Here is a 56,344-nt window from a genome sequence, read left to right on the forward strand (position 1 = left end):
CGCTCCGCGGGGGCCCGGGCGGTTGGTCCCGCCCCCGCCGCGGCATCACGACGATGCTCAGTGCATGACGGCCATGGCGAGCGCGCGGCGGGCGCGCAGCGAGACGCGCTCGGCACGCCGCTGCATGCGCCGGGCGGCGACCAGGCGCACGGCCTGGCGTTCCGCTTCGGCCTCGCGATGGCGCTCGTGCATATGGGCACGGGCCAGGGCTTCTGGGATGAGTTGCATTTCACGGGTCCTGTTCTGACGCGCGAGGTGCGCGATGGAGGAGGGGAAGACTGGGGTAGCGGAGCCTGCGGGCTCACTGGTGGAAGAGGTCATCGGGGCCTGCTTCTGGGGATCGTGCGTGAGGGGGCGGTCAATGGTTCCGAGGGCGTTCATGCCGCAACCGGGTTCTTGCGCGGACGACCACGGGGCCGCTTGCGGGCAACGACCACGCCCTGGACGAAGAGCTCTCCGCCCCAGACGCCCCAGGGCTCGCGCCGCTCCTGGGCACCGGCCAGACAGGCGGCCATGAGCGGGCAGGTCCGACAGAGGGACTTCGCGTACTCGACGTCGGCCGGGGACTCCGCGAAGAAGACCTCGGGGTCGTAGGCGCGACAGGGGACGGGGACGCCGAGGTTCTCGATGGCGTCGTCGAGCGCGGTGAGCGCAGTGAGGGGGGTCAAAGCGGGGTCCTCCGTGGAGCGGCCGGGCAGGGGGATCGATTCGGAAGGCGGTACGGACGGGGCGTGCGCTTCGAGTTGCACGGTGGTGTTTCCTCGTCTGGTCGTTCCGGCCTGTTGGCCGGGGTGGCGGCTGGTACCGGGTGGTGTCTTTCCCGAGGCTCCTTCGTGGCGTCGTCCCCGTTCGGGGACAAACAGAAGGGCCGCGGATCCCGGGTGGGGTTCCGCGGCCCTGAAGGCGCCGGTCTGATCCTGGATCAGACTGGATCACTCCAGGGTTCGAGCCCACGGAAGGCCCACATCGTGTGGTCGTGCATCGTCGTCAGCAGCTGGGTTCCGGCACCGGTCGCCGCAAAGTCATAGGCCTTGGCCTTGCTTGCTGCTCCTGCTTCCAGTGCCTTGGTCGGTCGCTCATTGCGCCGGGCCACGGCGGCCGTGCCGAGACCGGAGAGACCGGTGACGGGAAGGCCGGCGACGGGCAGACCGGTACCAATGAACGCCGAGGCGGAGAGGCCGAGCGAACAGGCGGAGACGACCGAGCGATCGGTCATTTTGGCCGTGCTGACGAAGCTGACGGTGCTGGTGCTGCTGGTCTGGTTGGTGTAGCTGATCACTGGAATCGCCTCCTCTCGGCGTCTCGGAGGGCTCGGGTGCGAGCCGGACCCTCATGTTTATTTGGACAAGTACAACACGAAGACGGGGCTTCGAAGAAGCCTCCGTTTCCGTGGTTAAGAACCTATGGGGCTTGACGGGGCGGGCGCAAACTATTTTTCCGACGATTTTTTCTCACCTCTCGCCCTCCCCCTCACCACCACTCCCACCTGCACAGATGGCCAGGACCTCGACACCGAAGCGGTTCAGCTTGCGCACGCCGACGCCGGCGATCGAGGAGAGCTCCCCGTCAGTGGTGGGAACCCGCTCGGCGATCGCCATGAGGGTCTTGTCGGTGAACACGCAGTACGGGGGCTGGCCGAGTTCCCTGGCCTGCTCGGAGCGCCAGTCGCGAAGGCGCTCGTACAGGGCCTCGTCCATGTCCGAAGGGCAGTCCTCGCAGCGCATCAGCTTCATCGCGCCCGCCTGGGTGAGGGTCACGCCGCAGACCCGACAGAGAACGGGACCGCGCGGCCTGCGCCGGACGGGGCCGGAGCCCCGCTCGACGGAACCGGAGCGGGTCCCGAAGGCGCCGGCGCCGAGCGTGCCGGAGCCGGGCCTCAGCCCCTTGAGGAAGCGGCTGGGGCCCCGGTTGGCCCGGCCGCCCGGGGAGCGGGAGAGCGCCCAGGAGAGCGTCAGGTGGACCCGGGCTCGGGTGACGCCCACGTACAGCAGGCGCCGCTCCTCCTCGACCTGCTCGTCGGTCTTGGCGTACGCGATCGGCAGCATGCCTTCGGTGAGGCCGACCAGGAAGACCGCGTCCCATTCGAGGCCCTTGGCCGCGTGCAACGAGGCGAGGGTGACGCCCTGGACGGTCGGGGCGTGCTGCGCGGCGGCCCGTTCGTCGAGCTCGGCCACCAGGTCGGAGAGGCCGGCCGCGGGCTTGGCGCGGGCGAAGTCCTCGGCCAGGCGGACGAGCGCGGCGAGCGATTCCCAACGGTCCCGGACCGCTCCCGAGCCGGCGGGCGGCGTGGTGGTCCAGCCCTTGGTGGAGAGGACGGCCCTGACTTGCGCGGGCAGGTCCTCGGCGTCGTCGAGGAGGCGGTCGTTGCCCCCGGCGCGCGCCGCTCCGCGCAGGGCGATACCCGCCTCCCGCACCTCCTGGCGCTCGAAGAAGCGCTCGGCGCCGCGGAGCTGGTAGGGCACGCCGGCGTCGGCGAGGGCCTGCTCGTAGACCTCGGACTGGGCGTTGATCCGGTAGAGGACGGCGATCTCTCCGGCCGGGACGCCGGCGGCGATGAGGTCGCGGATGCGCCGGGCGGTGCCCTCGGCCTCGGAGGGCTCGTCGGCGTACTCCGTGTAGACCGGCTCGGGGCCCGGGTCGCGTTGGGAGACCAGCTCCAGGCGGTGTTCGGCGGCCCGACCACGGGCCTGGCTGAGCAGCCCGTTGGCCAGGTGGACGACCTGCGGGGTGGAACGGTAGTCGCGCACCAGCTTGACGACCGTGGCGTCCGGATGGCGGGTGCGGAAGTTCAGCAGGTGGTCGGGGGTGGCGCCGGTGAAGGAGTAGATGGTCTGACTGGCGTCGCCGACCACGCAGAGGTTGTCGCGGTCGCCCAGCCACAGGTCGAGCAGCCGCTGCTGGAGCGGGGAGACGTCCTGGTACTCGTCGACCACGAAGTGTTGGTACTGGCGCCGGATCTGGTCGGCGATGTCGTGCCGGTCCTGGAGGATGCCGACCGTGAGCAGCAGCACGTCCTCGAAGTCGATCACCGAGCGGTCGCGCTTCAGCTGCTCGTACATCGCATAGATCTGGCCAATCTCTGCAGGGTCACGCGGAGCTTCCCTGACCGACTTGGCCACGGCGGCCGGGTAGTCGGCGGGGACGGTCTGGGTGACCTTGGCCCACTCGATTTCACCGGTCACATCCCTGAGCTCATTGCGATCGAGCCGAATCCGACAGCGGGCTCCGGCATCGGCGACCAACTGGATCTTCCGGTCCAGAAGCCGGGGCAGCTCACCACCGACTGCTTTCGGCCAGAAGAATTGGAGCTGGCGGAGGGCCGCGGCATGGAACGTGCGGGCCTGGACGCCCCCCGCACCGAGTTGTCGGAGCCGTCCGCGCATCTCGCCCGCGGCACGGTTGGTGAAGGTGACGGCCAACACGCTGGCGGGTTGGAGGACGCCCGCCCGCACTCCGTATGCGATGCGGTGGGTGAGGGCCCGCGTCTTGCCCGTGCCGGCTCCCGCGAGGACACACACCGGCCCGCTCAGGGCGAGGGCGACCTCACGCTGCTCGGGGTCGAGCCCGTCGAGCACCGCGTCGGCCGTCTCCGGGACCCGTGGGAAGAGAGTGGAGTGCGTTGCTGCTGTCACCCCGCCATGCTGCCAGGTCGGCGCGGCAGGTGCGGCGGCTCGTCCACAGGCGGGAGACGCCGGTCATACCGGCGTCGGGAATGGTGCGGAGGGAGCGTACGTTCTTCTCCTCGGCACCCGTCCGCGAACAAGAGGAGCACCTGGTCATGCAGGGCACTGTGACGATGTACAGCACCACGTGGTGCGGCTACTGCCGTCGACTGAAGAGTCAGATGGACCGCGAGGGCATCGCGTACACGGAGATCAACATCGAACAGGACCCCGACTCGGCGGCGTTCGTCGAGAAGGCCAACGGCGGGAACCAGACGGTGCCCACCGTCCAGGTGTTCCCCACCGGCGGCGGCTCCGAGGTCGTCATGACCAACCCGAGCCTGGCCCAGGTGAAGCAGGCGCTCGGCGTCTGAGCCCGTCGTTCCGCGGAGCCCCCGATCGGTCCGGCCGATCGGGGGCTCCGCGCGTTCCGGCCGGCGAACGGGGTCGGGGCCTCTCCGACCTGGTGGCCGCGCGCCCGCCGGGACTGCGCGCGGAGACCGCCCGGGCGCCGAGGTCTCCCCCGCCGCCCCGGGACCGCCCGTGTCCCGGTGCGCCCCGTCCCACGGCCCCGGTCGGGGAAGCCCGTGGCTCAGATCACGTCGCCCGGTCTCGGAAGGGGCTTGCCGTACCAGCGCTCGATCAGCCGGGAGGCGATCGAGATGCCGTACGGCGGCAGGACCTCGCCGGACTCGAAGGCCGCGGCCAGCTCCTCGCGGGAGAACCAACGGGCCTCGTGGATCTCCTCGCCGTCCACGTCGATCTCCGAGGAGGTGGCGCGGGCGAAGAAGCCCAGCATCAGGCTGGAGGGGAACGGCCAGGGCTGACTGGCGATGTACTCGACCTCGCCGACCGTGACGCCGGCCTCCTCGAAGACCTCACGGACCACCGACGCCTCGATGGACTCCCCCGGCTCGACGAAGCCGGCCAGCGTCGAGAAGCGCCCCTCCGGCCAGTGCACCTGGCGGCCCAGCAACGCCCGGTCCTGGTCGTCCGTGACCAACATGATCACGGCCGGGTCGGTGCGCGGGTAGTGCTCGGCACCGCACGCCTGGCAGCGGCGGATGTGGCCGGCCGCCGCGACGACCGTGCGCTCTCCGCAGCGCGAGCAGAAGCGGTGGAGGCGCTGCCAGTTCTCCAGGGCGACCGCGTGGACCATGAGGCCCGCGTCGCGGTCGGAGAGCAGCAGGCCCGCCTCGCGCAGCCCCGCGGGCCGGGCCGACTGGTCCATGCGGCCGGGCAGGGAGTCCTTCTGGAGCGCGAAGTAGGAGACGCCGTCGGCGTCCGTGCCCAGGAAGTAACGGTGGGTCTCGGTGACCGGGGCTTCGAACGCCGGGGTCATGACCAGCTCGGTGGTGCCGTCCGGCCGGTCGTCGATCAGCACCTGCCCCCCGGAGACCACGAAGACCCGGGTCGTCGGGTGACTCCAGGCAGCGGCCAGCCACGCCTCGTCCAGGCGGTGGTGGGCGGCGCGGTCGATGCCGCTCGGGGCGGTGAGCGAGATCGGGCGGTCCGCCGGCGCGTTCTTCAAGGTGCTCACAGGTGCTTCCAACTCCCCCGGATCGGTGTGTGGGTTCAGCGCGCGTCGGTGTGGAGGGCGGCGGGCAGGTCGCCCCACAGGTGTGCGGTCGTCTCGACGCCCTTCATGAGCAGATCGAGTTCGATCTTCTCGTTGGGGGCGTGCCAGCCGTCGGACGGGACGGAGATGCCGAGGAACAGGACGGGCGCCCGGAGCACGTCCTGGAGGTCGGCGGCGGGTCCGGAGCCGCCCTCGCGGGTGTAGCGGACCTTGGCCCCGTCGAAGGCCCGGCTCATGGCCCCGGCCACCGCCTTGAGGGCGGGGTGGTCGAGGGGGGTGAGGCAGGGGCGGGTCGGGGCGCCGAAGACGACCTCGTGGCGGATGCCGGCCGGGACGAGCGCGGCCAGCCAGTGCCGCACGGCAAGCTCGATCTTGTCCGGATCCTGCCCCGCGACGAGCCGGAACGAGAGCTTGATCCGGGCCGAGGCGGGGACGATCGTCTTGCCCCCGGGCCCCTGGTAACCGCCGCCGATGCCGTTGACCTCTGCGGTGGGCCGGGCCCAGACCCGCTCCAGGGTGGAGAAGCCGGCCTCGCCGAGGGTGCCGTGGGACTTGGCCGTGCGCAGCCAGGACGCCTCGTCGAAGGGCAGCTCGGCGACGAGGGCCCGCTCGTCGTCGGTGAGTTCCGTCACGCCGTCGTAGAAACCGGGGATCGCCACGTGCTCGTGCTCGTCGTGGAGGGCGGCGACGATCCGGCCGGCGACGGTGGCCGGGTTCGGCACGGCGCCGCCGAAGGAGCCGGAGTGGATGTCCTGGTCGGGGCCGTACAGCTCGATCTCGCAGTCGGCGACCCCGCGCATGCCGGTGCAGACGGTCGGGGTGGTCTCGGACCACATGCCGGTGTCGGAGACGAGGACGACATCGGCCGCGAGGCGCGCCGCGTGGGCCTCGACCAGGGTGCGGAAGTGCGGGGAGCCGGACTCCTCCTCGCCCTCGACGATCAGCTTGAGGTTCACGGCGGGCGCGGTGCGGCCGGTCGCGGCGAGGTGGGCACGGACGCCGAGGGTGTGGAAGAACACCTGCCCCTTGTCGTCCGCGGCACCGCGCGCGTACATCCGGCCGTCGACCACGGTCGGCTCGAACGGGTCCGTGTGCCAGCCGTCCTCACGGGCCGCGGGCTGGACGTCGTGGTGCCCGTAGACGAGGACGGTCGGGGCGTCCGGGTCCTCCGCCGGCCACTCGGCGAAGACCGCGGGGGCGCCGTCGGTCTCCCAGACCTCGACGGTGGTGAAACCGGTCTCCGTGAGCTTGGCGGCGAGCCAGTCGGCACTGCGCCGTACGTCCCCGGCCCGGTCCGGCTGCGCCGACACGGAGGGGATGCGCAGCCATTCGGCCAGGTCGTCGAGGAAGGCGGCACGGTGCTGCTCTATGTACGTGCGGACGGCGCTGTCCAGGGTCTCGCTCATGCCCCGAGCCTATCCGGCGTCCGGGGGTGCCCCGCCCAGGAGGAGGGCCTCCAGCTCGGCACGGCCGGGCAGGCGGGCGGGGCGGGCGACCTCACCCGTTCGGACGTACACGAAGGCGGCGGTCACGTCCTCCGGTGCGAGACCGTGTTGCTCGGCCCAGGCGAGCCGGTAGATCGCCAGCTGGAGGGGGTCCGCGCTGCGGTCCCGACTGGTCTTCCAGTCGACGATCTCGTACGCCCCGGAGTCCGGGTCCCGGTAGACGGCGTCGATCCGGCCCCGGACGACCCGACCCGCGAGGGAGAGGTGGACGGGGACCTCGACGCGGTACGGGGTGCGGTGGGCGTACGGGGTCCGGGCGAAGGCCTCCTTCAGCTCGTCGAGGTCCCGCTCGTCGAGGATCTCCGGCTCGCCCGCGAAGTCCTCGCCGCCCGGCAGCTCGTCCGGGCCGAGGAACGGCAGCGGGAGCTCGTCGAAGCGGGACTCCACCCACGCGTGGAAGCGGGTGCCCCGACGGGCCGCGGGCTGGGGCGGCTTCGGCATGGGGCGGGCCAGCTCCCGGGCGAAGCCGTCGGGGTCGGCCGCGAGCCGCAGCACCTGCGAGGCGGAGAGGTACGCGGGCAGCAGGACGTCCCGGGTGGTCGCACGGGTGCGGCGGAGCTCGGTGGTGAGGGCGGCGAGGTCGCGGTCCCAGGAGGCGACGGTCCTGGCCTCCTCGGGGCTGAGGAGTGCCTCCGCGCGGGGGGCCGGGACCGCGTCCGCGGGAGCGTCGACGGGGGTGGGGGCCGCATCCGCAGGGGCGCCCGGGGAGGCGTGGACCGCATCGGCGGAGGCGGGGGGCGCCGGCTCCGCGCGGGGGGCCGGGACCGCGTCCGCGTGGGTGTCTTCGGGGAGGGCCTCCTCGTCCCAGGAGGGTTCCTCCCCGTCCCAGGAGGGTTCCTCCCCGCTCCCGTCGAACCAGAGGTCCTCGGGGGCGGGGTCCGGGTGGTCGTCCGTCCGCTCCGGAAGGGCGGGGCCGTCCGTGCTCGGACTCCCGTCCCGGGATGCGCCCGGGTGCGGGACGGCCTCGGCCATCCGCTGGCGGACGAGGTCGGCCGCCGCCCTGCGGTGCCGGTACGACCGGGGGTCCAGCGGGAGCGGCCAGGCCCGGTCCCGCTCTCCCTCTTCGAGGGCCGGGTTCTCCGCGCCCGGTTCGGGTTCGGGGGCCCAGGCCTCGATGTCGCCGTGGCCGGCCGCGCAGTGGTCGTGGAGGGCGTGGAGGAAGTCGGAGGGACCCCGGGGCTTCTTCTGCGCCGGGCCCCACCAGTGGGCGGAGCCGAGCAACAGGGAACGGGGACGGGTGAAGGTGACGTAGCCGAGGCGGAGCTCCTCGGTGTGCTGGTGGTCCCGCATCTCGTTCTTGAAGGCCGTGAGGGACTTGGCGTCCCAGGTGTCGATCTCCGGCAGGGTGGTCGCGTCGCCGCGCAGGGAGTGCGGGAGCACCTGCGGCTGCGAGGTCCAGGACTCGCGGGCCCGGGTGCTGGGGAACTGGCCGGCCACCAGGCCGGGGACCGCGACGACGTCCCATTCGAGGCCCTTGGACTTGTGGGCGGTGAGGACCTTGACGGTGTTCTCGCCGCCCGGCAGGGCGTTGTCGAGGCCCTTCTCGAACTGGACGGCCGTGCGCAGGAAGCCGAGGAAGGCCAGCAGGCTGGCCTCGCCGTCGAGGGAGGCGAATCCGGCGGCGATGTCGAGGAAGTGGCCGAGGGTCTCGCGGCGGCGGGCCGCCAGTGCATGGGGGGAGGCGGAGAGTTCGACCTCCAGGCCGGTGGTGGAGAGGACGCGGTGCAGGACGTCCATGAGGGGGTCGGCGAGCGAGGTGCGCAGGGCGCGCAGCTCGGCGGCGAGGCGCGCGAAGCGGACCCGGGCCTCCGTGGAGAAGGGCAGGCCGTCGTCCGGAGCGCCGCCGGAGTCGAGGAAGGTGTCGAGCGCGTCGGCGAGGGAGACGACCTCGGCCGGGTCGACGCCCTCGACGGCGGCGGCGAGCCGCTGCTCGGGGTCCGGCTCCTCCCCCGCCCGGTGGACGAGGAGGCGGGCACGGCGGCCGAGGAGGGCGAGGTCGCGGGGGCCGATGCGCCAGCGGGGGCCGGCGAGGAGCCGGACCAGCGACGCGTTGGCCCCCGGGTCCTGGAGGACCTCGCAGACGGACACCAGGTCGGCGATCTCAGGCAGGTGGAGGAGGCCGGACAGGCCGACGACTTCGACGGGGACGTCCCGGGCGACCAGAGCGGCGTGGAGGGCGGGGAAGTCGGTGGCGGTACGGCACAGGACGGCGATCTCGCCGGGCTCGCGACCGGTTCGCACGAGGTGGGCGAGGGAGTCGGCGAGCCAGTCGATCTCCTCGGCGTGGGTGGGGAGGAGCGCGATCCGCACGGTGCCGTCGCGCTCGGCGCCGGGCGCGGGCCGCAGCGCCTCCACGCCCGTGTGCAGGGCGCGCAGGGGGGCGGCCAGTCCGTTGGCGAGGTCGAGGAGGCGTCCGCCGCTGCGCCGGTTCTCGGAGAGGGAGTAGCGGCTCGCCGGGGTCCCGTCCTGGTGCGGGAAGTGCTCCGGGAAGTCGTCCAGGTTGGCCACGGAGGCACCGCGCCAGCCGTAGATGGCCTGGCAGGGGTCGCCGACGGCGGTCACGGCGTGGCCGGTGCTGCGGCCGGACGGGCCCCCGCCGAAGAGGCCGGAGAGCAGCAGCCGCTGGGCGACGGAGGTGTCCTGGTACTCGTCGAGGAGGACGACCTTGAACTCGGCGCGGAGGAGGGCACCGACCTCGGGCCGGGTGGTGGCGAGCTCGGCGGAGCGGGCGATCTGGTCGCCGAAGTCGAGCAGGTCGCGGGAGCGCTTGGCGGCCCGGTAGCGGACGACCAGGTCGAGCAGCTCGCGGCGGGCGGCGGCGGCCTCCGGGACCTTGCGCAGTTCGGCGTTGCTGAGCCGGACGTCGGCGAGGGCGGCGAGGAGCCGGGAGTCGTGCGCGTCGAGCCGCTCGGGGGGCACGAGGTGCTCGGCGAGCTCGGCGTCGAGGGCGAGCAGGTCGGTGATCAGGGTCGGGAAGGAGCGGGTGAGCGCCGGGTACGGGCCGGGGGACTCCCGGAGCACCCGTGCGGCCAGCTGGTAGCGGGTGGCGTCGGCGAGCAGCCGGGTGCTGGGTTCGAGGCCGATGCGCAAGCCGTGGTCGGTGAGGAGCTGTCCGGCGAAGGCGTGGTAGGTGGAGATCCGGGGCTCGCCGGGCGGGTCGTCGGGGTCGAGGGGGTCCGGGTCGGTGACGCCGGCGCGGACGAGGGCGGTGCGGACGCGCTCGGCGAGTTCGCCGGCCGCCTTGTTGGTGAAGGTGAGGCCGAGGACCTGCTCGGGGGCCACCTGCCCCGTACCGACCAGCCAGACCACCCGGGCGGCCATCACCGTGGTCTTGCCGGATCCCGCCCCGGCCACGACGACCTGCGGGGCGAGCGGCGCGGTGATGCAGGCCGTCTGCTCCGGGGTGAAGGGAATGCCGAGGAGCTCCTTGAGCTGCTCGGGGTCGGTGATGCGTGCGGTCACCCGGAAGAGGCTAGCGGGGTCGACCGACACTCCGGCCCCGTGCGGTCCCGGGGCACCGCTTCACGCGGCCGTGCCCGGGGCCAGCTTCGAGAGGTCCACGGTCTCGTCGGCCGGTGGGGCGCTCACCTCGACGGGTTCGTCGTAGTCGGAGAGCAGCACGGTTCCGGGTTCGTCGCCGCCCTCCCTGACCATCTTCAGGACGTACGGCTCGCCCTGCTGGGCGACGGACACGGTGGTCGTCTCACCGTCGGTCTTCTTCTTCACCAGGGTCGCGACGGGCGTCCCCGCGACCTCGCCGTCCGGGCCGCGGGTCAGTCCCCGGCGTTCCGCCCCGTCCCCGTCGAGGTCGGCGAGCAGTGCCTTGAGGTCGCAGATGCTGCCGAGGTCCTCGCTGCCGGCCTGCCCGGGCGCGATCTTCAGCCAGCGTCCCTTGATCAGTTCGAGGGTGGCCGTGATCTGTGCCTCCGGCAGCCCCTGCGAGGTCATGGAGGCCCGCCAGAAGGCCTCGTCGCCCTTCAGGTAGGTGACGCGGTCCACCCGGCGCAGCTCGGCGGTGCCGTCCTCGACCTTCATCAGACCGGTGCACTCCCCGCTGTCGTCGACGGCGAAGTCGACGGCGAGGGGCTGCCCGTCACTGACGATCCGGCCGGTGATGCGGAGGGAGGCGGCCGACCGGGTGGCGGTGACGGCCCGGTCGGCGATCTGGTCGGCGGTGAGGTCCTCGAAGGGGTCGGGGGACGGCGCGGGGGCGGGTGCCACGACGCCGGACGACACGGGGGTCGGAGCGGCGGTCGCCGCCCGGGCCGTCATCGGCACGGGCCCCGCGACGACGACGGCCGCGCAGACGACGGCCGCCGCGCGGAGCTTGTGGTGGGACTGGGACGTCATTGCGGGCCTCCTCGCCGATGCCCCCGGCGGTCCCACCAGCGTCGCTCCCCGCGCGCGCACCCGCTACTCCTGCGCTTCGGGACCGGTCCGGTGGGTCAGGACATGCCCTTCATGAGCTCCTCCAGGTCCACGACCTGGTCGGCCGGCGGGGCGGAGACGGTGACCGGCTTGTCGAAGTCGCTCAGGTCGATCGTGCCCGGCTCGTCGCCACCGGTCGTCACGACGCGGAGGATGTACGGCTTGGCGGAGTCCTTGGCCACGTAGAAGGTGGTGCTCTCGCCCTTGTCCTTCTTGCTGAGCACGACGGCCGGGGTGCCGTTGACGTCGGCGTCGGCGTCGCGGGTCAGTCCCTTGCGCGGCGTGTCCTTGTCCATGTCCGTGATGATCTTCTTCAGGTCGCAGAACGCGGCGGGGTCGTCCTCCCCCGCACCGCCCTCGTCCGTCATCTTCATCCAACGGCCGTTGAGCAGAGCGGCGATGCCGGCGCCCTCCTCGTCCGAGGACTCGTCCCCGCCGTCGTTCGACTTCCAGAAGGCGTCGTCGGCCTTCATGTAGCTGGCGCCGCCGGTGCCGACGATGTCGGCCTTGCCGCCCCCGGGGGACTGCATCGAGCCCTTGCAGTTGCCCTTGTCGTCGACGGCGAAGTCGATGCTCATCTCCTGGCCGTCGGTCTTGCCCTTGCCGCTCATGTGCAGGGCGGTGGACGCCTTGGTGGTCTCGACCGCCTTGTCGGCGATGGCGTCGGCGGTGAGCCCCGCGAAGGGGTCGGTGGCCTTGTCGCCGCCCTGGGAACAGCCCGTGGCGCCGGCGACCACCGCCGCACAGACCGTCACCGCTGCCCAGAGCTTCTTGTTGGCCCTCATGCGTGCACTCCTCACGGCCGCCCATCCGGACGGTTCTCACAGCTTCTCTTCACGACGCCTTTATCCGGTGTCGTGAAGAGATTGACGAGCGAGCCGAAACAAAGGATGCACGCCGGTAAACGTGACCCTCGCCACACTTCCCGGACGGGTGTTCAGTCGACGACCTGGCGGCCTTCCGGCCGGGCGCTGCACGCGGCCCGGAAGGCGCAGGTCGTGCAGTGCTGGCCGGTGTTCGGGGTGAAGCGCTCGTCGAGGACCCGGCCCGCGGCGGTGGCGAGCAGCTCGCCGACCCACTCCCCCGTCAGGGGCTCCTGGGCCTGCACCTTCGGCAGGGCGTCGCCGCCCTCCTTCTTCGGGGCGGCCTGTCTCAGCTGTACGAGCTCGGCGCCGCCGGGCTCCGGACGGTCGCCGCCGAAGACCCCGTCGAGGGCGCCCTCCCGCACCGCGAGCTGGTAGACGGCGAGCTGCGGGTGGTGGGCGACCTCGTCCCGGGTCGGCGCCGACTTGCCGGTCTTGAAGTCGACGACGTACGCACGCCCCTGCTCGTCGGTCTCGACGCGGTCCATGGAGCCGCGGATGCGGACCTCGTACTCCCCTGCCTCCAGGGTCACGTCGAAGTCGTGCTCGGAGGCGGCGGGGGTGCGACCGCCGCGGTCCGTGACGTGCCAGTGCAGGAAGCGTTCGAGCGCCACGCGCGCGTGCTGCTTCTCCTGCGTCGACTTCCAGGGCGCGTCGAAGGCGAGCGCGTCCCAGACGGAGTCCAGTCGGGCCATCAGGACGTCGAGGTCGGCGGGGGTCCGCCCGGAGGCCACCTCGTCGGCGAGGACGTGGACGACGTTGCCGAAGCCCTGGGCGGCGGTGGCCGGGGCCGCGGCCTTGACCTCGCGACCCAGGAACCACTGGAGCGAGCAGGTGCTGACCAGGTTGTCCAGGGAGCTCGGGGACAGCGCCACGGGCCGGTCGCGCTCGCGCAGCGGCGCCGTGCTGTGCGTCGGCTCGGCCAGGCCCCACCAGCGGTCCGGGTGCGCGGCAGGCACCAGCGGCTGCCCCTCGTCGTCGCCGAGCAGGGCGAGCCGGGCGAGCCGGTCGGCGGCGGCCTCCCGCAGTGCCGGGGAGGCGTCCGGGTCGACGGTGGTGGCACGGAGCTCGGCGACCAGGGCGGAGACGGCGAGGGGGCGGCGGGGACGGCCGGGAACGTCCTTGGGCTCGGCGCCGAGCTCGGTCAGGAAGCGGGACGGTTGGTCCCCGTCCTCGGCGGCGGCCTTCACCGCGGTGACGACGAGACGGTCGCGGGCGCGGGTGGCGGCGACGTAGAAGAGCCTGCGCTCTTCTGCGAGGAGCGCACCGGGGTTGAGGGGTTCGGCGAGGCCGTCGCGGCCGATGCGGTCGGCTTCGAGGAGCGAGCCGCGGCGGCGCAGGTCCGGCCAGAGGCCCTCCTGGACGGCGGCGACGACGACGAAGCCCCACTCCAGGCCCTTGGAGCGGTGGGCGGTCATCAGGCGGACGGCATCGGGGCGGGCGTGCCGGCGGGTCAGGGTGTCGGCGGCGATGTCCTGGGCGTCGAGCTCTTCGAGGAAGTTGAGGACGCCCCGGCCGCCGACCCGTTCCTCGGCGCGGGCCGCGGTCTCGAAGAGGGCGCACACGGCGTCGAGGTCGCGGTCGGCATTGCGTCCGGCGGGGCCGCCGCGGAGGGCGGCGCGCTCCAGTCGCCCGGGCCAGGGGGTGCCCTTCCAGAGCAGCCACAGGGCCTCTTCGGCGGTGCCTCCGGCGGCGAGCAGCGCACGGGCTTCCCTCAGCAGGTCGCCGAGGCGCTGTGCGCCGCGGGCGTAGGCGGGGTCGTGCGCGACGAGACGCTCGGGCTCGGCGAGGGCACGGGCGAGGAGGACGTCGGAGGGGGGCGGGACCTTGGTCCCGGCCGCCCGCTCCTCGTCCCGGAGGGCCCGACCGAGGCGGCGGAGGTCGGCGGGGTCCACTCCGGCGAGGGGGGAGGCGAGGAGTTCGAGCGCGGTCTCGACGGGGAGCCAGTCGGCGGGCCGGTCCGGTCGGACGTCGGCGGAACCCCGCTCCTCCCGCTCCTCCCGCTCGCCCCGCTCCTCCCGCTCCTCCCGCTCGCCCCGCTCGTCCTCGGCGGGGCGCGGGTCCACGGTCCCGGCGTCGTGGGACACCGCCCGGAGCGCCAGGAGGAGGGGGGCCACCGCCGGCTCCTGGCGGAGCGGGGTGTCCGCCGCGTCCGTCTCCACCGGGACGCCGGCCGAGGTGAGGGCGCGGCGGAGGGACGGCAGGGCGGAGGCGGCACGGGTGAGGACCGCCATGTCCTGCCAGGGGACGCCGTCCTCCAGGTGGGCGCGGCGCAACAGGTCGGCGATGTTCTCCGCCTCTGCCGAAGCGGTCGGGTAGGTGTACGCCTCGACCCGGCCGCCGTCCCGCACCGCCGTGAGCTCGCGGTGCGCGCGGACCCGGTCGGCGGGGAGCCGGGGCATCGGCATCCGCTGGGCGAGCCGGCGCGTGGCCCCGAGCAGGGCGGCCCCCGAGCGTCGGGAGCTGCGCAGGACCCGGATGTCCGCGCCTCCGAAGGCGGCGGGGAAGTCGAGGATGCCGTTCACGTCGGCGCCGCGGAAGGCGTAGATGGACTGATCGGGGTCGCCGAAGGCGACGACCGTGCCGCGTCCGCCGGCCGCGAGCGCGTGCAGGAGCCGGACCTGCGCCGGGTCGGTGTCCTGGTACTCGTCGACGTAGATCGCGTCGTAGGCGGGGAGCCGGGCGTCGGCCGCGATCGGCACGGCCCGGTGGACGAGCTCCGTGTAGTCGAGGACGCCCTGGAGGTCGAGGACGTCCAGGTATTCGGCGAGGAAGCCGGCCGCCGCCTTCCAGTCGGGACGGCCGACCCGGTCCGCGAAGCGGGCCAGTGCGTCCGGTCCGAGGCCCAGTTCGCGGGAGCGCGCGAGGACGGCACGCACTTCGTCGGCGAAGCCCCGGGTGGTGAGGCAGGCCCGCAGTTCGTCGGGCCAGCCGACGCGGCCGAGCCCCGCCTTCTCCAGGTCGATCTGGCCGGCGAGCAGTTCGCGGACGGCGAGGTCCTGCTCGGGTCCGGAGAGCAGCCGGAGCGGTTCGGCGAAGAGCTCGGCGTCCTGGTGGGCCCGGATTAGGGCGTAGCAGTAGGAGTGGAAGGTCGTCGCCTGTGGCGGGCGACGGCCCCCGAGCCGGGTGGCCATGCGGTCGCGGAGTTCGACGGCGGCCTTGCGGCTGAAGGTGAGGACGAGGAGCCGCTCGGGGTCGATGCCGCCCTCCATGCGGGCCGCGACCGCCTCGACCAGGGTCGTCGTCTTGCCGGTGCCGGGGCCGGCGAGGACGAGGAGGGGTCCGCCGGCGTGGTCAACCACCCGTCGCTGTACTGCGTCCAGCTGAGGGGGATCCAGCGGGGCCGGCGCGGTGTGCACCAGTCGGTACGCGCCCGGGGTCCGCTGCCGTCCCGGACCCGGGTACGGCGGAGCCTGATGTGGCGGCGTACGCCGGGTGGTGGAGGAGGAGCTCACGTGGATCGCCGGTCCTGGTGGGTGTGGTCGTGCGGGTGAGGCGGCCGTGTGTCGTGGCCGCCGCCTCGGGAGCCGGCCGGGGGGCCGCCGCGCGAGTCGCGGACGTCGACGTTACGCGAAGCGGGCCGTCGACGAGCCGTACTCGGGACCGCTTCCACCCCCGCGGTCCCGTCGTCCGGCCCGTGCCTCCCCGGTCGGAACGCTCAGGTGTGAGTTCCGTCCCAACGGGCCCGGCGCATGTCGATCCTCGGCAGGTGCCCCTCGGCCGTCGCGCCCGCGGTGCGCAGCGGGGTGCCCTCCGCGCGGTAGTGGTCGAGAGCCCGCAGCTCGTGGCCGGGCAGCAGGGTGCCGTCGGCGCGGACCACGCGCCACCAGGGGGCCGCCCCGCCGTACAGGGCCATCACCCGGCCGACTTGGCGCGGTCCGCCCTCCTCCAACCACTCCGCCACGTCGCCGTAGGTCATCACGCGGCCGGGCGGGATCCCGTCGGCGACGTCGAGCACCCGCTCCGCGTACTCGGGCAGTTCTCCGGTCTCCCCCACGGGTTCCTCCATACTCATCCGTCCCATCCTGCCTCACCCCACCGACATGGCCCTGATGCCTCCCCAGGGGGTCTCTTCGTGCCACCATCGTCCGGGCGGTGACTGGTGAGACGAGATCAAGAGCGACACGCACGAGAACGCGTGCACGAGCGAACGCGCGCACCCGAACGAGATCGACAGAGCACGCATGTGGAGACGGACACGGTGATGGGCCAGGACACGCAGCCCCCCGAGGGGGGCAGGGCCGAGGTGCCCGAGCACGTCTCCGGCGACGAGCCGCTGCTCGCCGCCCGCGTCCACCGGCCCTCGGACCTGATGCGGCTGCTCGTCGGCCTGCTCGCGATCGGGCTCGTCATCGCCGTCGCCGCGTTCGCCCACGGGACGACCTCCGGCCTGGAGGAGGACATCAACAAGGGCGCGGTCGGCGCGCCCGACGTCTTCGTCAAGATCGCCGGTCTCGTCTCCTCCATCGCCGTGCTGCTCGTGCCGGTCGCCTTCGCCGTGGAGCGGCTGATCAAGCGCGACGGGCTGCGCATCGCGGACGGCGTCCTCGCCGCCGTCCTGGCGCACGGCGTCACCCTCGCCACCGACCTGTGGGTCGCGCAGGCCGCGCCCGGCACGGTCCGGGACGCGCTGACCCAGCCGCAGTCCGGCGGCGGGCTCACCGACCCGGTGCACAACTACCTCGCCCCGGTGATCGCATACATGACGGCGGTCGGCATGGCCCGGAGGCCGCGCTGGCGGGTGTCGCTCTGGGTGGTGCTGCTGCTCGACGCGTTCACCATGTTGGTGGCCGGCTACACCACCGCCCTCTCGATCGCCCTGACCGTGCTGATCGGTTGGACGGTGGCGTACGGCACGCTGTACGCGGTCGGCTCGCCGAACGTCCGCCCGACCGGCCAGACCCTCCTCGCCGGTCTGCGACGGGTCGGCTTCCGGCCGGTGACCGCGCTGCGCGCCGAGGGCGTTCCGGACTCCGCGGACAGCGGGGACCGGGGGCGCCGGTACATCGTCACCCTGGAGGACGGACCGCCGCTCGACGTCACCGTCGTCGACCGGGAACAGCAGGCGCACGGCTTCTTCTACCGGGTGTGGCGGCGGATCACCCTGCGGACGATCACCACCCGCCGCTCCATCGTCTCGCTGCGCCAGGCCCTGGAGCAGGAGGCGCTCCTCGCGTACGCGGCGATCGCCGCCGGGGCGAACGCTCCGAAGCTGATCGCCACCTCGGAGCTCGGCCCGGACGCCGTGATGCTCGTGTACGAACACATCGGCGGCAGGAGCCTGGACGCGCTCGACGACCACGAGATCACCGACGAGCTGGCCCTCAGCGCCTGGTGGCAGGTGCGGGCGCTGCAGTCGCGCCGGATCGCGCACCGCCGCCTCACCGGGGACTCGATCCTGGTGGATCGTTCCGGCAAGGTGATCCTCACCGATCTGCGCGGCGGTGAGATCGCGGCCGGTGACCTGATCCTGCGGATGGACATCGCCCAACTGCTCACCACCCTCGGCCTACGGGTCGGGGCGGAGCGGGCGGTCGCGACGGCCGTCGAGGTGCTCGGCCCGGACGCGGTCGCCGACTGTCTGCCGCTGCTCCAGCCGATCGCCCTGAGCCGCTCCACCCGGGCGACGCTGCGGAAGCTGGCCCGGGAGCGGTCCGCCCGGGAGCGGGAGGCCGCGCTCGCGGCCTCCCAGGCGGCCAGGCGCGAGCGGGAGCTCGCCAAGGCCGGGGTCGCGGCGGACCAGAAGGCCGTGCGGGCGGAGACCAAGGCCGAGAAGAAGGCGGACAAGAAGGCCGAGAAGCGTGCCCTCGACGAGGCCCTCGACGAGGCCCGCGAGGAAGACCTGCTCGCACAGATCCGACAGCAGGTGCTGCTGATCCGTCCGCAGGCCCCGGTGGAACCGGTGCGGCTGGAGCGGATCAAACCACGGACCCTGATCAGTCTGATCGCGGGCGCCGTCGCCGCGTACTTCCTCCTCTCCCAGATCGCCAGCACTCCGCTGTCGACGATCAGCCAGGCGGACTGGCGGTGGGTGGCGGCGGCGGTGCTGTTCTCGGCCCTCAGCTACGTGGCGGCGGCGATGAGCCTGCTCGGTTTCGTGCCCGAGCGGGTCGGGTTCTGGCGGACGGTGGTGGCGCAGGTCGCCGGCTCGTTCGTGAAGATCGTCGCCCCGGCGGCGGTCGGCGGTGTCGCCCTGAACACCCGCTTCCTCCAGCGCGCGGGCGTACGGCCCGGGCTCGCGGTGGCGAGCGTCGGCGCCTCCCAGCTCTTCGGGCTCGGGGCGCACATCCTGCTCCTGCTGGCCTTCGGCTATCTGACGGGCACCGAGAAGTCGCAGTCCTTCACCCCGTCGAGGACGGTGATCGCGGGTCTGCTGACGGTCGCGGTCCTCGTCCTGGTGGTGACGGCGATCCCCTTCATGCGCAAGTTCGTGTCGACGCGGCTGCGCTCGCTCTTCGCCGGTGTGGTGCCGCGCATGCTGGACGTGCTCCAGCGGCCGTTGAAGCTGGTGACGGGCATCGGCGGGATGCTGCTCCTCACCGGTACGTTCGTCCTCTGTCTGGACGCGTCGATCCGGGCCTTCGGACACGGCGACCAGACGATCAGCTACGCGAGCGTCGCCGTCGTCTTCCTCGCCGGCAACGCGCTCGGTTCGGCCGCGCCGACACCGGGCGGCGTCGGCGCGGTCGAGGGCGCGCTCACCGTCGGTCTGGTGGCGGTGGGCCTGCCGCTGGAGGTCGCGACCCCGGCGGTCCTCCTCTACCGCCTGCTCACCCTGTGGCTCCCGGTGCTGCCGGGTTGGCTCTGCTTCAACTGGCTGACGAAGCGCGAAGCACTGTAGGGAGCCGTGGCGAGCGGCGCGGGGGCCCCACCCACTTGGCCCTCCGTCCCGCGCGGGGGCGGGGGCGGCGGCCCACGATGGGCCTATGCCGATCTCCACCGCCCAGCGCGCCGCCCTGCTGACCGCCATCACCGTGCTGCTCGCCGCCGGGTGCTCGGACGGGGACGACGACGCGGCGGACCCGGTGGCGCCGACCGGCACGACCGGGCTGTCCTCGCTGACCTCGCAGAAGCTGGCATGGGCCCCCTGTCCTCCGCCGTCGGCGGCCGAGGGCGGCGGGCCCGCCCCGTCCCCGCTGCCCGGGAACACGGCCTGGGAGTGCTCCTTCCTGCAGGCGCCCCTGGACTGGTCGGTGCCGGAGGGCGAGACCATCGAGCTCGCCCTCATCCGGGCCAGGGCCCGTGACGCCTCCCGGCGGATCGGCTCGCTCGTGTTCAACTTCGGCGGGCCCGGTGGCTCCGGGATCACCGCCCTGCCCGGTTTCGCCGCCGACTACGAGACCCTGCGCAGCCGCTACGACCTGGTCTCCTTCGATCCGCGCGGGGTGGGCCGGAGCGACCCCGTCGAATGCGCCACCGACAAGGAGCTCGACGCCTACTACGCCCTGGACTTCACCCCCGATGACCTCGCGGAGGAGCGAACGCTCTCGGACGCCCAGAAGCGGTACGCGGAGGGCTGCGAGCGGGACGCGGGCGCGGCGCTTCCGCACGTGGGCACCGAGAACGCAGCCCGCGACATGGACCTGATGCGCCAGGTGCTCGGCGACGAGAAGCTCTCCTACTTCGGCATCTCGTACGGCACCGAACTCGGCGGCGTCTACGCCCACCTGTTCCCGAAGAACGTGGGCCGGGCCGTCTTCGACGCGGTCGTCGACCCGGACGCGGGCGTCGAGGAGGGGGCCCTCGGCCAGGCGAAGGGCTTCCAGCTGGCGCTCGACAACTTCGCCCGGGACTGCGTGGACCGCGGTGACGAGTGCGCCCTGCCCGGCAGCACCGTGGCCGAGGTGGAGGCGGGCATCAACGACCTGCTCGCGGCCCTGGACGAGGAGCCGATCCCCGGCATCGGCAACCGCAAGCTCACCCAGACGCAGGCCACCAACGGCATCGCGCAGGCCCTGTACTCGAAGGAGTTCTGGCCGTATCTGGAGCAGGGTCTGGACGCGGCCGACGGCGGCGACGGGGCGCTGCTCCTGTCGCTGTCCGACGCGATGAACGGGCGCGGCGAGGACGGCTCCTACAGCAACATCCAGGCGGCGAACGCGGCCATCAACTGCGTGGACTTCAAGGAGCGCTACACCCTCGGGCAGGCGAAGGAGCGGCTGCCCCAGTTCCGCGAGGCCTCCCCGGTCTTCGGTGACTTCATGGGCTGGTCGCTGGCGAGCTGCTCGCAGTGGCCGGTGCCCGGGGCCTGGGAGCACCCGGACGTCTCGGCGGCCGGCTCGGCGCCGATCCTGGTCGTCGGCAACACCGGGGACCCGGCCACGCCGTACGAGGGGGCGCGGGCGATGGTGAACGCGCTCGGCGAGGGCGTCGGCGTGGAGCTGACGTACGAGGGCGAGGGCCACGGCGCCTACAACGGGGGCAGCGCGTGCGTGAAGAAGGCCGTCGACACCTATCTGTTGGAGGGGAAGGCCCCGGCGTCCGGCACGGTCTGCAAGTGAAGCGGCCCGGAGGAGGCCCGGTGCTCCCCGGCCGGACACGGCTCCGCCCCGCCGGCCCGGAGGGGGCGGCGGGGCGGAGCGTGCGGGGAACCGGGCCGGCCGCCGCCCGGCGGGGCGGGGCCTTCCGTGCGTCTCCTAGTAGACCGGCTTCTCGGGCTCGATCTGGTTGACCCAGCCGATGACGCCGCCGCCGACGTGGACCGCGTCCGAGAAGCCCGCGGACTTGAGCACCGCGAGCACTTCCGCACTGCGGACACCCGTCTTGCAGTGCAAGACGATCCGCTTGTCCTGCGGAAGGTCCTGGAGGGCGTTGCCCATCAGGAACTCGTTCTTCGGGATCAGCCGGGCGCCGGGGATCGAGACGATCTCGTACTCGTTCGGCTCGCGGACGTCGATGATGTCGATGCTCTCGCCCTCGTCGATCCACTCCTTGAGCTGCTTGGGAGTGATCGTCGATCCGAGCGCCGCCTCCTGGGCCTCTTCGGACACGACGCCGCAGAAGGCCTCGTAGTCGATGAGCTCGGTGACGGTGGGGTTCTCGCCGCAGACCGCGCAGTTGGGGTCCTTGCGGACCTTGACCTGGCGGTACTGCATCTCCAGGGCGTCGTAGATCATCAGGCGGCCGACCAGCGGGTCGCCCACGCCGGCCAGGACCTTGATGGCCTCGGTGACCTGGATGGAGCCGATGGAGGCGCAGAGCACGCCGAGGACGCCGCCCTCGGCGCAGGACGGGACCATGCCCGGCGGCGGGGGCTCCGGGTAGAGGCAGCGGTAGCAGGGGCCGTACTCGGACCAGAAGACGGAGGCCTGGCCGTCGAAGCGGTAGATCGAGCCCCAGACGTACGGCTTGTTGAGCAGCACGCAGGCGTCGTTCACCAGGTAGCGGGTGGCGAAGTTGTCCGTGCCGTCGACGATCAGGTCGTACTGGCCGAAGATCTCCATCACGTTGTCGGCTTCGAGCCGCTCCTCGTGGAGGATCACGTTCACGTACGGGTTGATGCCGAGCACGCTGTCGCGCGCCGACTCGGCCTTGGAGCGGCCGATGTCGGACTGGCTGTGGATGATCTGACGCTGGAGGTTCGACTCGTCTACCTCGTCGAACTCCACGATGCCGAGCGTGCCCACGCCGGCGGCGGCCAGGTACATCAGCGCCGGGGAGCCGAGACCGCCGGCGCCGACGCACAGCACCTTGGCGTTCTTCAGCCGCTTCTGCCCGTCCATCCCGACATCCGGGATGATCAGGTGGCGGGAGTACCTGCGGACCTCGTCTACGGTGAGCTCGGCGGCCGGCTCGACCAGGGGTGGCAGCGACACGGGGACTCCGGTGGTCGGTATGTCAGTACGGTTGTTCTTCCCGTAACACTGCCACGCCCCTTCTCATTCCGAGACACCCGGTCCGATCTGCGAGACGATTTCGTCCCAGTAGCCGGGCAGCGCGTGGAATTGGTCGTTTTGTCCCGACCGACCGGTCCGGTCCGTGAAGAAGATCGTCCCCGCCCCCTGCCAACGGGCGATCCGCAGGGCCTCCTCCAGGTGGGTGCGCGGAACCCCGTGGACGAGGTGGACGAACTTCGTCTCGGTGTATTCGGCGGTCCACTCCGCCACCTGTGACCAGCGGTAGTCCGCCCAGGAGCCGGAGAAGGTCACCAACTGGTTGGCGACCTCGGCGAACCCCGGATGGGGATGGGTCCCGTGGCCGAGGACGAGGTGGGCCCCGCCGTCCAGGAGGGCTTCCAGGGTCGCGGCGAGCCGCCGCGTCCCGGCCAGGTCCGCACGGTCGGCGGGGGCCCGGTCCAGGTAGAAGCCGCCGACCTTGTACCAGTCGGAGAAGCGGTGGGCGTCCGAGACCAGCTCCCCGAGGGGCCGGGTGCCGTGCGCCAGGTCCAGGTGTCCGAGGACCGTGGCCCCGGCGTTCCGCAGCTTCCCGGCCGCCTCCAGGCAGTGTGGGTCCGGCCGGGTCCCGGGGCCGTCCGCCACGTTGAGCACCACCCAGTGCAGCGGGGTTCCGGGCCGGGTCAGTTCGGCCCACTCGACGGGGGCGAGCAGCGGATGGGCGTAGCCCGGGACGCCGAAGCCGAGGGCCTGGACGGCTCCGGTGGCGGTGGTCGCCGTCAGATGCGACACGCCGCCTCCATCCAGATGTCGGCGAGGGACTCCTCCAGGTTGATCCGGGGCCGCCAGCCGAGCCGGTCGCGGGCGGTGCGGACGTCGGCCTGCTGCCAGGGGCCGCAGCCGTCGGGGTACGGGTACGGGGCGGCGGCCAGCTGGTCGGCGATGGTCCCCTCGGTGCGGGGGGCTCCGATCAGCGGACGCTGCGGAATGCCGTGCGGGGCGTCCAGCTCGTGCAGGTTGCCGGCGTATCCGGCGACCCGGGCGAGGACCGCGGCGGCGTCACGGAGCTTCACGGCCCGGCCGGTGCCGATGTTGACCACGCCCTGGGCGGCGGAGAGGGAGGCGGCGTGGACGGCCCGGGCCACGTCCCGCACGTCGACGAAGTCCCGTTGCACGCCCAGGCCGCTGAGCTTGAGTTCACCGTCCCCGGCCTGCATCGCGCGGCGCATGGCCTCGGCGAGGCGGCCGAGCGGGGAACCGGCGGGGGTGCCCGGCCCCACCGGGGAGAAGACCCGCAGGACGACGGCGTCGAGCCCGGAGCCCAGGACGAGTTCGGTCGCGGCGAGCTTGGACACCCCGTACGGGCCGCCGGGACGCGGGATCGCGTCCTCGGCCGTCGAGGAACCGGGCTGGCTCGGCCCGTACTCCGAGGCACAACCGACCTGCACGAGCCGGGCGCCGCAACCGCTGCGCCGCAGGGCCTCGCAGACGGTGGCGACGGCGACGGTGTTGTGCCGGGTCAACTCGCGGGCGCCGCCGCGGGTGGCTCCGGCGCAGTTGACGACGACCCCGGGGTGGACGGCGTCGAGGAAGCGGGTGAGCGCACCGGGACTGCCGGAGGCGAGGTCGAAGCGCACGTCGGCGTCATCGCCCCGGCCGAGCGCGGTGAGGTGGACGGCCGGGTCGGCGAGCAGTCGGTCGGCGACGAAGCGGCCGATGAAGCCGTTGGCTCCGAGCAGTAGCACCCTCATCGTGCGGCCCCTACGTGCCGACCGGCCGGTGCGGGGGATTGGGGGGTCATGGTCTTCTATCTCCTTGCGGGGTGGTTGGGAAGGGTGACGGGGCACGCCCGCGGCGTCGGCTCCGCGGGTGTGCGGGAGTTCACGGGGCGGTGTGCGCGGAGGCCCGGGCGAGCGCACCGGTCGCGCGGGCCAGCAGGCAGAGCGCGGCGGCGCCACAGGCCAGGGTCGGCACGGCGCCGGCTCCCCAGAGGCCCGTGAGGGAGCGCACCGGGGCGTCGAGCACCTCGAAGCCGGCGAGCGGGATGCCGCCGGCGAGGGCGCTCGCGAGGGCGAGGGCTTCGGCGGCACAGGCGGCGACGAGGGCGACGGCGGCCGTCTCGGGGCGGCCGTGGACGGCGAGCAGTCGGGCGAGCAGCAGGAGCGCGCCGAGCGCCAGGGCCCCGGCGCTGAACCGGGTGAGGGCGAGCAGGGCCGTCAGGGCGAGGAGTTGCAGGGCCACGGTGCCGAGGAACAGCGGTCGGACGGCGGCGGCGAAGGCGGCGAGGCCCCGGCTGTCGGTGATCCGGCGGCGCGCCCTGCTCGCGAAGAGGTGGGCACACCAAGCGGCGGGGGCGACGGCGAGGGCAAGGCCCAGGAGGGGGGCGGGAGCGAGCTGCCAGGTCCCGTCGGGACCGCCGTTGAGGACCCGTTCGAGGAGCCCGTCGCCGCCGACCGCGTACACCAGGAGCCAGAGGGTCCAGAGCCGGGCGGCGGGAACGGTCCTGCCGTCGGGGACGCGGAGGGGGCCGCGGCTGACGGCGAACAGGAGGGCGGCCCCGAGCGCGAGGGCGCCGGCGACGCCGAGGAGGGGGCGCACCGGCCCCTGGGCCAGGGCCAGTCCGAGTCCGGTGAGCCCGGCGACCGCGCCGGGGGCGAGCACGGCGAGCGCCCAGGGGCGGGTCGGCGTCCCGGGCCGCGCGGGGCGCGCGGCCTTCTCCGGTCTTCGCGGTACGCGCGCGTACAGCTCCTCGGCCAGCGAGAACACGTCCCGGTGCCGGAAGCGCGCGGCGGTCCGGTCGGTGAATCCCCGTGCTTCGAGGCCCGCGGCGACCTCCAGGGGGTCGACCGCCCGCTCACAGAGTTCACGGTGCCGGTGCACGAGCGCCTTGACGGGGTCGGCGTTCCCCCGACGGCTCCGGGCCCGCGCGGCCGACGGCGCGGCCGGGGCCGTCGTCGACTGCGGAGCGGTCCGGTGCACCGGGGCCGTTCCCCCGGCAGGGGCCGACCGGGGCGCGGGGTGGTCCGCGCCCGGGGGCGTCTGGGCCCCGGCCGCGGGGGCCGGCGTCCAGGCGGTGCCGGGGGGCGGCGGCGGTACGGAGGTCGGGGCCGTCCCCCGGGGAGCGGCGCCCCCGGGGACGAGGGGTTCGGTCGCGGTGAGGGCGGGGGCGCCGAGGAGGGCTTCGGAGCGGGCGTCCCAGGCTCCGGGGCTCGTCGGTGCGGCGGAGCCGCGCATGGGGGTGCCTCCTTCAGGCATCGGGGGTTCCTGTCCCCGCGGTGACGGCCTTGTGCGCCCAACTGCCCGGCACGTGTGCCTCGGCCGGGTGGGCGAAGGGGACTCCGTCCCCGGGGCGGTGGCGCACCGGCGCGTGGGAGAGGAGTTCGAGGTAGATGCCGCGGAACGCGGCGAGGTTCTGTTCGACGGTGAAGAGTTCCAGCGCGCGGGCGCGGGCCGCGGCACCGAGCCGGTGACGGCGCTCGGGGTCCCGGAGCAGCGCGAGACAGGCGTCGGCGAGTGCGCGGGGGTTGCGCGGGGGGACGACGAGGCCGGTGCCTCCGATGATCTCGACGACGGCGCCGACGTCGGTGGAGACCGTGGCCCGGGCGCAGAACATCGCTTCGACGAGGCTGGCGGGGAAGCCCTCGACGAGGCTGGACAGGACGACGATCGCGCCGGAGGCGTAGGCGTCCTCCAGGGTGGGGGCCTCCGGGTCGCCGAGCTCCTCGAAGGAGACGGGGTTGTCGCCGACGGCGTGCGCCCCGGTGGCCTCGTCGGGGAAGAGTTGTGCCGCGAGGCCCTTGCAGTGGGCGAGGTAGGCGCCGGCCCCGGGATCCGGTGCGGGCACGGCCACGATCCGCAGCCGGGCGTCGGGCTGCCGGGACCGGATCTCGGCGAAGGCGTGCAGGAGGGCGATGAGGTCCTTGGCGGGCTCGACGCGACCGATCCAGACGAGGGTGGCGGGGTCGCCGCTCCCTTCGTCTTCGCCGACCTCGGCGAAGCGGTCGGCCGCCATGCCGGGGTGGACGGTGCGGATGCGGGCGCGATCGGCGCCGCAGCGTTCCTGCCAGCGGCGGGCGTGGGCGTTGCCGGGGGTGAGGAGGGCCGCCTGCCGGTAGGTTTCCGCGGCGAGCCGGCCGTGGAAGGCGGCGAGCAGGGCGCGCAGCGGGGCGGAGAGGTCGGCACCGGCCGGAGAGAGGTAGTGGGTGCGCAGTGGTACGCCGTACTCGGTGACGAGCAGCGGGGTTCCGAAGAAGCGTTTGGCCAGCAGGCCGGGGAGGGCGACGGCGCCTCCGGCCGCGGCGTGGCAGAGGTCGACCGCACCGAGCGCCCCTTCCCCGTACCAGTCGAGGGAGAGCGGGCGGAGGAGGCGCTCCAGGTGCTCGGCGAAGGCGAGGTGGTCGGAGAGTCCGGCAGCGGCAGCGCCCCGGCGTGCGCCGGGCGCGCGGCAGGCGGATTCCAGTGCGCGGACCGCGTCGTCGGAGCGGAGCGCCCCGGGCAGTCCGCCGTGCTCCCGGGCCAGTTCGGCGAGGGCGTAGAGCCCGGTGGCGAAGGGGGTGCCCTCGTCCTCGGCACAGATCCCGGTGACGAGCCGGTGGTAGGCCTCGGCGAAGCGGCGGCGCTCGTGACGTCCGTGGGCCCGGCGGGAGGCGCGGTGCTCGGCGGGGCCCTTCGACGCCGCGGGGACGCCGGGGGCGTCGGGTCCGCCGAGGTCGGCGGTGCGGACGACCCGGGCGTTCGGCGGCAGCGGGAGGGGTCGACCGGTCCCACCGAGGGCGTAGAGGTCGAACTGGTGCTGCCCGAGCCCGCGTACGAGCCGTTCGCACCAGCGTCCGCCCTCACCGACGGCGTACGGGTAGCCACCTTCCGTGAGCAGTCCGATCCGCACGCGTACACCCCCGATCTCCCTTGACGGCAGTCATCGTTGGCCCGATGACTCGCAGCGGGAAGAACGTAAGCGGAGACACCGGTGGTGCGACGGACGGTTGTCCGCCGCACCACCGGAAGGGGTGAATGCACGTAACTTTCCCACCGCGGTCGCGTTCTGTCGCGCTACGCGGGGAAACGATCACCGAGGGTCACGCATCGGCCACCCCCGACCTCGCGACCGTCGCGTCGCGCGGGGCGGAGCGCGGCCGGACGGGCCGTCAGCTACCGGGGTACACCCAGGGATTGAGACGGCACTTGATCCCGTCGATCTCCAGGGTCTTGGTCTGCTGCTGCATCACGGGCGCCAGCGCACCCGGCGTGCGGCAGTTCTGGTGCCCGTGTCCGAGCCGGTGGCCCACCTCGTGGTTGATGAGCATCTGGCGGTAGGCGTACATCGCCTTGGGGCCGAAGGTGTCCGCACCCTTCGCCCAGCGGAAGGCGTTGATCATCACGCGCTGGGTGGAGGCCGAATCGCAGGACACGTTGTCGACGGTGGTGTCGAGCCCGGACTTCGCGCACCACACGCCGGTGGTCCCCGGGCTGGCGAGGGTGATGACGAACTCCGGGTCCCCGCTGGAGATGCGCTCGAAGGTCATGTCGCCCTGACCGGCCCAACTGCGCTTGTCGTTGAGGGTCTTCTGCACGGCGTCGGCAAAGAGCTTCGCGTCGAGGGAGATCCCCTTCTCGACGTCGACCCGGTAGCGGACCAACCGCCCCTTGCCGGGCGCCCCGTCCAGCCCCGGAACGGCCTCGAACTCGCCGGAGCCCTTCAGCTCCGGGTCGATCGGGAACTGGCGGGTCATCAACTGCTCGTACGTCGGCGGAGTTTCGGTGGGGACCGGCATCTCCGGCAGGGCCCGGTCGTCGGAGCGGGAGGCGGAGCTGTCGTCGGCGGGCCGCTCGGCCGGCTTCTCCACGGCGGGGGCGGCAGCGGTGTTGTCGTTCCGCTTCGCGACCTGCCCGGCGACGACGACGGCCAGGACGGTGGCGACGGCAGCCGCCGCGACCCCGGTGACCGTGCGGCCGAGACCACCCCGGCCGGCCTGGGCGTTCGCTCCCCCCGCCGCCCCGGGGGCGTCGGCGACGCCCTCCCGACGGGGTGCGGGGACGACGGGCCCGTGGGGGGCGTCCCGCTCGGGCGCGAGGGTCCGCGGTGCGCCCCGTCCGGGACCGGGCGGAGCGAACCGCGCGGTGGAGGCCTCCTCGTGCGGGGGATGGCCGCCCCGTACGGACGGGTCGTAGAGGGGGACCCCGTGCGCCGGAGTGCCGGGCGCGCCGTGGGCGGGCTCGTCGAAGGCCCCGCCGTACCCCGGCGCGCCGTGCGCGGGAGCGACGCGGCGGGCAGCACCGTACTGGGGCGTGCCGTGCGCGGGCGTGCCGTGCGCGGGCGTGCCGTACTGGGGCGTGCCGTACTGGGGCGTGCCGTGCGCGGGCGTGCCGTCGGTGTCCTGGTCGGGACCGTCCACGGGCCTGCGGCGGCGGCCCGTCCCCGGTGCCGCCCCCGTCTCAGCCGGTCCTGGTCCGGCTGCCGTCCGTCGTGCGGCATCGGCCACCGGAGGGGCGGCGCCCTTGCGACTGTGTCGTCCCACGCCCCGGATCAGCTCCCGCCGTCATCTGCGATCAGGTCCCGGACGGCCCGAGCGACCGTCTCCGGGTACTCCATCATCGCGACGTGCCCCGCCTCGGGAAGGCTCAGCAGGCGCGAACCCCGGAAGGCGGCGGCCGCCTTCCGGGCCATCCGGTACGAGACGAGTCGGTCGCGCCCACCGTAGACCAACAGGGTCGGGGCGAGGACCCGTTCGGCCTGTCGCCACAGGCCGTGCTGCCCGCCGAGGGTGTAGGCGTCGACGATGCCGCGCGAGGAGCGGGCCATGGCGTCCCAGAAGTAAGGGAGTTCAAGCCGCCGCTCCATCTCCTCGACGGCGTGCCGGAAGCCCTCTTCCGTGACCCGTCCGGGATCGCCGTAGCAGAGCGAGAGGACGCCCTTGACCCGCTGCTCGGCCGTCCACTCCCTGGTGAGCTTCGCGAAGAACGGTGCGGCGCCGGGGACCGCGAGCAGGGCGGTGGGCCAGGCGGTGCGCTGGGCACGGAGCTCGGGCAGGGCCGGGGAGACGAGGGTGAGGGTGCGGACGAGGTCCGGTCGGACCGCGGCGACCCGGGTGGCGACGGCGCCCCCCATCGAGTTGCCGAAGAGGTGCACCGGCCCGCGCCCCGCGGCGTCCAGGAACCGGATGACGGCGCGGGCGTGTCCGGTGACCGAGTAGTTGCCGTCGTCCGGCGGCGGGGAGTCGCCGAAGCCGGGCAGGTCGACCGCCTCCCCGTCGACGAGGTCGGCGAGCAGCGGCATCAGGGCGGACCAGTTCTGCGAGGAACCGCCGAGGCCGTGGACGTACAGCGCGGGCGGCAGACCGGACCGGGCGCCCGATCGGGCGCGCACGGTGAGGGTGAGTCCGGGCAGTGCGACGGAGCGGAGTTCCTCGCCGTCGGCCACCCGTACGGCACGGGTCCGCGACGCGGAGGGTGCGGCAGCGGTACGGGTTTCCGGCAGCTCGGTCGAGGACATGGCCGCAATATTACGAGACGATCACGCAGTGAGCGCGTGTGGGTGCGGTCACAGGTGCGTGTGCGGCACGGCGCGTTCGCTCCTACGCTCAGAGGGAGGGCCATCGGGAGCACCGCGACCCGCACCCCGGAAGGAACCGCATGACTGTCGATCCGAGCGAGCCGGAAACGTTCACCGAGGAAGAGGGCACCGTGCTGGACCAGGAGATCCCGGAGGCGGACGCCGCCGAGCAGCACACCGAACTTCAGCAGCGCGAGGACGAACGGCCCACCCATCTGGAACGCGACTCGGCGAACGAGGCGGACGCCTCGGAGCAGAGCCGGGTCGTCGCCCTGGACGAGGACGACTACCGCTGATCGCCGGACTGCTGCCGTTTTGTTCGGTTTAATCTTGAATCGACTGTCGACCCGGGCGTCCGGTCCGTGAAATTCTGCGTTCGCACCGAGCACAGCCGGGTTACCCAAAAGTACGATGGCGGCGCGGCGCGACAGCGCACATGGATCGATATGTAGGAGGCCGCGGTGAGCGCCATCGAGCAGACAGAGGCAGCACGCCCACGGGGCACGCGCCTGCCGCGACGTGCCCGACGGAACCAGCTGCTTGGCGCGGCCCAGGAGGTCTTCGTCGCCCAGGGGTACCACTCCGCCGCGATGGACGACATCGCCGAGCGGGCCGGCGTCAGCAAGCCGGTGCTGTACCAGCACTTCCCCGGCAAGCTGGAGCTGTACCTGGCGCTGCTCGACCAGCACTGCGAGTCCCTCCTGCTCGCCGTGCGCACGGCCCTGGCCTCCACCACGGACAACAAGCTCCGGGTCGCGGCGACCATGGACGCGTACTTCGCCTACGTGGAGGACGAGGGCGGCGCGTTCCGTCTGGTCTTCGAGTCCGACCTGACCAACGAGCCCGCCGTGCGCGAGCGCGTGGAACGGGTCAGCCTGCAGTGCGCCGAGGCCATCTCCGACGTGATCGCCGAGGACACCGGCCTGTCCAAGGACGAGTCGATGCTGCTCGCCGTCGGCCTCGGCGGCGTCTCCCAGGTGGTCGCCCGCTACTGGCTGTCGAGCGACTCCGGCATCGCCCGCGACAAGGCGGTCGAACTGCTCACCTCGCTCGCCTGGCGCGGCATCGCGGGCTTCCCGCTGCACCCGGTGGACGGCCAGCTGAGCGCCGAGGGCCACTGATCGTTCCCCGATGCTGTTCGCTCCTGGCGTGCGGCGGCTGACCCTTGCGGGTCCCCTCTCCGGGCTAATGTGTGCAGCGTACGGCGCGGGTCGTCCGCGCAATGCTGACCGTTCGGAGGGACATAGCCGTGGAGGTCAAGATCGGCGTGCAGCACGCACCCCGGGAGATCGTTCTGGAGAGCGGGCAGTCCGCCGAGGACATCGAGCGCGCGGTGGCCGACGCGCTGAGCGGCAAGGCGCCGCTGCTCAGCCTCTCGGACGAGAAGGGCCGCAAGGTCCTCGTCCCGGCCGAGAAGATCGCGTACGTGGAGCTCGGCGAGCCCAGCGTGCGTCGGGTGGGTTTCGGCGCGCTCTGAGTCCCGAACCCGGATTCTGACGCGAAGGGCCCGGTGGACCGTTCCGGTCCACCGGGCCCTTCGCGCGGGGTCGGCGCGGTGAGGTCCACCACGCCCCCGGTGGTGCTTCGGGACCCCTCGACGGCGCGTACGTCCACGTCAGGGCGTACGGGAGGATTGCACCGAGGGCGCTGGGGGTAGGAGGGCTGTGACCGCCCCACCCGCCCCGCACCCCTCGCGAGGTGATCCGCCGTGTTCCTGGAAGCCCTCGGCTCCGCCCTGCTCGGTTTCGCCCTGGCCTGGGCCGCCGTCCAGTGGTTGGCCGACCGCCTCCCCGACCGGGCGAGAGTCTTGGTCACCGGTGCCCTCGGCGGGGTGTTCGGCGCCCTCGTCACACATGGTGCGCTCGGCCCCGGTCACTTCTTCGCCACCCTCGTCGGAGCGGTGGTGGTGGCGGCGGTGCTGCTCTCCCTGCTGATCCGCCCGGCCTCGCGGCTGCGCCGATCAGCAGCGGCGTGAACAGCGCCCGCCCCGCACCCCCGGTACGTCGCGCTACGCGGCCAGGCCCAGCGCGGCCATGCGCTTGGTGTGCGCCTCGGTGATCCGGGAGAACATCCGCCCCACCTCCGCCAGGTCGAAGCCGTCCGCCACCCCGCCCACCAGCATCGTCGAGAGGGCGTCGCGCTCGGCGACCACCCGCTGGGCCTGGGAGAGCGCCTCGCCCATGAGGCGACGCGCCCAGAGCGCGAGCCGGCCGCCGACGCGCGGATCGGCATCGATCGCCGCACGGACCTTCTCGACCGCGAAGTTGCCGTGGCCGGTGTCGTCGAGCACCCCGAGGACGAGTCCGCGCGTGTCGGAGTCGAGCCGGGTCGCGACCTCCCGGTAGAAGTCACTGGCGATCGAGTCGCCCACGTACGCCTTGACCAGGCCCTCCAGCCAGTCCGACGGGGCGGTCTGGCGGTGGAAGTCGTCGAGCGCCTTGGCGAAGGGCTCCATGGCCGCGGTCGGCTCGACGTCGACGGCCGCCAGACGGTCCCGCAGCCGCTCGAAGTGGTGGAACTCGGCCGAGGCCATCTTCGCCAGTTCCGCCTTGTCCGCGAGGGTCGGCGCCAGCTTGGCGTCCTCGGCGAGCCGTTCGAAAGCCGCCAGTTCTCCGTAGGCGAGGGCGCCGAGGAGGTCGATCACGGCGGCGCGGTACTGCGGCTCCGCGGAAGCCTCCGCCCAGTCCTTGGCGGCGATCCCGGTGGGTGTGGCGTTGTCAGGCGTCTCCATGAAGCGCACAATAGCCCGCCCGCGCGGCCCGGGAAGGCCCTGGTCAATCAGTGTGACCGTGCCCTCATCACCAATTCGCCCAACACACATGCGCGATTCCGGGGTACAGTGGTAAAGCGCCTGCTGAGTATGCGGACATGCATTCGCACGTTCAGACGTATTCGGTGGGCCGACTCATGAATGAGGATGCCCGGTCGGTGGCCCGATCGGCTCCGGCCCGACAGCCCTTCCGGCGGACCCGCGGAAGGGTCACCCTCAGCGGTACGACGCTCGAGCGACGGCAGTGGTCCCGTGCCACCCGGCGGTGATCTCCCCGATCCCCCCGGAAGATCCCGGCACGGTACGACCCCCATCGTTCGCCTCGCGCCGCGTCTCACAGAAGAGGCAGCACCCTGACTACGACTTTCCGAGAGCTCGGAATCCTTCCTGAAACGGCCGAGGCCCTTGAGGCCGTCGGCATCGTGAATCCCTTTCCCATCCAGGAGATGACCCTTCCGGTGGCCCTCACCGGCACCGACGTCATCGGCCAGGCCAAGACCGGCACGGGCAAGACCCTCGGTTTCGGCCTCCCCATCCTGGAGCGCGTGGTCGTCCCCCTGGACGTCGAGGCCGGTCGGGTCGAGCCCGAGCAGCTGACCGACGCCCCGCAGGCGCTCGTCGTCGTTCCCACCCGCGAGCTGTGCCAGCAGGTCACCAACGACCTGCTGACCGCCGGCAAGGTGCGCAACGTCCGCGTGCTCGCCATCTACGGCGGCCGTGCGTACGAGCCGCAGGTCGAGGCGCTCCAGAAGGGCGTCGACGTGGTCGTCGGCACCCCCGGCCGCCTCCTGGACCTGGCCGGCCAGCGCAAGCTGGACCTCTCCCGCGTGAAGGTCCTCGTCCTCGACGAGGCCGACGAGATGCTCGACCTGGGCTTCCTGCCCGACGTCGAGAAGATCATCAACATGCTCCCGGCCAAGCGCCAGACCATGCTCTTCTCGGCCACCATGCCGGGTGCGGTCATCGGCCTCGCCCGCCGCTACATGTCGCGGCCCACCCACATCCGGGCCACTTCGTCCGACGGCGAGGGCGCGACCGTCGCCAACATCACCCAGCGCGTCTACCGTGCGCACTCGATGGACAAGCCGGAGATGGTCTCCCGCATCCTGCAGGCCAGGGGCCGGGGACTGGCGATGATCTTCTGCCGCACGAAGCGCACCGCCGCCGACATCGCCGAGCAGCTGGAGCGCCGCGGCTTCGCGTCCGGCGCGGTCCACGGCGACCTCGGTCAGGGCGCCCGTGAACAGGCGCTGCGCGCCTTCCGCAACGGCAAGGTCGACGTGCTCGTCTGCACCGACGTCGCCGCACGCGGCATCGACGTCGAAGGCGTCACCCACGTCATCAACTACCAGTCGCCGGAGGACGAGAAGACCTTCCTCCACCGCGTGGGCCGGACCGGCCGTGCGGGCGCCAAGGGTACGGCGGTCACCCTGGTCGACTGGGACGACATCCCGCGCTGGCAGCTCATCAACAAGGCACTCGAACTCGACTTCAACGATCCGGTCGAGACCTATTCGAGCTCCCCGCACCTCTACGCCGACCTGGACATCCCCGAGGGCATCAAGGGCGTCCTGCCCCGCACCGAGCGGACCCGTGCCGGTCTGGCCGCGGAGGAACTGGAGGACCTGGGCGAGCCCGGTGGTCGCCGTGGCCGTGCGCCGAAGGCCCCCGCGCGGACCGAGGAGCGCCCGGCCCGCACGCGGACCCCGCGCCAGCGTCGCCGCACCCGTGGCGGCAGCGAGCTCGGCGGCGAAGCGACCGTGGAGACCCCGGCCGTCGAGACCCCGGCCGTCGAGACCCCGGCCGCGGAGACGGTGACGGACGAGGTCCGCACCGAGTCCGCACCGCGCACCCCGCGCCGCCGCCGCCGCACCCGCACGGGTGCTTCGGCCCCGGCCCCGGCCACGATCCCGGCGCCGGCGCCGGTCGCCACCGCCGCCCCGGTGGTCGAGGCCGCTGCCGCCGTCGAGACCCCGGTCGTCGAGGCCCCTGCCGCGGCTCCGTCGGTCCAGGCACCTGCGGTCGAAGAGCCGAAGGCCCCCCGCCGCCGGGCGCGGACCGCCGCCCGCCCGGAGGCCGTGGCCGCGGCCCCGGTCGACCGGGCCCCCGCAGCCTCCCAGCCGGCTCCGGCTCCGCGCCGGCGCCGCGCCCGGGTAGTGCGTCCGGTCGAGGAGAGCGTGACCTTCCAGACGCCCGAATCGGCCGCCATCGCCCTGATGGCCAGGCCGATCGTCGAGGCCACTCCGGTCGTCGCCGAGGAGCGGCCGGTCGAGGAGCCGAAGAAGGCCCCGCGCCGCCGCACCACCAAGAAGGCCGTGGCCGAGCCGGCCGCCGTCGTGGAGCCGGTGGCCGTCGTGGAACCGGTGGCCGAGCCGGCCGCGGAGGTCGCCCCCGCGCCGGTGGTGGAGGCCGCAGCAGCCCCGGCCGTCGAGGTTCCGGCGCCGCGCCGCCGCCGTGCGGCCCGCCGTCCCGCCGGCCCTCCGGTGACCGCCGAGGCCCCGGTCGTCGAAGCGCCGGTCACCGAGCCGGTGGCCGCACCGGTCACCGAGGAGGTCGCGCCCCGCCGTCGTCGTGCGGCCCGCCGGCCCGCGGGTTCTCCGACGACCGCAGGATCGACCGGCGAGGTCATCATCGTGGCCGCCCCCGTCGCCGAACCCGTGGTGGAGGAGGCGCCAAAGGAGGCCGCTCCGCGCCGCCGCACCACCAAGAAGGCCGTCGCCGAACCGGTCCTCGACACCACCGAGGCACCGGCGACCGACGAAGCCCCCAAGAAGGCCGCACCCCGCCGCCGCACCACCAAGAAGGCCGTCGCCGCCGAGTCTCCGGACGCTTCTGCCCCGAAGACCGCGCCGAAGGCGCCGGCCCGTCGTCGTACGACGGCGAAGGCGGCGGACACCGTGGTCGAGGCGCCGGCGACGGAGGAGGCCCCGAAGAAGGCCGCGCCGCGCCGCCGCACCACCAAGAAGGCCGTGGCCGAGCCGGAGGGCTGATCCGCGTCCGCGCCGCCCGAGCGGCCCGGTCCCCGTCACACGGGACCGGGCCGCTCGGGCGCATCGGGCCCCGTCCGCGTGCCGCGCGCCCCAGGACGCGTCCCGACGGAAACCGTGACGGTCCGGCCCTCCCCCGGGCCGCACGTCTCTCGCTCCGGGCCCGGGCGGCCGTCCTCCGGGCACGCCGTTACAGTCCAGGTATGAGCAAGCCCCGTTCTCTCGTCCTGCCGCCCCGCACCCGCGCCTGCCGGCTGGAGACCGCGCGTGGCCTCTTCGCCGTGCTCGACGCGGAGCCCTCGGGCGAGCGACGGGGCACCGTCCTGCTGCTGCCCGGGTACACCGGCAGCAAGGAGGACTTCCTCGCCCTGCTCGGTCCGCTGAGCGAGGCCGGGTACCGGGTGGTGGCCGTGGACGGACGCGGTCAGAACGAGACGTACGGGCCGCGGGGCCGGGCCGCGTACCGCCGCAAGGCGCTCGCCCTCGACGCGGTGGCACAGGCGGCGGCCCTCGGGGACGGGCCCGTCCATCTGGTGGGCCACTCGTTCGGCGGTCTGGTGGCACGTGCGGCGGTCGGGATCGCACCGGGCGCCTTCCGCTCGCTCACCCTGCTCTCCTCGGGACCCGGTCGGGTCGCCCGGCCGCAACGGATCCGCCTGCGGGTCCTGCGCGCATCGCTGGCGTTGCTGTCGAAGGAACAGGTCTGGCAGGCAATGTGCTGGCTGGACGATCGGGGCGAGGAGCCGGACGCGCATGACGCCCCCGAGCTCACCGATTTCCTGCGGCGGCGCTGGATGCTGACCCGGATCGCCCAACTCTCAGGCACGGGAAGGCTCTTGTTGAGCCGCGAGGACGGTACGGAGCAGTTGGCCGCGCTGCCGATGCCGCTGCACTTCGCCTACGGCTCGGACGAGATGGTCTGGGCGCCGGCGGAGCTCTCCGTGGCCGCGGCGCGCACCGGCGCCCACCACACGGTCGTGGCGGGTGCCGGTCACTCGCCGAACGTGTCGCATCCCGAGGAACTGACGGTGCGCCTCACCGGCTTCTGGGAGCGGGCGACCGCTCCGGCCCGGGTCAGTACTGCGCCTTGAGGTGCTGCCAGAAGCCGTCGCGCAGCGCGCGCCGGAGCGAGGCGTGGCCGCGCAGGGAACGGCTGAGCAGGCGTTCGGCCTCGACGAGGAGGTCCTGGTCGACCGGTCCGGGGAGGTAGGGCGCGCCCGGTAGCAGTTCGGCGAGCCGGTCCCGGCCGCGTTCGGCGAGCCAGGTGGCCGCGATCTGGGCGCCGACGAAGCGCACTTCCTCGCGGGAGGGCGGCGGTTCCCCCTCGTTCTCGTACGTGGTGACGGGGCGGCGCGTGACGTAGGGACGACAGAAGTCCAGCTCGAAGGTGCGCTGGCTGTCGACCTCCCAGAGGAGCGCTTCGGCCTGGTTGCGTCCCTCGGCGGCCTCGATGCCCCAGAGGTGCACGCGCGCCCCGTAGCCCTGGGCCGCTTCGACGGCCGAGACCAGGTCCTCGTCGCCGCCGACGAGGGCCGCATCGCTGATGGCCCGGTGGCGGGCGAGGGACTCCAGGTCGCTGCGGATGAGGGAGTCGACGCCCTTCTGCTGGTTGTTGGCGTTGAGGTTGCCGAGGCGGACCTTGACGTCGGGCAGTTCGGCGATGGCCTGCTGTTCGGGGGTGTGGATCCGGCGCCGGGCCCCGTCGTACCAGTAGACGCGGAGCAGTCTGCTGTCCGCGAAGATCGTGCGGGCCTTGTCGATGAAGGCTTCGATCAGGCCCTCGGCGTCGAGGTCGAAGGAGCGACGGTCCTCGGTGCCCGCCACCAGCAACCCGGCCGCAGCATGGACGTAACCTGCGTCGACGAAGATGGCGTGGGTGGAGGGGGTCTTGGCCACCTCGGCCAGCATCCGCTGGAGGAGCTCATTGGTGCGCTCCAGGCGGGCGTCGAGCGCGTGGAGCCGTGCATCGACGTCGTCGGTCCGAGTGCCCCCGGTGCCGTCGCCGTTCGTCCGGGCGCCGTTGGTGTCGTTCACCTGAGTGGTGTCTGCGTCGTTCATACGCGGCTCATTGTCCGCTGCGACGGGGTCGGCCGCCACACCCACCTACCAGTCAGTAGTTAGGCATCCAAAAAATTTCCTTAGCGTAAGGAATGTTTGCAGGGTGCATCTCGTTGAACCCGTACGTAACGCAGTTCTCCATCTGGAGGATCAACTCAGACGAAGGGAGAAGCCCGTGCGCTTCGAAATCCTGCGACTCGACGACATCGACGGCACGCCCGTCGACCGGACCGTCGTGGACGCCTCCTCCGTCAACCGGATCGTGCAGCAGGCCGCCGCGATCGGCCAGCGCATCTGGATCCGCCCCGCCGAGACCTCGGCCTCGTAACGCGCCGGTTCCACACCACGCACCGCGCCCCCGCACGGACTTCGCAGAAGCGGAATCCGTACGGGGGCGCAGTGGCGTCCGGGGTACGCGGCCCCTCAGGAACCCTGGATCACCTGGGTGATGCCGTTGATGATCTGCTGCACGGCAATGGCGGAGAGCATCATGCCGGCGAGCCGGGTCACCAGGACGACACCGCCGTCCTTGATGACGCGGATGATCACGAGCGAGTACCGCATGGTCAGCCAGAGCACGACGTGCATGGCGGCGATGGCGGTCCAGACGGAGACCTGCGAGGCCACGCCGTCGGCGTTCTGCACGGCGAGGATGACGGAGACGATGGCGCCGGGCCCGGCGAGCAGGGGCATGCCGAGCGGCACCAGCGCGACGTTGACGTCCTTGGTCTGCTTGGGCTCGTCGGTCTTCCCGGTGAGCAGGTCCAGCGCGATGAGCAGCAGCAGCAGACCGCCGGCGATCATCAGCGCGGGGACGGAGACGTGCAGGTAGTCGAGGATCTGCTGCCCCAGGAGACCGAAGACGGTGATGACCCCGAAGGCGACGGTGACGGCCTGCCAGGCCATCCGGCGCTGGACCTTGACCGGGCGGCCGGAGGTGAGGGCGAGGAAGATCGGGGTGATCCCGGGCGGATCCATGATCACGAAGAGGGTCAGAAACAGCGAGCCGAAGACGGCGACGTCGAACACGGTGGGGTTGCCTTGCGCGAGAGGTGGAACGGTGGGGTGTGTCCCCGCAGGCCGGAATGAGAGATTCCGGAACCAGGGCAGGGAAGGGGACGCCGGGGCACGACAGCGGGCCGTGCGGGCGGGGTGGGGCGGGGCGAGCGCGCCCCTCAAGGGGCGACGGCCGGGCAGCGGCTGCCGGCCGCCGTCACGGGGAGGAGGCGGCGGAGAAGAGCCCCGAAGGGGTCAGCGGACTCCCCCGGCACCCGGCACGGGAAAGGCCCCTGCCGCGCGACGGGTGATCTCGCCGTAGATCTCGGGGTCGGTGGTGTACTCACCGAGGCGGCAGGTCTTGCGGCTGCCGTGGTAGTCGCTGGAGCCCGTGCCCAGCAGGCCGAGCTCCTTCGCCAGCCCGCGCAGCCTGGCCCGGGTCGGCTCGTCGTGGTCCATGTGGTCGACCTCGATGCCGTCGAGTCCGGCCTCGGCGAGCCTGGCTATCGACGCCTCCGGCAGCACCTGGCCGCGCTTCACCGCGAGCGGGTGGGCGAAGACGGTGACCCCGCCGGCGGCCTTGACGAGGCGGATCGCGTCGACCGGGTCCCACTCGTGCTTCTCGACGTAGGCGCGACCGCCGTCGGCGAGCCAGTCGGGTGTGAAGGCCGCGGACACGTCCGGGACCACACCGAGCTCGACGAGCGCTTCGGCGACGTGCGGGCGCCCCACGGAACCGTCGCCGGCGATCCGGGCGACCTGCTCCCAGGTGACGGGGACACCCAGCTCCCGGAGCTTGTCGACCATCCCCCGGGCGCGCGGCACCCGGTCGTCGCGCACCAGCTCGCGCTCGGCGAGGAGCGCGGGCTCCTCCGGGTCGAAGAGGTACGCGAGCATGTGCAGCCCGATGCCGTCCATCCGACACGACAGCTCGGCGCCGGTGACGAGGGTCAGTCCCTCGGGCAGTGCGGCGATCGCCTCGGCGTGGCCGCGCGTGGTGTCGTGGTCGGTGAGCGCGACGACGTCGAGTCCGGCCGCAGCGGCGTTCCTGACCAGCTCGGCCGGGGAATCGGTGCCGTCGGAGGCCGTGGAGTGGGTGTGCAGGTCGATGCGCACGACGCGGTACTCCAGGGACTCGGCACGGACGAGGGACGCTCCAGCATAACGGGCGAATCGAACGCTCCCGTACGGATCGCCACCGGCAGGACGCCCCCGGGACCGGTCGGCGACGGTGCGGGCCGGGGCGGGCGGCGAAGGCCCCCGTCCGTCCGGGGGACGGGGCGAACCGGGAGGGGCTCCGCGCCACGGACTAGTGCAACAGCCTCGGGGTGAGCGCGCCGTAGGGCAGCAGCTCGACCTCTGCGCCGGCGTCCCGGAGGTCCGTCAGGACCAACTCGTCGTACATCAGGAGGCCGGACTGCTCGGGCCAGACGATCGCCCACAGCCACAGGCCGCGCGCCTCGCCCGCGAAGACCGCTCGGTCCTGCGGGGCACCGGTCACGTGCCAGAGCGGGGTGGGCCGCCCGGCGGCGAGCACCTTGGCCTGCGGCGGCTTGTCGATGGCCATGCAGGAACCGGGATCCAGGCCGTCGATGCCGGCGTACCGGGCGCCGAGCCCCACGCCGAGCTCCTCGGCGACCAGGAGCAGCTCGCCGATCCCGCCGAGCGGCCCGGGCCCGGAGCAGGCGACGGCAGTCGCGCGCCCGCCGCTGCGGTCGTCACCGGCGTACGCGACGCCCGTGAAGAGCCAACCGACGGGCAGGGGCCACGGCATCCAGACCGGGACGTGGGACCTGTGCACCACGACCCCGAGGCCCTCGACGCTGGGCGGGATCACGGGCTGGAGCGGGTGCACCGAGCCGTGCACGTCACACTGCCAGGAGTCGGCGAAGAGACCGGGCGCCCTGACCCGGCCACCGCACTTCGGACAACTGGGTTCGCCCCTCATAGGGCTCAACGGTCCTAGCTCTTCCGCCCCGCGTCAAGGACGACCACAGACGATCACCCGTCCGGCGGGAGTCGTTCACCCCCCGTAGACGCATGTGCTCCCACGGGCGGTTGCGCACGCCTCGGCGGGGCGCCGACCCGTCGAGGCGCAGGGCCGGGCACCGGGCGGAGGAACGGGCCGCGGGAGCGGCCGGCCGGGGCCCGCCCGGTCCCGGTGGCCCTCAGTCCAGCTCCACGGACCGGCGGAGCGGATCGCGCAGGTCCGTTCCCCGGGCCAGCCAGCGCTCCTCCAGGGCCTGCGCCCCGTGGACCCGCTTCCAGGCGGCCTCGTTCGGGGTCATCGGAAGCAGCGGCAGGAAGCGGACGGGGTCCATCCCTCCACTCCCGTGCGCCGCGGAACCGTCCCGGGCCGGCCCCTCGTTCAGGTCCAGGTCCTCCACCAGACCGCCCGACTCGGCGACGAGCACCGAGCGGAAGGGGGCGCCGGGCCAGAGCGGGTCTCCGACGTCGAGCGAGGCCCCCGGGGCCACGACCACGCCCTCGACCTGCGGGGTGGCGGCCAGGACCGCGAGCGGGCGCAGCACCTTGTCGGTGTCGGCGAGCCCGCGCCGAACGGTGAGGACGAGTTCGGCGCGCGGCCCCTTCACCGGGTCGGCGAGCGCGGAGGTCGGATCGGCCATCGGCTGTGCCGACATCCCGAGGGTCGCGTACCGCACGAGGTCGCCGTCGACGAAGCGGAGCACCTCGATGCGCTCCGTACCGAGGAACGTCACGGCGGCGCGCGCGTCCGGTTCGCCGAGGGCCGTACGGAGCCGGGCTTCAACCAGTGCAAGAACTTCTCCCATGCGGGGAGCATAGATCGCGTATGGAACGGGCAAAGTAAGGGATTGACCCTCTGTCGGCTGATAGTGTTGGAGACTGGTCGGGATACCCGACTGCTCGTCACACGTCATCCCCGACAGGGGACCGGCCGGAGGAGGTGGGACTGCGATGGACCGAAGTCGATCGGGCAGTACCAGCCGCTCTTCCGCCGCTCCGCGCTCCCACTCGGTGCGCTCCCCCCGGTGACGTCCGGGTCCGGCACGGACCCGCATCTCCGGCAGCTCGCACGACGGAAGAGCACCTCGCCTTCCCCTGTTTGTAGCGCCGCCGTCACCGCGCCCCTCTTCCGGTGCCGCCCGCTTTGTGGACGAGATGCTTCCCCGTCCCCATTCCGGGCTGCGCCACGCTCCGCGCCGACGGCCGATCCGTGAGGAGCACGCCCATGTCGATGATCCGCGACCTGACCGCTGCCGTCCGCCCGAGCCTGCGGCACACCCTGCGCAAGACCCCGACCACGTACACCGCGTACGACCCCACCCGTGACCACTCGGCGTCCAGCGCCGTGGTCGACTGCGCCGTCTACCGCGACGGGCGCCGGATCGACGACCGGGCCTGCCTGACGCCGCGCGGCGCGATGGAGCAGGTGCGGGAGGGCGGAGGGTTCGCCTGGATCGGCCTGCACGAGCCGACCGAAGCCGAATTCGCCGGCATCGCAGCCGAGTTCGGGCTGCACCCGCTCGCCGTGGAGGACGCCGTCCACGCCCACCAGCGGCCCAAGCTGGAGCGGTACGACGACACCCTCTTCACCGTCTTCAAGACCATCCACTACGTCGAGCACGCCGCACTCACCGCGACCAGCGAGGTGGTCGAGAGCGGCGAGGTGATGGTCTTCACCGGTCCCGACTTCGTCATCACCGTCCGGCACGGCGGCCAGGGCTCCCTCCGCAACCTCCGCCACCGCCTCCAGGGCGAGCCGGAGCTCCTCGCCAAGGGCCCCTCGGCCGTGCTGCACTCCATCGCCGACCACGTCGTCGACGGATACATCGCGGTCGCCGACGCCGTCGAGCTCGACATCGACCAACTGGAGATCGACGTCTTCTCGCCGGCCACGAAGGGCTCCACCCGCGGCACGGAAACCGGCCGGATCTACCAGCTCAAGCGCGAAGTCCTGGAGTTCAAGCGGGCGGTCACCCCGCTGCTCCGGCCGATGCAGCTGCTCAGCGAGCGGCCGATGCGGCTCGTCGACCCCGACATCCAGAAGTACTTCCGGGACGTCGCCGACCACCTCGCCCGCGTCCAGGAGCAGGTCGTCGCCTTCGACGAGCTGCTCAACTCGATCCTCCAGGCCAATCTGGCCCAGGCGACCGTCGCGCAGAACGAGGACATGCGCAAGATCACTTCCTGGGCGGCGATCGTCGCCGTGCCCACGGCGGTCTGCGGCGTCTACGGCATGAACTTCGACCACATGCCCGAGCTGCACTGGAGGTACGGCTACCCGATGGTGCTCACCGGCATCATCGCCGTCTGCTTCACCATCCACCGCACCCTCAAGCGCAACGGCTGGCTGTAGGAAACCCTCCCGATAAGCTGCGCGGCATGACAGAAGAGCTGCTCGGGTCCGCCCTCGTCGAGGAGGCCACCAAGAAGTCCGGCCTCGTGTGGGTGCGCGGCACCGGCCCGGCCCGTGCGCTCTGGCACGTCTGGCACGACGGGGCCGCGCACCTCGTCGGTGACGGCCCCGGGGAGCAGCCGCTGCCGGGGCTGGTCGACGGGGGCACGGCCGAGGTGACCGTCCGCAGCAAGGACAAGGGCGGCCGGATCGTCGCCTGGACGGCGACCGTGCGCGAACTCGCCCCGGGCACGGAGGAATGGGACGCGGCCGTCGCCGAGTTGAAGGGCAAGCGGCTCAACGCACCCGACGGCGAGGCCGTGCCGGAGCGCTGGGCGCGCGAATGCCGGGTGGTGCGGCTCGACCCCCGGTCCTCCCGTACGGACTTCCCCGACGGTTCGCTGGCCGCGGTGCCGCTGCCGACCGGCGCGAACACCCGCCGCCCGGTACCGGCCGCGCTGCCCCGGCTGCTGTTCAAGCGGCGGCGCGGGAACTAGCTCCGCACCGGGCGGGGTCCGCGCCCGCCCCTTCGCGGGGGAGCGGCGATCGGCCGCGGCGCGCGCCGCACATCAGGTCTTGGGCAACTGCTTGCCGTAGTCCAGGGTCTCTTCCTTCGGCGGGGCGGAGAGCGGGAAGTCCTTGTTCCACTCGGAGAGGACCACGACGCCCGCTCCCCCGCCCCGCGCGAACCTCAGCGGATACGGTTCTCCTTCCAGTGCGACGTCGAGCGCACCGCCCTCGCCGTCGGCCCCGCCGCTGACCCGGATGGTGCGCACCCCGCCGATCTGGGTGCGATCGCCCTTGCTCTTCTCCCCGTGCAGGCCGATCAGCCCGTCGAGGAGCGGCCCCATCTCGGTGAAACCGCGCAGCTGCTTGTACGAGGGGTCGCCCTGGGGCACCTTCACGTACTTGTCGTCGAGGGTGTCGGCCGCCTCGGAACCCGCCTCCGACGGCCCCTCGCCGTCCTCCTCCTCATGGGCCCAGAACCCCGCGTCGGCCTTCAGGTAGAGCGCGTCACCGACCCGCAGCAGCTCGAAGGTGCCGTTCTTGGTCGTCACCGAGCCGGTGGCGCCTTCCTGGTTGAGGCGCATGTTCAGCTTGAAGGTGCCGCCCTTGCTGACGAGGGTGCCGGACAGTCGCACCGCCTTGGCGCCGTCCGCCGCGGTCTGCGCCTTCTGCTCGATCTCGGGCGCGGAGAGCCGCCCCACTCCGTTCGTCCCCTCGTCCGGGTCGGCGGCGCAGGCCGTGAGTCCCACCGTCAGTCCGGCGCTGAGCACCAGGGGCATGAGGGCCCTGCGGATACGCGATGACGGGGTACGAACGGTCATATGCGCTGCCTCTCGTGTCGTGGGGGGGGGAGGTACGGGGGGCACGGCCCGTACGGATGCCGGAGGAGGCGGACCACGGGCGGAAGGGCCGGGTCCGGACCCGGTGGGGCGGCAGACCGCAGCGTACCCGGGCGGGACCGGGGCCCTGCAGGCAGCCGTACGGAGTCACTACCAGAGCGGGGTGGAACGTCACGGGCTAGCCTGAAGCGGGCAAAGTCCTGCAATCGGCGGTAAAGCTCTATGACGGCCCGCACCGCGGGCACCGAGGAGGCGCGTGGCATGGCGGCAGGCGCCCCCCGGATCTTCGTCTCCCACCTCGCCGGCGTGCCCGTCTTCGACCCCGTCGGCGACCAGGTCGGCCGCGTCAGCGACCTCGTGGCCATGCTCCGCGTCGGCCGCCGGCCCCCGCGCCTGCTCGGCATGGTCGTGGAGGTGCTGAGCCGGCGCCGGGTCTTCGTCCCCATGACCCGCATCACCGGGGTCGCCTCCGGTCAGGTCATCACCACGGGCGTCGTCAACATGCGGCGCTTCGAGCGTCGCCCCACCGAGCGGCTCGTCCTCGGCGAGCTCCTTGACCGGCGGGTGACGCTGGTCGAGACGGGCGAGGAGGTCACGGTCCTCGACGTGGCCATCCAGCAGCTGCCCGCCCGACGCGACTGGGAGATCGACAAGGTCTTCGTCCGCCGGGGCAAGGGCGGGGCCCTGCGCCGCAAGGGCGAGACCCTGACGGTCGAGTGGTCGGCGGTCACGGGCTTCTCCCTGGAGGAGCACGGGCAGGGCGCCGAGAACCTGCTGGCCACCTTCGAGAAGCTGCGCCCCGCCGACCTCGCCAATGCCCTGCACCACCTGTCGCCCAAGCGGCGCGTCGAAGTCGCCGCCGCCCTGGACGACGACCGGCTCGCCGACGTCCTGGAAGAGCTGCCGGAGGACGACCAGATCGAGATCCTCGGCAAGCTGAAGGAAGAACGTGCCGCCGACGTCCTGGAGGCGATGGACCCGGACGACGCGGCCGACCTGCTGTCCGAACTGCCCGAGGAGGACAAGGAGCGGCTGCTCACCCTGATGCAACCGGACGAGGCCGCCGACGTCCGTCGGCTCATGGCCTACGAGGAGCGCACGGCGGGCGGCCTGATGACGACCGAGCCGATCGTGCTGCGGCCCGACGCCACCGTCGCCGATGCGCTCGCCCGGGTCCGGCAGCAGGACCTGTCGCCGGCGCTGGCGGCGCAGGTGTACGTGTGCCGGCCCCCTGACGAGACGCCGACCGGCAAGTACCTGGGCACGGTGCACTTCCAGCGGCTGCTGCGCGACCCCCCGTTCACCCTGGTCAGCTCGCTGGTGGACAGCGATCTGTCGCCCCTCGGCCCGGACACCCCGCTGCCCGCCGTCACCAGCTACCTCGCCGCGTACAACATGGTCGCCGCGCCCGTGGTCGACGAGAGCGGTTCGCTGCTCGGTGCGGTCACCGTCGACGACGTCCTCGACCACCTGCTGCCGGACGACTGGCGGGAGACCGAGTTCCACGAGGAGGGGGCCGGGCATGGCGGCTGAGCGTGACCGGGAGCGCGAACGGGAGCGGTCCGTGCCCCGCATCCGGCTGGACCTGCCGCGCGAGCGGCGGTCCCGGCTGCTGCCGGAGTACGACCCCGAGGCCTTCGGCCGGCTCTCGGAGCGGATCGCCCGCTTCCTGGGCACGGGCCGGTTCCTGGTCTGGATGACCCTGACGATCGTCGTCTGGGTGCTGTGGAACGTCTTCGCCCCGGGTTCCTTGAAGTTCGACGAGTACCCGTTCATCTTCCTGACGCTCGCCCTGTCGCTCCAGGCCTCGTACGCGGCGCCGCTGATCCTGCTCGCCCAGAACCGGCAGGACGACCGGGACCGGGTCAACCTCGAACAGGACCGGAAGCAGAACGAGCGGTCGATCGCGGACACCGAATACCTGACCCGGGAGATCGCCGCGCTGCGGATGGGCCTCGGCGAGGTCGCGACCCGCGACTGGATCCGCTCGGAGTTCCAGGACCTGATCAGGGAATTGGAGGAGCGCCGGGATCTATTCCCGTCCGGCGACGACCGCGGAAGTGACGTACCCGACCGTTGACGGCCCTTTCACCGGCCCGTGGTCGTCGCCGTACCATCGTCGGTATGGCTACGGAAGACGCGGTGCTTGAAGCACTGGCGACGGTGAACGACCCTGAGATCAACAAGCCGATCACTGAGCTCGGCATGGTCAAGTCGGTGGAGATCGAACCGGACGGGAAGGTCGCCGTCACGGTCTACCTGACGGTCTCCGGTTGTCCGATGCGCGACACCATCACGCAGCGCGTGACCGAGGCCGTCTCCCGGGTCGAGGGCGTCACCGGTGTCGACGTCTCGCTGGACGTGATGAGCGACGAGCAGCGCAAGGAGCTGGCGGCGGCGCTGCGCGGCACGGGCGCCGAGCGCGAGGTGCCGTTCGCGAAGCCCGGATCGCTGACCCGGGTGTACGCGGTGGCCTCCGGCAAGGGCGGCGTCGGCAAGTCCTCCGTGACCGTGAACCTGGCCGCGGCGATGGCCGCCGACGGCTTGAAGGTCGGCGTCGTCGACGCCGACATCTACGGCCACAGCGTGCCCCGGATGTTGGGCGCGGAAGGCCGTCCGACCCAGGTCGAGAACATGATCATGCCGCCGTCGGCGAACGGCGTGAAGGTCATCTCCATCGGCATGTTCACCCCGGGCAACGCCCCGGTGGTGTGGCGCGGCCCGATGCTGCACCGCGCGCTCCAGCAGTTCCTGGCGGACGTGTACTGGGGGGACCTGGACGTCCTCCTGCTCGACCTGCCCCCGGGCACCGGCGACATCGCGATCTCGGTCGCCCAGCTCGTCCCGAACGCGGAGATCCTGGTCGTCACCACTCCCCAGCAGGCCGCGGCCGAGGTCGCCGAGCGGGCCGGCTCGATCGCCGTCCAGACCCACCAGAAGATCGTCGGCGTCGTCGAGAACATGGCGGGCCTGCCGTGCCCGCACTGCGACGAGATGGTCGACGTGTTCGGCACCGGCGGTGGGCAGAAGGTCGCGGACGGCCTCACCCAGACCACGGGCGCGACCGTCCCGGTCCTCGGCTCGATCCCGATCGACGTACGGCTCCGCGAGGGGGGCGACGACGGCAAGCCGGTCGTCCTCTCCGACCCCGACTCCCCGGCGGGTGCGGCCCTCCGTGCCATCGCCGGCAAGCTCGGCGGTCGCCAGCGCGGCCTCTCGGGCATGAGCCTGGGCATCACTCCGCGCAACAAGTTCTGAGCGCGGCGGGCGTCCGCCCGCGCAACACGCAGCGCGCAACACGGAGGGGCACCCCGATCCGGGGTGCCCCTCCGGTGCGTTTGCCGTCAGGCGTACGCGCCCAAGTCCTTCACCTGCGAGAACGCCAGTCCGTAGGCGCTCATCCCCCGCCCGTACGCCCCGATGTGGACGTCCCCGGCGGACCCCGCCAGCACCCAACCGAACTCGGTCTCGCGGTAGTGGAACGGCACCGGGGCCCCGTCGACCGGAAGCGAGAGCGTGGACCAGGCCGGTCCGTCGAGGTCGTCGGCGAGCTCGAAGGCGGTCTCCGTCTGCTGGTCCAGCCAGTGGTCCCGCAGCGCGTGGTCGAGCGAGGCGGGCCAGGTGTGGGCGAGGAGCCCGGAGCCGGCCAGCCAGGCCGCGGAGGAGACGGTGGTGGCCTCCAGGACGCCCGTGCCGTCACCGGTGCGGCGAACGGGGTTCGCGGCGACCGTCACGACGACGGCGAAGCGCTCCTTCTCCGCAGCGCCGGCCTCGGACTTTATCGAGGGCTCGTCGCCGTGCCCCATCGAGCCGTGCTGGACCGTGCCGTCCGCCGCCGTGCCGATCTGCATCAGTCGGCGGGGGCCGGTGAACGCCTCGTCGAGCCCGTACCAGGCGAAGGGCGCGCGCAGAAAGCCATCGGCTTCCACCCGACTCGTCGTCTTCATCTCGGCCAGCCTCCTCGTTACGTCAACAGAGGGAGGATAGCCACCGAGAGGCTACGGGGTGGTGACAGGGCGTCGTCAGGTGGCGTCGGAGTCGTACGGCGGACGCTCACCGGCGTCCGGCTTGTCCTGCTTCTTGAGGAGGTCCGGGGAGCCGTTGACCGTCGCGGGCGCAGGGGCGGGGACGGGCGCGGGGACGGGGTCCCGGCCGTTCACGGCGTCGGCGACCTCGTTCATCTCCTTCTTGAGGTCGAAGGTGCCGCGCAGCTCCTTCAACTCCTTGAGGTCCTCGTTGTTGTCCAACTGCTTGCGGAGGAACGTCTTGGGGTTGAGGTCCTCGAACTCGAAGTCCTTGAAGTCGGGCCCCAGCTCGCTGCGGATGTCCTGCTTCGCACTGTCGGAGAACTCGCGCACCTTCCGGATGAAGCGCGCGACGTCCTGGATCACCTTCGGGAGCTTGTCCGGCCCGAAGACGAGCACGGCGAGGACCACGAGCGTCACCAGTTCGAGTGCGCCTATGTCGCTGAACACCTAGTAGCTCCTTCACGCCGGTCCAGGGCCCGGTCCACGGTACCCGTCGAAACCATCGGACGGGTACCTTGCGGTGACCGCCACGTGGCGCTCACGTGCCCTGCGAGGAACCGAGCGTCAAGGTCTTTGTCAGCTCTTTGCCGTTCCGGGTCAGGGTGAGCTCCAGTTGGTCGCCGGGGCGGTGCGCCCGGATCTTCACGATCAACTCCTCGCCGTTGTGCACCCGCTGGCCGTCGACCTTGGTGATGACGTCTCCCGGCCGGAGCCCGGCCTTGGCGGCCGGGCCGCCGGCGGTGACGGAGGCCGAGCCGCCGGCGCCCTTCTCCCCGACCCGCGCGCCGTCGCCGTTGAACTGCATGTCGAGGCTCACACCGATGACGGGGTGGGTGGCCTTGCCGGTGTTGATGAGCTCCTCGGCCACGCGCTTGCCCTGGTTGATCGGTATGGCGAAGCCGAGGCCGATGGAACCGGGCTGGCTCGCGCCGCCCTCCCCGCCCTCACCCGCGCCGCCGGCGGCGCGGATCGCACTGTTGATGCCGATGACCTGGGCCTTGGAGTCGAGCAGGGGGCCGCCGGAGTTGCCGGGGTTGATGGGGGCGTCGGTCTGGAGCGCATCGACGTAGCTGATGTCGCTGCCGTCGCCCTTCTCCCCACCGGCCGTGATCGGGCGCTCCTTGGCGCTGATGATCCCGGAGGTGACGGTGTTGGACAGGTCGAAGGGGGCGCCGATGGCGACGACGGGATCGCCGACCCGGACGTTCTCGGAATTGCCCAGCGGCAGCGGCTTGAGGCCCGAGACGCCGGTGACCTGGACGACGGCGAGGTCGTACCCCGTGTCCTTGCCGATGAGCTTGGCGCGGGCCGTCTCGCCACTGGAGAAGGTCACCGAAATGTCCTTGGAGGACGTGGCCCCGTCGACCACGTGGTTGTTGGTGAGGATGTGGCCCTGGGTGTCCAGCACGAAGCCGGTCCCGGTGCCGGAGGAACCGTTGCCCCGCACGTGCAGGGTGACGACGCCGGGGAGGGCGCTGGCGGCGATGCCCGCGACGCTGTCGGGGGCCCGGTCCGTGCTCCCGGCTTCGGCCTGCGGCAGCTCGACGGTGGTGAGCCCGCCGTTCCGCTCGACATAGGCGCCGACACCACCGCCGATGACTCCGGTGATCAGGGCGAAGACGAGCGCGCCCGCGATCGCGAGGCCCTTCCGGGACTTCGCCGGGGGCAGCGGGGCACCGCCGGCCCCGTGGGTGCTCCAGGGGTCGTACTGCACCCAGGGCGTGGCTCCGGCCTGGGAATGGGCGTGCGGGGGTGCCTGCGGCGGCACGGGGGCGGCCGGATGCTGCACGGGGGGTGCGGGCGCCCACGGCCCCGGCTCGCCGTAGGGCGGCGTGCGGTACTCGTCGGGTGCGTGCAGGGGCTGCGGCGCGGACCGCACGTGCGGCGCGGGAGCCGCCGAGGGCGACTCGGCCACCAGCGGGCCGGTGGCCTCCGCGGGAACGGAGGTCCCGGTGGATGCGTCCTGGGCGGGCACGCCTGCGGACTCGAGCACGCCTGCGGACTCGGGCGCGGACTTCGTCAGCTCGACGACCGGAGCAGGCGCCTCCGCCCCCGCCCCCCGGTCCTCCGGCCCCCCTCCCGGGACGACCGGCTCGGACGACGGCTGGGGCGCGGGCAGCGGGAAGTCACCGTCGCCGTCCGGCGGCGTCGGTATCCGCGCCGCCTCCGGAGTGCTCGACGGCCGACTCCACCAGTTCGGCTTCCCGTTGCTCATGTTCTCCCCGCAGCCCGCTGACCCGTCCGCGCCCCTGGGTCGGGCGCCCTGCCCTGGATTCAACCAGGTCGCGGGTCAGTGGTGGGAGCCGAGCGGTCCGGTCGTCGGACTCGCCATCGGGCTGGGCCCGGGGGCGAAGGTCAGGGGGAGGACCGGGTCCGTCGGGCGCATGAACGGCGAGAGGGCGAAGAACGACTGCGGCGCGCGCCCTTCGAGGCGCGCGGCCACCAGGGGCATGGTGAGGGAACGCGTCGTCTCCGCCGGAACCGCGCCCTGGCGGGTGTCCGGGACCGGACCGAGCGGAACCTCCCCGGGGGTCGCCGCCGCGAGCGGCTCGGCGCCGTAGACGGACTGGGAGCCCGAGCGCTCGCCGAAGCGCGTACTGCGGCCGGCCCCCGTGCTCGTGCCCGTGCCGCCGGTCGTGGTGGCGCGCAGCGGGGTGACGGCGTTGCCGCTGCCCTGGCCGGCGCGCCCGCTCGCGGTCACGGAGGCGTCCAGGGGCAGGGTGCCGCCGAGGGCGATCGCCGCGAAGGAGACGGCGCTGGCCGCCGCGAAGGCGAAGCGGCGCCCCCTCCCGGGGGTCCCGCGGTCGCCCACCTCGTGTATGCGGAAGCCGACCCGGGCGGTGCCGGGGCCGGGGGTGCCCGGGCGGGGGGTGACGACGGCGGCGGTGGCGAAGCCGTCGGCCTTCAACCCGCTCGCGTCGAGGAGCTCTTCCAAGGGACCCCGGGGGCCGCCCGGCTCCCCCGGGCCCCCGGGGAGGCCCTGGAGGCGGGCGAGGAAGCCCTCCGAGGGGGGCGGTGGCGCGGTGGAGGCGAAGACGCTCTTCAGGGAGCGCTGCGCATCGGCCTCGGCCTTGCAGCGGGCGCAGGTAGCGAGGTGGGAGAGGACCCGCTCGCGGGCGTCGTGACCGAGTTCGCCGTCGACGAGCGCGGCCAGCCGGTCCCCGAGGTGGTGCTCCGCGGGGGTCGGTGTCGTGGGACGTGTGCCGCTCACGCTGTCCCTGCCTCCCATCCGACGGAGGCCAGGGCGCGCTCCGCCCTTGCCTCGGGCGAGCGGTGCTTGAGGGCCTTGCGGAGGTGGGAGCGACCGCGGTGGATGCGGCTGCGGACCGTGCCGAGCTTCACTCCGAGGGTCGCGGCGATCTCCTCGTACGACAGCCCCTCGATGTCACAGAGGACGACCGCCGCGCGGAACTCGGGCGCGAGGGTGTCCAGGGCCTGCTGCACATCGGCGTCGAAGTGGGTGTCGTTGAACGCCTGCTGCGGCGAGGGCTCGCGGCTGGGGAGCCGCTCGGCCGCGTCGTCGGCGAGCGCGTCGAAACGGATGCGCTGCTTGCGGCGGACCATGTCGAGGAAGAGGTTGGTGGTGATGCGGTGCAGCCAGCCCTCGAAGGTGCCCGGGGTGTACGTCGACAGCGAGCGGAAGACGCGGACGAAGACCTCTTGGGTCAGGTCCTCCGCGTCGTGCTGGTTTCCGGTGAGGCGGTAGGCGAGCCGGTAGACCCGGCCGCTGTGTGCGCTGACGATCTCCTCCCAGGTGGGAGGGGTCCACGCCTGCGATTCCGCATCCGATGCGAAGGTCGCGGTGGTGGGAGCGGAGTCGGTGGTGCGGAAGCGGTCAGCGGTGTTGGTCACGGATTTCGGCTCACCCGCCGACCTGAGAAGACGCCGAAGCACTCCTCCCCGATCCACAGGCGCAGCCGCACCTCCCCTGTCGGCTCTGGTGGTGTCCAGTGGAGCCCCTACCATAGCCACCCCGCCCGTTAGCTCCGGATAAGAATCTTTACGCGAATTTGGGGACGGCTCGCCCGGCTGCCGGGGACCGTCTCCTCCCTTAGTGAACGCCCGGTCCCATCTGCGGGTTCCCGCTGACAGCGGATACAGTCACCGTTGCGTCAACTACGGGAACAGGAGAGGGCCATTACCGCCAACCGGCAGACGGGCTGGTCGTTCGCCGACGCCTATGTCGCCGAGGACGAAGCTCTGCGCTGGGCCCGGGAGCGGGCCCGGGAGGCAGGGCTGCCCTCGGTGTCTCCGGGCACCGGCGGGGCGCTGCGCCTGCTCGCCGCGACGGCGGACGCCAAGGCGGTGGCGGAGATCGGGACCGGCACCGGCGTGTCGGGCATCTACCTGTTGCTCGGCATGCGGCCGGACGGCGTCCTGACGACGGTGGACCTCCAGCCGGAGCGGCAGCAGCTCGCCAAGACGGCCTTCCGGGCGGCGGGCTTCGCGGGGAACCGGGCGCGCTTCATCCCCGGCCGCGCACTGGACGTGCTGCCCCGCCTCGCGGACGGCGGGTACGACCTCGTGTTCTGCGACGGTGACCGGCTCGAGTACCTGGACTACCTCGCTGAATCGTTGCGCCTGCTGCGACCGGGCGGTCTCGTCTGTTTCGAAGGGGTCTTCGCGGACGGCCGCACCATCGACGCGGGGGCCCAGCCGGCGGAGGTCCAGCGGGTCCGCGAGGTGCTGCGCGCGGTGCGGGAGAGCCAGGAGTTGATCCCCTCCCTCCTGCCGGTGGGCGACGGCCTGCTCTGTGCGGTGCGCCGGGGCTGACCGTGCCGCGGCGGGCGTCCCTGCGCGCCCCCGCCCGGCCCGTCCCTCGGCGCCCGGTCCGAAGACGCCGCTGCCCCGGGACGGCGGACCGTACCGGGGCAGCGGCGGGAAATCGTGGAGAAGAGGGTCAGCCGACGACCTTCTTGAGGGCGTCACCCAGCGCCTCGGCCTCGTCCGGGGTCAGCTCGACGACAAGCCGACCGCCGCCTTCGAGCGGAACGCGCATGACGATGCCCCGCCCCTCCTTGGTCACCTCGAGCGGGCCGTCACCCGTCCGCGGCTTCATGGCCGCCATGCTCGTTCCCCTTCCTGAAACCAGCTCATCATCGGCCGGGCAGCTCCATGGTGTGGAGCACGCGTCACCGGCTTCGAACACATTGCTTCCAGGTCATTATCCCGCATGGCAGGACCCGATGACCAACATCGAATGGCATCGCTTGCGCAACGCGCTCCCGCAAAACCCCATATTTCGGCGATCCGGCTGCCATACTTCGCCGCTCGACGTCTCCACGATCCCCCCTCGGGCCGACTCATTGACGCACCTCACATGGGCGGTGCGGGTGATCTCCGCCATGCTGGGCTGGTCAACCACGCAATGAGGCGAAGGGATCCCGATGGCCGACACGGTGCTGTACGAGGTGAGCGACGGGCTCGCCACCATCACGCTCAACCGGCCCGAGGCGATGAACGCCATGAACGTGGCCGCGAAGGTCGCCCTCCGGGAGGCCGCGGAGACGGCCGCGGCGGACCCCGCCGTCCGGGCGGTGCTCCTCACGGCCGCGGGTGACCGGGCGTTCTGCGTCGGCCAGGACCTGAAGGAGCACATCGGACTGCTCGCGGCGGACCAGGAGGCCGGGACCCACGAGACCATGAACACGGTCCGTGACCACTACAACCCGATCGTGCGGGCGCTCACCGGCATGCGGAAGCCGGTCGTCGCGGGCGTGAACGGCGTCGCCGCCGGTGCCGGTTTCGGCTTCGCGCTCGCGGCGGACTACCGGGTCGTCGCGGACACGGCCTCCTTCAACACCGCCTTCGCGGGCGTGGCGCTCACCGCCGACTCGGGGATGTCCTGGACGCTCCCCCGGCTGATCGGCGCGAGCCGCGCCTCCGACCTGCTGCTCTTCCCCCGTTCCCTCAGCGCGCAGGAGGCCCACGAGCTCGGCATCGCGAACCGCCTGGTGCCCGCCGCCGAGCTCGCTGCCGAGGCCGAGAAGGTGGCCCGTGCCCTCGCGGCGGGTCCGACCGTGGCGTACGCGGCGCTGAAGGAGTCCCTCGCCTACGGCGCGGACCACTCCCTGACCGAGGCCCTGGGCAAGGAGGAGGAGCTCCAGGCGGTGGCCGGCGCTTCGGAGGACCACACCCGCGCGGTCCGCGCCTTCGTCGCCAAGGAGAAGCCCACGTACCTGGGTCGCTGACCGGGGCCGAAGCCCCGGGAGCACGGCCGGCGGGCGGGTCCGGGGGATCCGCCCGCCCACCCGGAGACGCCTCCGGGGCACCCCGCCCGGACGACGGCGTGGGGCCTCACCCGGGGGTTCACCGGGGCCGTGGGCCCGGCAGGTGCCGCGGGACTACCGCCCGCGGCGGGCCACGCAGTCCGCGAGGTGGTCGTCGACCAGCCCGCAGGCCTGCATCAGGGCGTAGGCCGTGGTGGGGCCGATGAAGCGGAGGCCGCGCTTCTTGAGGGCCTTCGACAGGGCCGTCGACGCATCGGTGATCGCCGGGACCTCGGCGAGCACGCGGGGAGCGGGCCGGACCGCTGGGTCGGGGGCGTACGACCAGATCAGGGCGTCGAGCTCGCCCGGCGACCAGTCGGCCAGCAGCTTCGCGTTGGCCAGGGTGGCGTCGACCTTGGCACGGTTGCGGATGATGCCCTCGTCGGCGAGGAGCCGCTCCCGGTCCGCCGGGCCGAAGGCCGCGACCGAGGCGATCTCGAAACCGGCGAAGGCGCGCCGGAAGCCCTCGCGACGGCGGAGGATCGTGATCCACGACAGGCCCGACTGGAAGGCCTCCAGGCAGAGCCGCTCGAACAGTGCGTCGTCGCCGTGGACGGGACGGCCCCACTCCTCGTCGTGATAGACGACGTAGTCCTCGGTCGACAGGCCCCAGGGGCACCGCAGCCGCCCGTCGGGCCCGGGGATCGCCTCGCCCGTCACTTCTCTCCGCCTTCCTCGCCGGCAGCCCCGGCGTCACCGGCGGAGGAGGCGCCCGCGAGCGCCTCCTCCAGATCCGCGATCCGGGCGTCCCGCTCGGCGAGCTCGGCGCCGAGGCGGACGAGGACGTCGTCCACGTCGACCATGCGGTAGCCACGGGCGGCGACCGGCAGGCGCAGCGCCTCGACGTCGGCGCGGTCCACCGGACGGGCCGTCGGAAGGGGGTCGACCAGCTGCTCGGGCGCCACCTCGGGCAGCACCTCGCCGTCACCGCCGCCGACCACGGCGAGGGTCACCGCGGCCACGACCACCACCATCGTGATGAGCAGAAACCAGAACACCTGCGCGCCTCTCCCCGGAGTGGAAAACGTCCCGTGCCGATCGTGCCATGCGCCACTGACGGTTAGGGTCACAGGCGAACGGACGCGAGGGAGGACAAAAGGGATGCTGCGCTTGGGACGGCGTGAATTCGGGCCGCACGAGCCGGTGATCATGGCGATCGTGAACCGAACCCCGGACTCCTTCTACGACCAGGGGGCGACCTTCCGGGACGAGCCGGCGCTCGCCCGGGTCGAGCAGGCCGTGGCGGAGGGGGCGGCGATCATCGACATCGGCGGAGTGAAGGCCGGCCCCGGGGAGGAGGTGACGGCCGAGGAGGAGGCGCGCCGGACGGTCGGCTTCGTCGCCGAGGTCCGCAGGCGCCATCCCGATGTCGTGATCAGCGTCGACACCTGGCGGGCGGACGTCGGCGAGGCGGTCTGCGAGGCCGGCGCGGACGTCCTGAACGACGCCTGGGGCGGGGTCGATCCGCGACTCGCCGAGGTCGCCGCGAAGTACGGCGCGGGGCTCGTCTGCACGCACGCCGGTGGTGCGGAGCCGAGGACGCGACCGCACCGGGTGGAGTACGAGGACGTGATGGCCGACATCCTGCGCGTGACCGTGGGGCTCGCGGAGCGGGCCGCGACCCTCGGTGTCCGGCGGGACGGGATCATGATCGACCCCGGTCATGACTTCGGGAAGAACACCCGGCACAGCCTGGAGGCGACGCGACGGCTCGGCGAGATGGCGGAGACCGGCTGGCCGGTGTTGGTGTCCCTGTCGAACAAGGACTTCGTCGGAGAGACGCTGGACCGACCGGTGAAGGAGCGGGTCCTCGGGACCCTGGCCACGACGGCGGTGTCGGCCTGGCTCGGCGCACGGGTGTACCGGGTGCACGAGGTGGCCGAGACCCGACAGGTCCTGGACATGGTGGCGTCCATCGCCGGGCACCGTCCGCCCGCGGTCGCACGGCGCGGGCTGGCCTAGGGCGTGTTGCGGCCCGGTGGCCGGTCGCGCCGGCCGCCCCTCCCCCGGGCCGCACCCCGGGGTCCGCGGAACGCGTGCCCGCGACCGGCCGGCCCGGACCGGCCCCGGGCACACGGCCCTCCGGGCGGACG

The 56,344-nt window shown here is 72.8% G+C and carries 51 protein-coding genes; 18 read left to right on the forward strand and 33 right to left on the reverse strand.

What is annotated here, in order from left to right; genetic code table 11:
• Window positions 1-57: 57 nt before the first annotated feature.
• The 4 genes from ACFW22_RS25610 to ACFW22_RS25625 all read right to left on the reverse strand — a co-directional run bounded on the left by ACFW22_RS25610 (window position 58) and on the right by ACFW22_RS25625 (window position 3,632).
• A complete protein-coding gene (locus tag ACFW22_RS25610) occupies window positions 58-381 on the reverse strand; it encodes a hypothetical protein (RefSeq protein WP_386408755.1) in 324 nt (107 codons plus the stop codon).
• Window positions 378-749, reverse strand: a complete 372-nt coding sequence (locus tag ACFW22_RS25615; RefSeq protein WP_386408757.1) for a WhiB family transcriptional regulator — start codon at window positions 747-749, stop codon at window positions 378-380. The genes ACFW22_RS25610 and ACFW22_RS25615 overlap by 4 nt, the downstream gene beginning before the upstream one ends.
• A gap of 173 nt (window positions 750-922) precedes the next feature.
• Window positions 923-1,279 (reverse strand): hypothetical protein, encoded by a 357-nt coding sequence (locus ACFW22_RS25620; RefSeq protein WP_386408759.1) that lies wholly within the window; start codon window positions 1,277-1,279, stop codon window positions 923-925.
• 172 nt (window positions 1,280-1,451) lie between these two features.
• The gene (locus ACFW22_RS25625) at window positions 1,452-3,632 is read right to left on the reverse strand and encodes an ATP-dependent DNA helicase UvrD2 (RefSeq protein ID WP_386408761.1); all 2,181 of its coding nucleotides are present in this window, start codon (window positions 3,630-3,632) and stop codon (window positions 1,452-1,454) included.
• A 146-nt stretch (window positions 3,633-3,778) separates the two neighbouring features.
• Here ACFW22_RS25625 and ACFW22_RS25630 point away from each other — a divergent pair, with 146 nt between their 5' ends.
• Window positions 3,779-4,036 (forward strand): mycoredoxin, encoded by a 258-nt coding sequence (locus ACFW22_RS25630; protein WP_384875067.1) that lies wholly within the window; start codon window positions 3,779-3,781, stop codon window positions 4,034-4,036.
• A gap of 218 nt (window positions 4,037-4,254) precedes the next feature.
• Here ACFW22_RS25630 and nudC read toward each other — a convergent pair whose 3' ends face one another.
• The 7 genes from nudC to ACFW22_RS25665 form a co-directional block, all read right to left on the reverse strand.
• Window positions 4,255-5,202, reverse strand: coding sequence for an NAD(+) diphosphatase (nudC, locus tag ACFW22_RS25635; RefSeq protein WP_386408763.1), 948 nt, complete (start codon window positions 5,200-5,202; stop codon window positions 4,255-4,257).
• Window positions 5,203-5,237: 35 nt separating this feature from the next.
• The gene (locus tag ACFW22_RS25640; protein WP_386408765.1) at window positions 5,238-6,647 is read right to left on the reverse strand and encodes a dipeptidase; all 1,410 of its coding nucleotides are present in this window, start codon (window positions 6,645-6,647) and stop codon (window positions 5,238-5,240) included.
• 9 nt (window positions 6,648-6,656) lie between these two features.
• The gene (locus tag ACFW22_RS25645) at window positions 6,657-10,208 is read right to left on the reverse strand and encodes an ATP-dependent helicase (RefSeq protein WP_386408767.1); all 3,552 of its coding nucleotides are present in this window, start codon (window positions 10,206-10,208) and stop codon (window positions 6,657-6,659) included.
• A gap of 60 nt (window positions 10,209-10,268) precedes the next feature.
• Window positions 10,269-11,096, reverse strand: a complete 828-nt coding sequence (locus ACFW22_RS25650) for a hypothetical protein (RefSeq protein WP_386408769.1) — start codon at window positions 11,094-11,096, stop codon at window positions 10,269-10,271.
• A 95-nt stretch (window positions 11,097-11,191) separates the two neighbouring features.
• The gene (locus tag ACFW22_RS25655; protein ID WP_386408771.1) at window positions 11,192-11,959 is read right to left on the reverse strand and encodes a hypothetical protein; all 768 of its coding nucleotides are present in this window, start codon (window positions 11,957-11,959) and stop codon (window positions 11,192-11,194) included.
• A 152-nt stretch (window positions 11,960-12,111) separates the two neighbouring features.
• Window positions 12,112-15,492, reverse strand: coding sequence for an ATP-dependent helicase (locus ACFW22_RS25660; protein ID WP_386408773.1), 3,381 nt, complete (start codon window positions 15,490-15,492; stop codon window positions 12,112-12,114).
• Between the two features lie 203 nt (window positions 15,493-15,695).
• Window positions 15,696-16,061, reverse strand: a complete 366-nt coding sequence (locus ACFW22_RS25665) for an MGMT family protein (RefSeq protein ID WP_386408775.1) — start codon at window positions 16,059-16,061, stop codon at window positions 15,696-15,698.
• 180 nt (window positions 16,062-16,241) lie between these two features.
• Between ACFW22_RS25665 and ACFW22_RS25670 the strand changes: the two genes are divergently transcribed.
• Both ACFW22_RS25670 and ACFW22_RS25675 read left to right on the forward strand, forming a co-directional pair.
• The gene (locus tag ACFW22_RS25670; protein ID WP_386408848.1) at window positions 16,242-18,878 is read left to right on the forward strand and encodes a lysylphosphatidylglycerol synthase domain-containing protein; all 2,637 of its coding nucleotides are present in this window, start codon (window positions 16,242-16,244) and stop codon (window positions 18,876-18,878) included.
• Between the two features lie 85 nt (window positions 18,879-18,963).
• A complete protein-coding gene (locus tag ACFW22_RS25675) occupies window positions 18,964-20,538 on the forward strand; it encodes an alpha/beta hydrolase (RefSeq protein WP_386408777.1) in 1,575 nt (524 codons plus the stop codon).
• Between the two features lie 135 nt (window positions 20,539-20,673).
• Here the strand turns inward: ACFW22_RS25675 and moeZ are convergent, their stop codons facing one another.
• The 7 genes from moeZ to ACFW22_RS25710 all read right to left on the reverse strand — a co-directional run bounded on the left by moeZ (window position 20,674) and on the right by ACFW22_RS25710 (window position 29,359).
• A complete protein-coding gene (gene moeZ, locus ACFW22_RS25680; RefSeq protein WP_386408780.1) occupies window positions 20,674-21,852 on the reverse strand; it encodes an adenylyltransferase/sulfurtransferase MoeZ in 1,179 nt (392 codons plus the stop codon).
• Window positions 21,853-21,915: 63 nt separating this feature from the next.
• Window positions 21,916-22,662, reverse strand: coding sequence for a spherulation-specific family 4 protein (locus ACFW22_RS25685; RefSeq protein ID WP_386408782.1), 747 nt, complete (start codon window positions 22,660-22,662; stop codon window positions 21,916-21,918).
• On the reverse strand, window positions 22,650-23,621 hold the full coding sequence (locus tag ACFW22_RS25690; protein WP_384875040.1) for an NAD-dependent epimerase/dehydratase family protein: 972 nt from the start codon (window positions 23,619-23,621) through the stop codon (window positions 22,650-22,652). The genes ACFW22_RS25685 and ACFW22_RS25690 overlap by 13 nt, the downstream gene beginning before the upstream one ends.
• A 130-nt stretch (window positions 23,622-23,751) precedes the next feature.
• Entirely contained in the window at window positions 23,752-25,104 is a 1,353-nt protein-coding gene (locus ACFW22_RS25695) for a hypothetical protein (protein WP_386408785.1), read from the reverse strand.
• A 13-nt stretch (window positions 25,105-25,117) separates the two neighbouring features.
• Window positions 25,118-26,755: a glycosyltransferase gene (locus ACFW22_RS25700; RefSeq protein WP_386408787.1), complete on the reverse strand. Its 1,638-nt coding sequence runs from the start codon at window positions 26,753-26,755 to the stop codon at window positions 25,118-25,120.
• Window positions 26,756-27,014: 259 nt separating this feature from the next.
• Entirely contained in the window at window positions 27,015-28,385 is a 1,371-nt protein-coding gene (locus ACFW22_RS25705; protein ID WP_386408789.1) for a DUF3152 domain-containing protein, read from the reverse strand.
• Window positions 28,386-28,393: 8 nt separating this feature from the next.
• Complete coding sequence (locus ACFW22_RS25710; protein ID WP_386408791.1) at window positions 28,394-29,359, reverse strand: alpha/beta fold hydrolase; 966 nt, start codon at window positions 29,357-29,359, stop codon at window positions 28,394-28,396.
• 140 nt (window positions 29,360-29,499) lie between these two features.
• Between ACFW22_RS25710 and ACFW22_RS25715 the strand changes: the two genes are divergently transcribed.
• From ACFW22_RS25715 to ACFW22_RS25730, 4 genes are all read left to right on the forward strand, one after another.
• Window positions 29,500-29,715: a hypothetical protein gene (locus tag ACFW22_RS25715; protein WP_386408793.1), complete on the forward strand. Its 216-nt coding sequence runs from the start codon at window positions 29,500-29,502 to the stop codon at window positions 29,713-29,715.
• 165 nt (window positions 29,716-29,880) lie between these two features.
• Entirely contained in the window at window positions 29,881-30,540 is a 660-nt protein-coding gene (locus ACFW22_RS25720) for a TetR/AcrR family transcriptional regulator (RefSeq protein WP_386408795.1), read from the forward strand.
• A gap of 128 nt (window positions 30,541-30,668) precedes the next feature.
• Window positions 30,669-30,896: a DUF3107 domain-containing protein gene (locus tag ACFW22_RS25725; RefSeq protein WP_386408797.1), complete on the forward strand. Its 228-nt coding sequence runs from the start codon at window positions 30,669-30,671 to the stop codon at window positions 30,894-30,896.
• Window positions 30,897-31,127: 231 nt separating this feature from the next.
• Window positions 31,128-31,394 carry a hypothetical protein gene (locus ACFW22_RS25730; protein ID WP_386408799.1) on the forward strand — a complete coding sequence of 89 codons (267 nt, stop codon included), beginning with the start codon at window positions 31,128-31,130 and terminating at the stop codon, window positions 31,392-31,394.
• A 33-nt stretch (window positions 31,395-31,427) separates the two neighbouring features.
• Here the strand turns inward: ACFW22_RS25730 and ACFW22_RS25735 are convergent, their stop codons facing one another.
• A complete protein-coding gene (locus tag ACFW22_RS25735; protein ID WP_386408801.1) occupies window positions 31,428-32,150 on the reverse strand; it encodes a ferritin-like fold-containing protein in 723 nt (240 codons plus the stop codon).
• Between the two features lie 485 nt (window positions 32,151-32,635).
• Here ACFW22_RS25735 and ACFW22_RS25740 point away from each other — a divergent pair, with 485 nt between their 5' ends.
• Entirely contained in the window at window positions 32,636-35,179 is a 2,544-nt protein-coding gene (locus ACFW22_RS25740; RefSeq protein ID WP_386408803.1) for a DEAD/DEAH box helicase, read from the forward strand.
• A 200-nt stretch (window positions 35,180-35,379) separates the two neighbouring features.
• Window positions 35,380-36,267 carry an alpha/beta fold hydrolase gene (locus ACFW22_RS25745; protein ID WP_386408805.1) on the forward strand — a complete coding sequence of 296 codons (888 nt, stop codon included), beginning with the start codon at window positions 35,380-35,382 and terminating at the stop codon, window positions 36,265-36,267.
• On the opposite strand, the gene ACFW22_RS25750 is transcribed toward ACFW22_RS25745, so the two are convergent.
• Window positions 36,251-37,084, reverse strand: a complete 834-nt coding sequence (locus ACFW22_RS25750; RefSeq protein ID WP_386408850.1) for an NYN domain-containing protein — start codon at window positions 37,082-37,084, stop codon at window positions 36,251-36,253. The genes ACFW22_RS25745 and ACFW22_RS25750 overlap by 17 nt on opposite strands.
• 325 nt (window positions 37,085-37,409) lie before the next feature.
• Between ACFW22_RS25750 and ACFW22_RS25755 the strand changes: the two genes are divergently transcribed.
• The gene (locus ACFW22_RS25755) at window positions 37,410-37,562 is read left to right on the forward strand and encodes a hypothetical protein (protein WP_017239951.1); all 153 of its coding nucleotides are present in this window, start codon (window positions 37,410-37,412) and stop codon (window positions 37,560-37,562) included.
• Window positions 37,563-37,657: 95 nt separating this feature from the next.
• Here the strand turns inward: ACFW22_RS25755 and ACFW22_RS25760 are convergent, their stop codons facing one another.
• From ACFW22_RS25760 to ACFW22_RS25775, 4 genes are all read right to left on the reverse strand, one after another.
• Window positions 37,658-38,263: a MarC family protein gene (locus ACFW22_RS25760; RefSeq protein ID WP_384875010.1), complete on the reverse strand. Its 606-nt coding sequence runs from the start codon at window positions 38,261-38,263 to the stop codon at window positions 37,658-37,660.
• Window positions 38,264-38,485: 222 nt separating this feature from the next.
• The gene (locus ACFW22_RS25765; RefSeq protein WP_386408808.1) at window positions 38,486-39,346 is read right to left on the reverse strand and encodes a PHP domain-containing protein; all 861 of its coding nucleotides are present in this window, start codon (window positions 39,344-39,346) and stop codon (window positions 38,486-38,488) included.
• 193 nt (window positions 39,347-39,539) lie between these two features.
• Window positions 39,540-40,178: a DUF6758 family protein gene (locus ACFW22_RS25770; RefSeq protein WP_386408810.1), complete on the reverse strand. Its 639-nt coding sequence runs from the start codon at window positions 40,176-40,178 to the stop codon at window positions 39,540-39,542.
• Between the two features lie 220 nt (window positions 40,179-40,398).
• The gene (locus ACFW22_RS25775) at window positions 40,399-41,022 is read right to left on the reverse strand and encodes a suppressor of fused domain protein (RefSeq protein ID WP_386408812.1); all 624 of its coding nucleotides are present in this window, start codon (window positions 41,020-41,022) and stop codon (window positions 40,399-40,401) included.
• Between the two features lie 419 nt (window positions 41,023-41,441).
• Between ACFW22_RS25775 and ACFW22_RS25780 the strand changes: the two genes are divergently transcribed.
• Together ACFW22_RS25780 and ACFW22_RS25785 are read left to right on the forward strand one after the other, a co-directional pair.
• Window positions 41,442-42,569, forward strand: a complete 1,128-nt coding sequence (locus tag ACFW22_RS25780) for a magnesium and cobalt transport protein CorA (RefSeq protein WP_386408814.1) — start codon at window positions 41,442-41,444, stop codon at window positions 42,567-42,569.
• A 26-nt stretch (window positions 42,570-42,595) separates the two neighbouring features.
• A complete protein-coding gene (locus ACFW22_RS25785; protein WP_386408816.1) occupies window positions 42,596-43,105 on the forward strand; it encodes a hypothetical protein in 510 nt (169 codons plus the stop codon).
• A gap of 72 nt (window positions 43,106-43,177) precedes the next feature.
• Here the strand turns inward: ACFW22_RS25785 and ACFW22_RS25790 are convergent, their stop codons facing one another.
• Complete coding sequence (locus ACFW22_RS25790) at window positions 43,178-43,936, reverse strand: hypothetical protein (RefSeq protein ID WP_386408818.1); 759 nt, start codon at window positions 43,934-43,936, stop codon at window positions 43,178-43,180.
• Window positions 43,937-44,215: 279 nt separating this feature from the next.
• Between ACFW22_RS25790 and ACFW22_RS25795 the strand changes: the two genes are divergently transcribed.
• Genes ACFW22_RS25795 through ACFW22_RS25805 form a run of 3 tightly spaced genes read left to right on the forward strand, consistent with a single transcriptional unit; the run spans window position 44,216 to window position 47,212 of the window.
• Window positions 44,216-45,487 carry a magnesium transporter MgtE N-terminal domain-containing protein gene (locus ACFW22_RS25795; protein ID WP_386408820.1) on the forward strand — a complete coding sequence of 424 codons (1,272 nt, stop codon included), beginning with the start codon at window positions 44,216-44,218 and terminating at the stop codon, window positions 45,485-45,487.
• Window positions 45,477-46,034, forward strand: coding sequence for a DUF1003 domain-containing protein (locus ACFW22_RS25800; protein ID WP_386408822.1), 558 nt, complete (start codon window positions 45,477-45,479; stop codon window positions 46,032-46,034). The genes ACFW22_RS25795 and ACFW22_RS25800 overlap by 11 nt, the downstream gene beginning before the upstream one ends.
• Window positions 46,035-46,078: 44 nt before the next feature.
• The gene (locus tag ACFW22_RS25805; protein WP_384874985.1) at window positions 46,079-47,212 is read left to right on the forward strand and encodes an Mrp/NBP35 family ATP-binding protein; all 1,134 of its coding nucleotides are present in this window, start codon (window positions 46,079-46,081) and stop codon (window positions 47,210-47,212) included.
• Window positions 47,213-47,298: 86 nt separating this feature from the next.
• Here ACFW22_RS25805 and ACFW22_RS25810 read toward each other — a convergent pair whose 3' ends face one another.
• From ACFW22_RS25810 to sigE, 5 genes are all read right to left on the reverse strand, one after another.
• Window positions 47,299-47,901 carry a hypothetical protein gene (locus ACFW22_RS25810; RefSeq protein ID WP_386408825.1) on the reverse strand — a complete coding sequence of 201 codons (603 nt, stop codon included), beginning with the start codon at window positions 47,899-47,901 and terminating at the stop codon, window positions 47,299-47,301.
• Between the two features lie 75 nt (window positions 47,902-47,976).
• Window positions 47,977-48,429, reverse strand: a complete 453-nt coding sequence (locus ACFW22_RS25815; protein ID WP_386408827.1) for a sec-independent translocase — start codon at window positions 48,427-48,429, stop codon at window positions 47,977-47,979.
• A gap of 91 nt (window positions 48,430-48,520) precedes the next feature.
• Entirely contained in the window at window positions 48,521-50,197 is a 1,677-nt protein-coding gene (locus ACFW22_RS25820) for a trypsin-like peptidase domain-containing protein (protein ID WP_386408829.1), read from the reverse strand.
• Window positions 50,198-50,272: 75 nt separating this feature from the next.
• Window positions 50,273-51,193, reverse strand: a complete 921-nt coding sequence (locus ACFW22_RS25825) for an anti-sigma factor family protein (protein WP_386408831.1) — start codon at window positions 51,191-51,193, stop codon at window positions 50,273-50,275.
• A complete protein-coding gene (gene sigE / locus ACFW22_RS25830; RefSeq protein ID WP_384874972.1) occupies window positions 51,190-51,948 on the reverse strand; it encodes an RNA polymerase sigma factor SigE in 759 nt (252 codons plus the stop codon). The genes ACFW22_RS25825 and sigE overlap by 4 nt, the downstream gene beginning before the upstream one ends.
• Window positions 51,949-52,089: 141 nt before the next feature.
• Between sigE and ACFW22_RS25835 the strand changes: the two genes are divergently transcribed.
• Window positions 52,090-52,755 (forward strand): O-methyltransferase, encoded by a 666-nt coding sequence (locus ACFW22_RS25835; RefSeq protein ID WP_384874969.1) that lies wholly within the window; start codon window positions 52,090-52,092, stop codon window positions 52,753-52,755.
• A 127-nt stretch (window positions 52,756-52,882) separates the two neighbouring features.
• Here the strand turns inward: ACFW22_RS25835 and ACFW22_RS25840 are convergent, their stop codons facing one another.
• The gene (locus ACFW22_RS25840) at window positions 52,883-53,050 is read right to left on the reverse strand and encodes a DUF3117 domain-containing protein (protein ID WP_009997451.1); all 168 of its coding nucleotides are present in this window, start codon (window positions 53,048-53,050) and stop codon (window positions 52,883-52,885) included.
• A 319-nt stretch (window positions 53,051-53,369) separates the two neighbouring features.
• On the opposite strand from ACFW22_RS25840, the gene ACFW22_RS25845 reads away from it, so the two are divergent.
• Window positions 53,370-54,173, forward strand: a complete 804-nt coding sequence (locus tag ACFW22_RS25845; protein WP_386408834.1) for an enoyl-CoA hydratase/isomerase family protein — start codon at window positions 53,370-53,372, stop codon at window positions 54,171-54,173.
• 153 nt (window positions 54,174-54,326) lie between these two features.
• Here the strand turns inward: ACFW22_RS25845 and ACFW22_RS25850 are convergent, their stop codons facing one another.
• Window positions 54,327-54,911, reverse strand: coding sequence for a DNA-3-methyladenine glycosylase I (locus ACFW22_RS25850; RefSeq protein WP_386408836.1), 585 nt, complete (start codon window positions 54,909-54,911; stop codon window positions 54,327-54,329).
• Window positions 54,908-55,249 (reverse strand): hypothetical protein, encoded by a 342-nt coding sequence (locus ACFW22_RS25855; RefSeq protein ID WP_386408838.1) that lies wholly within the window; start codon window positions 55,247-55,249, stop codon window positions 54,908-54,910. Before ACFW22_RS25855 ends, ACFW22_RS25850 begins: the two co-directional genes overlap by 4 nt.
• Window positions 55,250-55,352: 103 nt before the next feature.
• Between ACFW22_RS25855 and folP the strand changes: the two genes are divergently transcribed.
• On the forward strand, window positions 55,353-56,213 hold the full coding sequence (folP, locus tag ACFW22_RS25860; protein ID WP_386408840.1) for a dihydropteroate synthase: 861 nt from the start codon (window positions 55,353-55,355) through the stop codon (window positions 56,211-56,213).
• Window positions 56,214-56,344 lie beyond the last annotated feature (131 nt).

This window comes from Streptomyces sp. NPDC058872 (genome assembly GCF_042743065.1).
GTDB lineage: Bacteria > Actinomycetota > Actinomycetes > Streptomycetales > Streptomycetaceae > Streptomyces.

Excerpts from the sequence above, each read along its gene's own strand:
- ACFW22_RS25735 (WP_386408801.1), bottom strand. The coding sequence starts at position 32,150 with ATGGAGACGCCTGACAACGCCACACCCACCGGGATCGCCGCCAAGGAC.
- ACFW22_RS25640 (WP_386408765.1), bottom strand. The coding sequence starts at position 6,647 with ATGAGCGAGACCCTGGACAGCGCCGTCCGCACGTACATAGAGCAGCAC.
- ACFW22_RS25840 (WP_009997451.1), bottom strand. The coding sequence starts at position 53,050 with ATGGCGGCCATGAAGCCGCGGACGGGTGACGGCCCGCTCGAGGTGACC.
- ACFW22_RS25805 (WP_384874985.1), top strand. The coding sequence starts at position 46,079 with ATGGCTACGGAAGACGCGGTGCTTGAAGCACTGGCGACGGTGAACGAC.
- ACFW22_RS25845 (WP_386408834.1), top strand. The coding sequence starts at position 53,370 with ATGGCCGACACGGTGCTGTACGAGGTGAGCGACGGGCTCGCCACCATC.
- ACFW22_RS25710 (WP_386408791.1), bottom strand. The coding sequence starts at position 29,359 with ATGTCCTCGACCGAGCTGCCGGAAACCCGTACCGCTGCCGCACCCTCC.
- ACFW22_RS25670 (WP_386408848.1), top strand. The coding sequence starts at position 16,242 with ATGGGCCAGGACACGCAGCCCCCCGAGGGGGGCAGGGCCGAGGTGCCC.
- ACFW22_RS25695 (WP_386408785.1), bottom strand. The coding sequence starts at position 25,104 with ATGCGCGGCTCCGCCGCACCGACGAGCCCCGGAGCCTGGGACGCCCGC.
- ACFW22_RS25665 (WP_386408775.1), bottom strand. The coding sequence starts at position 16,061 with ATGGGACGGATGAGTATGGAGGAACCCGTGGGGGAGACCGGAGAACTG.
- ACFW22_RS25775 (WP_386408812.1), bottom strand. The coding sequence starts at position 41,022 with ATGGGAGAAGTTCTTGCACTGGTTGAAGCCCGGCTCCGTACGGCCCTC.
- ACFW22_RS25820 (WP_386408829.1), bottom strand. The coding sequence starts at position 50,197 with ATGAGCAACGGGAAGCCGAACTGGTGGAGTCGGCCGTCGAGCACTCCG.
- ACFW22_RS25795 (WP_386408820.1), top strand. The coding sequence starts at position 44,216 with ATGGCGGCAGGCGCCCCCCGGATCTTCGTCTCCCACCTCGCCGGCGTG.
- ACFW22_RS25810 (WP_386408825.1), bottom strand. The coding sequence starts at position 47,901 with ATGAAGACGACGAGTCGGGTGGAAGCCGATGGCTTTCTGCGCGCGCCC.
- ACFW22_RS25715 (WP_386408793.1), top strand. The coding sequence starts at position 29,500 with ATGACTGTCGATCCGAGCGAGCCGGAAACGTTCACCGAGGAAGAGGGC.
- ACFW22_RS25790 (WP_386408818.1), bottom strand. The coding sequence starts at position 43,936 with ATGACCGTTCGTACCCCGTCATCGCGTATCCGCAGGGCCCTCATGCCC.
- ACFW22_RS25770 (WP_386408810.1), bottom strand. The coding sequence starts at position 40,178 with ATGAGGGGCGAACCCAGTTGTCCGAAGTGCGGTGGCCGGGTCAGGGCG.
- ACFW22_RS25785 (WP_386408816.1), top strand. The coding sequence starts at position 42,596 with ATGACAGAAGAGCTGCTCGGGTCCGCCCTCGTCGAGGAGGCCACCAAG.
- ACFW22_RS25780 (WP_386408814.1), top strand. The coding sequence starts at position 41,442 with ATGTCGATGATCCGCGACCTGACCGCTGCCGTCCGCCCGAGCCTGCGG.
- ACFW22_RS25800 (WP_386408822.1), top strand. The coding sequence starts at position 45,477 with ATGGCGGCTGAGCGTGACCGGGAGCGCGAACGGGAGCGGTCCGTGCCC.
- folP (WP_386408840.1), top strand. The coding sequence starts at position 55,353 with ATGCTGCGCTTGGGACGGCGTGAATTCGGGCCGCACGAGCCGGTGATC.
- ACFW22_RS25745 (WP_386408805.1), top strand. The coding sequence starts at position 35,380 with ATGAGCAAGCCCCGTTCTCTCGTCCTGCCGCCCCGCACCCGCGCCTGC.
- ACFW22_RS25740 (WP_386408803.1), top strand. The coding sequence starts at position 32,636 with ATGACCCTTCCGGTGGCCCTCACCGGCACCGACGTCATCGGCCAGGCC.
- ACFW22_RS25655 (WP_386408771.1), bottom strand. The coding sequence starts at position 11,959 with ATGAGGGCCAACAAGAAGCTCTGGGCAGCGGTGACGGTCTGTGCGGCG.
- sigE (WP_384874972.1), bottom strand. The coding sequence starts at position 51,948 with ATGGTAGGGGCTCCACTGGACACCACCAGAGCCGACAGGGGAGGTGCG.
- ACFW22_RS25690 (WP_384875040.1), bottom strand. The coding sequence starts at position 23,621 with ATGAGGGTGCTACTGCTCGGAGCCAACGGCTTCATCGGCCGCTTCGTC.
- ACFW22_RS25630 (WP_384875067.1), top strand. The coding sequence starts at position 3,779 with ATGCAGGGCACTGTGACGATGTACAGCACCACGTGGTGCGGCTACTGC.
- ACFW22_RS25650 (WP_386408769.1), bottom strand. The coding sequence starts at position 11,096 with ATGACGTCCCAGTCCCACCACAAGCTCCGCGCGGCGGCCGTCGTCTGC.
- ACFW22_RS25610 (WP_386408755.1), bottom strand. The coding sequence starts at position 381 with ATGAACGCCCTCGGAACCATTGACCGCCCCCTCACGCACGATCCCCAG.
- ACFW22_RS25750 (WP_386408850.1), bottom strand. The coding sequence starts at position 37,084 with ATGCTGGCCGAGGTGGCCAAGACCCCCTCCACCCACGCCATCTTCGTC.
- ACFW22_RS25675 (WP_386408777.1), top strand. The coding sequence starts at position 18,964 with ATGCCGATCTCCACCGCCCAGCGCGCCGCCCTGCTGACCGCCATCACC.